Source organism: Corynebacterium sp. HMSC078H07 (assembly GCF_001812805.1).
GTDB lineage: Bacteria > Actinomycetota > Actinomycetes > Mycobacteriales > Mycobacteriaceae > Corynebacterium.
On sequence record NZ_KV810495.1, the window covers coordinates 1 to 40,603 of the forward strand.

Below are 40,603 nucleotides of genomic sequence, written 5' to 3' on the forward strand. Positions count from 1 at the left end.
ACATTGGCACACTATTGAGTTCTCACACATCATCCGCACGCCACAAGAAAATTAACCAAACGTTAACCTCTCGCAAGCGGCTCGAACAACATTACCCAACAAGCTCAACCAAAGTCAAACCCGCCGAACAAACATTGTTCAAACATCTACCACCAGTTAACCTCACGGCTACCTCGCGGCGACTCGCATAAATATACGCACACCCCCAACAAACAACAAATCCCCAGCACAACTACCACGTTGGACCAGGGAAACGTCGCCAAGCACTGCTCCTTAGTAGAGCTCTTCCTCTTGCGTGCGCTCGATGGTGGCGCCCAAGGCCTGAAGGTTCTCCACGAAGTTCGGGTATCCGCGATCAATGTGGAAGACGTCGTGGACCGTTGTTGTCTCATCCGCGCACAGTGCAGAGAGGACTAAACCTGCACCGGCGCGAATGTCGGAACTCCAGACATGAGTGGAGGACAGCCGTTCTTGACCACGAATGACCACGTGGTGGCCGTCAACCTGCGCGTCGGCACCGAGGCGCAGCATTTCATCGACAAAGCGGAAACGAGACTCGAAGACATTCTCTGTGATGATGGAGGTTCCTTGCGCTACAGAAGAAAGGCCGATGGCTATCGGTTGTAGATCCGTGGGGAAGCCAGGGTACGGCAAGGTCTGGTAGTCCACGGCAGATGGACGGCGGTCCATGCGCACGCGGAATCCGTTGACATAGGCCTCAATCTCGGCGCCGGCAGATTTGAGCTTTTCCAGCGGGAGGTGCAGATGCTTTGGCGCAATGCCCCCAACTGTAATGTCACCCCGCGTCATCACAGCAGCGTAGGCCCAGGTGCCGGCAACAATGCGGTCACCGATAACCTCATGCTCAGTCGGGTACAGCTTTTCCACTCCCCTAATGGTGATGGTGGACGTACCTTCGCCCTCGATATCGGCACCCATCTCCTTGAGCATGAGGCACAGGTCCACGATCTCCGGCTCGCGGGCGGCATTGTGCAACTGAGTTTCGCCCTCCGCAAGAACAGCGGCAGTAAGAATGTTTTCGGTCGCACCCACAGAAGGAAAGTCGAGTTTGATGCTGGCACCGCGCAAGTGCTCCGCTTCAGCCACGACAGCTCCATGCTCAATGCGGGTACTTGCACCGAGCTTCTCGAGACCAGATTGGTGCATATCGAGCGGGCGGGAGCCGATAGCATCGCCGCCGGGGAGCGCCACCTTGGCGTGGCCACACCGCGAGGTCAAGGGGCCAAGCACGCACACCGACGCGCGGAACTGACGCACCGCGTCGAAGTCAGCGTTGGAATGGAGCTCGGCGGGTGTCGTAATGCGCACCGTGTGGCCCTCAATCTCTACCGAGCATCCAAGGCCCTCGAGGACCTTGCGCATCAGGGGGACATCGAGAATCTCAGGACAGTTGGTCAGCGTGGTGGTGCCCTCCGCCAACAAGGCCGCAGCCATAAGCTTCAGCACACTGTTTTTGGCACCGTCCACCTTGACGGTGCCCTGCAGGCGCGCCCCACCGGAGACAATAAATTGGTCTTTCACGCCCACCCAACTTACCTACAATCAGGGCAACGCGCCGATACGACGAGCTGCATTCACCGCTTCATAACGGGTATGAGCACCGAGTTTACGCATCACAGAGCGCAAATAAGACTTCACAGTCTCAGCACCGATTCCCATTTCCTCGGCGGCTTCCACGTTGGTATGGCCGAGTGCCACGCACGACAGAACATCGAGCTCGCGAGCAGACAGCTTGGTGGACTGCTTGACGCGTACCGGAGAGACCATTTGGTCACAGAGCGCCTCTAGCTCCTTGCGCAGGTCCTCATCCGAGACGCGGTTAGCCAGCATGCGCAACTTGGAGTGAGTAGAACGTACCTGTTCCCACTCCGCGCCATTCATCACGTGTCCACGCGCGGCTCCGCCCTTTCCGCCATCAGCGCGGCGAAGAGCCGAATTCACTGCAAGGTCCTGCTCCAGACAACGAGCGGTCATGGTGACTTCCTCAATCACCTTGTCACCCAAACGCACCGGCGAGTGAACGCCGACGTAGAGGACACCGCGGATTTCACGTTGGACAGTGACCGGAACTGCGACGATGGAGTGCAGGCCCTCGTCTTGGATATAGCGGTCATTCTCATGACTAATGGTCGTGGCACGAGTGTAGTCAGAAACACCGACGGCACGGCGCGTGCTCACCACGCGCCCACCAACGCCCACATTGGCGTCAATCACGAGGTTCTGTAGCGCCGGAGTGCGCAGACCTACCCACTGGGTAATCTGCAAACGATTATCCGGCAATAGGGTTCCGTACATAGTGACGGGAATACCCGTAGCAGTCTTCAACGACGACAGCGCTGCGCGTACGGCCTCGTCGTCATCCTTGAGTCGATGCGGCTCCATGAGACTCTCTCTTACTCGGGGGTAACCAGCAGGTGCACCCATATTCCCCGCTGCGAACGGGGGTAGGCGAACACTGTTTGTGAAGTATAACCGGCCGACGGGGGTAATTCTAAATCGCGCCACGCAGCTCACAGTCTGAGAATCCCACATCATATGCCCGAATGCTCTGTTCAGAATTAATATACCACTTTGTCTAGTAGCGGAGTGTAAGGTGTCTGTTGTACGTCAGAACTTATTTCCAAAGGAGTCCACATCGTGGCTGTCTACAACAACATTCTGGAAACCATCGGCGGCACCCCGCTCGTCCGCCTCAACCGCCTTACCGAAGGCCTCGGCGCAGAGGTCCTAGTGAAGGTCGAGTCCTTTAACCCGGCCAACTCCGTGAAGGACCGCATCGCCAAGGCGATTGTCGACGCCGCCGTAGAATCCGGCCAGCTCAAGCCTGGCGGCACCATCGTTGAAGCCACCTCCGGCAACACCGGTATTGGCCTGGCACTCGTCGGTGCCGCACAGGGCTACAAGGTCATCCTGACCATGCCGGAGACCATGTCCAACGAGCGCAAGGTCCTGCTCCGCGCATACGGTGCTGAAATCGTCCTCACCCCGGGCGCTGCTGGTATGAAAGGCGCCGTCGAGAAGGCAAACGAGATTATCGCCGAGACCCCGAACGCTATCCTGGCTTCCCAGTTCGCAAACGAGGCCAACCCGAAGATCCACGAGCAGACCACCGGCCCAGAGATCTGGAATGACGCCGAGGGCAAGGTTGATGCCTTCGTTGCCGGCGTGGGCACGGGCGGCACCGTAACCGGTGTGGGCCGCTACCTGCGTTCCCAGAATGCCGACACCTACCTCGTTGCCGTCGAGCCGTCCGACTCCCCGGTTCTCTCCGAAGGCAAGGCCGGCCCACACAAGATTCAGGGCATTGGCGCCAACTTCGTGCCGGAGGTTCTGGACCGCGAGATCCTCAACGAGGTTCTTACCGCTACCACCGAGGAGTCCGTGTCCACTGCCCGCAAGCTCGCTACCGAGGAAGGCCTGCTGGTCGGTATCTCCTCCGGTGCGAACGTCTCCGCTGCTCTGAAGCTGGCTGCTCGTGACGAATTCAAGGGCAAGACCATCGTGGTCGTTGCTCCAGATTTCGGCGAGCGTTACGTCTCCACCATCCTCTTCGAGGACATCCGCGAGGCCTAAAGCGGTTCTTCTCCTTCTCACTGCGCCCCCTACACGCAGTGAGGGAACCCGCACCCAGCGAATAAAAGCGCCCTATTTTCCTAGGGCGCTTTTTCTTTATAGATAGGATGGTTCGCATGCACATCTTCAAGATGATCCGCGAGGACCTTAACAATGCCCGCGATCACGACCCAGCCGCCCGCGGTGACGTGGAAAATGCTGTGGTCTACTCCGGTCTCCACGCTATTTGGTCACACCGCCTTTCCCACCGCATGTGGAAGCGCGGTTGGCGCGGCCCGGCCCGCATTTTGGCGCAGCTAAACCGCTTCTTTACCGGCGTGGAAATCCACCCCGGCGCCACTATCGGACGCCGCTTCTTCATCGACCACGGCATGGGAATCGTCATCGGTGAGACCGCCGAAATCGGCGACGGTGTCATGCTTTATCACGGTGTCACCCTCGGCGGCCAGGTGCTCACACAAACCAAGCGCCACCCCACTATTGAGGACAACGTGACCATTGGCGCCGGCGCCAAGGTCTTGGGTCCCATCACCATCGGCGAAGGCTCTGCAGTAGGCGCTAACGCCGTGGTGACAAAAGATGTACCCCCGAACCACATCGCTACGGGTATCCCAGCTAAGAACCGTCCTCGTAAGAAGGACGAGCGCATCAAGCTGGTGGACCCGGATTACTACATCTAGAGGGCGCCTTCACGCGTGGTGAGCGGCTGGTAGTCAGGGTTCTTCTCAATGAACCCTGCCACTGCACTGCAGGTAGGGATGACTTGACGGGCTGCCGTCGATTCATCATCTAGTGCTGCTTTGATGAGCGTCTTCGACAGACCTTGTCCTTGGAAGGCATCGTGGATAACGGTGTGGTTGAACTCGCGTGTTGTTGCGGTATCGGCGTACTCGGCGTAGCCCGCCTCTTCCCCATCAACGGTGATCACGAAACGGGATTGATCGGTTTGGTGCGCAACTGAAGTAGTCATAGCGCCCATTAAACCAAAAAGCTGCGTCCAACAACCTAAAACAAAAGAACCCCCTCCATAATGAACTGGAGGGGGTTTGCTCTTGTGGCCAGAGCCAGGATCGAACTGGCGACCCCACACTTTTCAGGCGTGTGCTCTACCGACTGAGCTATCTGGCCAGAAGCCACAAGGGACTTCGGCGACCCTGACGGGACTTGAACCCGCGACCTCCGCCGTGACAGGGCGGCGCGCTAACCAACTGCGCCACAGGGCCATTTTTAATCATCTCTTGTGCGCTGGGCACGAATAAGTACTCTACACAACGCTTCAGAAAGTCACCAAATCACCATGTCAACTCCAGTTTTCAGGCAAGTTTGAACGCCCTCATCGCAGCCTCGTCATCCGCACTAGACCTATAAGTCTCTTCACTCTCAGAACCGTGGTCCGGAAGGGCAAAACAACACGTTGTGTCGTTTAGGCCCAAAGGTTAGAAACCATGACTTAAGGTGGCATAGCAACGAGAAACGCCCCGAAGCTTGTTTCTTTAACAACGCTTCGGGGCGTAACAATGGCCTTTATAAAAATGGCGACTCATGACAATGGCGACCCTGACGGGACTTGAACCCGCGACCTCCGCCGTGACAGGGCGGCGCGCTAACCAACTGCGCCACAGGGCCATACGTATTCTTTTATGTACCAACACAGAGGTGTTGGTACCCCCAACGGGATTCGAACCCGTGCCGCCGCCGTGAAAGGGCGGTGTCCTAGGCCGCTAGACGATGGGGGCCCGTTGCCGTTCAGGCAACTTTGTAAAAATATACTGGAGATATCCCGACTTAACCAAATCGCCTCGGCAGAAAGGTAGAAAACCATGGCTGAACAGCACGATACCTGCTCCTGTCACGAGCCTGGAGTGCACGGCTATAACTCCGATAGCGAACAAAAAGGGAAGTATCTAGCCCGCCTCAAGCGCATCGAGGGGCAGACTCGTGGCATTCATCGCATGATCGATGAGGACCAGTACTGCATTGACATCATCACGCAGATTTCGGCAGTGACTTCAGCGCTGGAAAACGTGTCCCTTGCGCTCCTTGAGGACCATATTGAGCACTGTGTGGCCGGCGCTGCTGCCAAAGACGAGCACGAGGCCGCAGAGAAGCTTGAGGAGGCCATGAGGGCCATTAGGAAGCTCGTCAAGAGCTAACCTCGAGTCAAGAATCCAGCGAGGGACTCAGAAGCCAATAGCACAAAAGAAAAGAGCCGCCCTAAGGCGGCTCTTTTTGTGGGCCCTGCGGGGATCGAACCCGCGACCTGCGGATTAAAAGTCCGTAGCTCTACCAGCTGAGCTAAAGGCCCAACGTTCCTACATTGTAGTAGGTGGGGTTCTGGAAAAGAAAATAGCCCTCACCTAGTTCAGTTTGAAGCGGTGAGGGCCAGTATCCGGCGCTAAAAGCCGTGGGGAGGATGAGCGAACTAGCCGCGCATGTCACCCTTCTCCATGAAGTTCACCTGGAACTCGAAGGCGGTCTTCAAATCGTGCGGGGTGTGCTGGAACTTGTTGGACTTGGCACGCTCGAAGTACTCCTCCAGCAGCGGACGGTAGTCCGGGTGAGCCACTGCAATGACCTTCTCAACGCGCTCCTTCGGAGCTAGGCCGCGAAGGTCAGCAACGCCGTATTCGGTGATGATAACCATGGTGTCGTGCTCCGTGTGGTCGGTGTGGGACACGAACGGCACGATGGCGGAGATTGCACCATCTTTGGCCACCGACGGGGAGACGAAGGTGGAGATGTAAGCGTTGCGGGTGAAGTCACCGGAGCCGCCGGTACCGTTCATGATGCGGGAGCCAGAGACGTTGGTGGAGTTGATGTTGCCGTAGATATCGGCCTCAATCATGCCATTAGAGGAAATCAGGCCCACGCGGCGGATAACCTCCGGGTGGTTCGATACCTGCTGCGGGCGCAGGATGATGTGCTTGGCGTAGCGCTCTGCCTCAGCATTCATCTTGTCCGCGTACTCCGGGGACAGCGCGAAGGAGGTGGCGGAGGCGACGGTCATCTTGCCGGCGTCGATAAGATCAAGCATGCCGTCCTGGATAACCTCGGTGTAGGCCTGAATGTTCTCGAACTTGGAATCCAGCAGGCCAGCCATCACGGCATTCGGAACGTTACCCACGCCGGACTGCATGATGAACTTGTCGTACTCGAGACGGCCAGCGGCAACCTCACCCTCGAGGAATTCGATGAAGTTCGCGGCAATCTTCTCAGAGACCTCATCCGGAGCCTTGAACGGAGCGTTGCGGTCCGGAGCGTTGGTCTTGACCACGGCCACGACCTTCTCTTCCGGAATCTCAATGAAGGTGGTACCAACGCGGTCAGCCGGCTTGGTGATCGGAATCGGCTGACGGTTCGGCAGCTTCTCAATCTTGTAGATATCGTGCATGCCCTCGAGGTTCTCGGACTGCCACTCGTTGATCTCAATAATGATCTTGTCAGCGGCCTCGATGTACTCGAGGTTGTTGCCCACCGCAGAAGACGGGACGATGTTGCCGTTCTCATCAATACGGACGGCCTCAATAATGGCTACCTGGAAGTCACCATAGAAGCCTTCTTCAACCTGCTGGCCAGAGTGGGAAAGGTGGATGTCCTGGTAGAGGGCGGAGCCGTCGTTAAAACGGTTACGCAGAGCCGGGTCCGAGTTGTACGGGGAGCGGAAGCGGATGGCGTTGGCCTCTGCCAGCACGCCGTCACAGTCCGGAGCGGTGGAGGCGCCGGAGAATACGTCGATCTTAAACTCCTCGCCTGCCTCGTGAGCGGTCTTGGCCTTCTCAGCGATGGCAGTAGGCAGGGCCTTCGGGTAGCCAGCGCCGGTAAAGCCGGAGATACCAACGCGGTCACCATGGTTGACAAACTTTGCAGCCTCGTCGGCGCTCATTACAAGCTTCTCAAACGGTGCGTACGCGATTCTCTCAGACATTAAATCCTCCTTTATGTACGAAAAAGGGCCTAGGTTACGACCCCTTTCACTTAGTTACATACACCACATTAGCGAATGCGTGGAGAGTTTACCGCACTCTTTGCAAAACTGTGCACCCCCTCTCTATCCCCGATCCCCACATACGGCCCGCGCTACCTGTGGCAGCGTACGCTCAATTTGCCACCCCACCCTCTCACCGCGCACAATGAGCGACGTGACTCTTGCAATCGGAAATATTCAGCTCAATTCCCCCGTTGTTCTCGCCCCCATGGCTGGCGTGACCAACGTGGCTTTTCGTGTGCTGTGCCGCGAGCAAGAAATCGAAAAGACCGGCACGGTGTCCGGTCTCTACGTCTGTGAAATGGTGACGGCGCGGGCCCTTGTGGAGCGCAACCCGAAGACCATCCACATGACCACCTTCGATCCGCAGGAAAACCCACGCTCCCTGCAGCTGTACACGGTAGATCCGGAGTACACGTATAAGGCAGCGAAAATGATCGTGGATGAGAACCTGGCAGATCACATCGATATGAACTTTGGATGCCCAGTCCCCAAGGTCACGCGTCGCGGTGGTGGTTCTGCCCTGCCGTATAAGCGCCGCCTCTTTGGCAATATCGTGGCGGCGGCAGTCAAAGCCACCGAAGGAACCGATATTCCAGTCACCGTCAAGATGCGTGTGGGCATCGATGACGAGCACCACACGCACCTCGATGCTGGGCGCATTGCGGTGGAGGAAGGGGCGTCGGCAGTCGCACTTCACGGCCGCACCGCTGCGCAGCGTTATTCCGGTCATGCGGATTGGAATGAGATTGCGCGTCTTAAGGAGCATCTTGCTGACACCGGTATCCCGGTGCTGGGCAATGGCGACATTTTCAAGGCCACTGATGCCCACGCCATGATGGAGCAGACCGGCTGCGATGGTGTCGTGGTTGGCCGCGGCTGTTTGGGCCGCCCTTGGCTCTTTGCCGAGCTATCCGCGCACCTGCGCGGCGAGCCAGTCCCTTCCGAACCCACGCTGGGTGAGGTCACGCGCATTATGACGCGCCATGCGGAGCTCTTGGCTCAGCACGAAGGTGAGCGCCAGGCCAGCCGCGATATTCGCAAGCATATCGGCTGGTACCTGCGCGGCTTCCCCGTCGGTGGAGAAGTCCGTGCGGGTCTCTCCCGCGTAGACTCTCTCGACGATCTGCGTGAATTGCTCGCGCCGTGGGCAGATTCGCCTGCGCTTGCCGACGACGCCGATGGCGCCCGCGGCCGCCAGGGTTCCCCCGCCAAGGTGGTCCTCCCCGAAGGCTGGCTGGATGATCCAGAAGATGCCACGGTGCCCGAGGGCGCGGAGCTGATGCACTCCGGCGGCTAAGTTCTTTCGAGGCAGAGGAACCAGTCCAAGATTTTTATCGTTTGACTGATTCTCAACGCGCGCTAGACCAAAAGATAAAGTAGTCTAGCAGACATGCGCGCAGCCTACCGTGAACAACTGGATAATTTCGCCCATGACCTCATCATTATGAGCGATACCGTCCATAAGCTTATGACCCTCGCCTCTCAGGCGTTGCTGGAGGGTGCCCTCCAGCCGGCCGAGGAGGCCGTCTCGTTGCGTGAAGAACTCGATGAGGTCCGTGAGCGCTGCAAAGACCGCGCTGTGTCCCTTCTGGCCCTTGAGAACCCCATGGCGAAAGACTTGCGCCAAGTGATCTCCTCGATCTATATCGTGGAGGACTACTACCGCATGGGCCGCTTGGCCCAGCACATTGCCACGAGTGCGCGCCGCCGCCACCCGGAGATTGTCGTTCCGGCGGATATCCTTGGCTTCTTCGAAGAGTACGCGCGCCTCGTGCTGGATATGTCCATGGGACTGAAAGATCTCCTTATTACACGTGACCCGGATCTGGCTCTGCGTCTCAAGGAAGATGATGACGCGGTTGATGATATCAACCAGCATCTGTTGCGGATGCTTACCCAGCGCGAGTGGAAGGGCACTGTGCGCCAGGCAGTGGAAACCGCACAGCTTTCCCGCTACTACGAGCGCTTCGCAGACCATTGTTCTTCCGCCGCCGGCCGCATCATTTACCTAGCCACTGGCTTGGACCCGCAGCGCTATATGCACAAACGCGATGAAGAACAGCGCGAGGCCGAGATGGAAGCCCGCATGGCTGAGTTGGAGCGTCAGTTCCACCGCTAAGGCGCACCACCCCACCGCGCGCCCCGCCTGCATGCTGAGTTCGGCTTCCCCTTTAAACAAGTCTGCCCCTCCCAGACCGAAAGGTCTGGGAGGGGCAGACTTGGTAGAGCGACTCTCTACGGTTTAGCCGAAGCGGCCGGAGATGTAGTCCTCGGTCTCCTTCTTGGAAGGATTCTCGAAGATCTTGGTGGTCTCGTCGAACTCCACGAGGTGGCCCGGCTTACCGGTGGCCTCGAGGGAGAAGAAGCCAGTCTTATCGGACACACGAGCTGCCTGCTGCATGTTGTGGGTCACGATAACGATGGTGAAGTTCTCCTTCAGCTCGTGGATGAGGTCCTCCACAGCCAGGGTGGAAATCGGGTCGAGCGCGGAGCACGGCTCGTCCATGAGGAGAACCTCCGGCTCCACGGCAATCGCACGAGCGATGCACAGACGCTGCTGCTGACCACCGGAGAGGCCGCCGCCCGGCTTGTCCAGTCGGTCCTTCACCTCGTCCCAGAGGTTAGCGCCGCGCAGGGACTTCTCAGCAACTTCCTTGAGCTTCTTCTTGTTCTTTTCACCAGACAGCTTCAGGCCAGCGACCACGTTGTCCTCAATGGACATGGTTGGGAACGGGTTTGCCTTCTGGAAGACCATGCCGATGGTGTTACGCACGGACACCGGGTCAACCTTGGGGGCGTAGATGTTCTGGCCGTCCAACAGGATTTCACCCTTGACGGAGGCACCAGGGATGACCTCGTGCATACGGTTCAGGGTGCGCAGAACGGTGGACTTACCGCAGCCGGACGGGCCAATGAACGCGGTAACGGCCTTGGCAGGGATCTGCATGTTGACGTTCTGCACGGCGTGGAAGTCGCCGTAGTAGATGTTCACGTCATTGAGCGCGAGCTTAGACATTAGGGAGTTTCTCCTCTTAAGAATGTATGGCGGAATCGAATGTTACGGCGATCTATTTCTTGACCGAGAACTTCGCGGAGATGATTCGGGCCGCGATGTTGAGGATGGCAATGAGGATAACCAGCGTCAGCGCTGCACCCCAGAGCTTATCCAGGACGGCCGGTTGTGCGCCGGCCTTGTACATATCCAGCATCATCAGCGGCAGCGAGGACTGCGAGCCCTTGAACGCATCCCAGTTGATGATGGAGGAGGAACCAACAAGGACCAGCACCGGAGAAGACTCACCCATCACACGCGCAATTGCGAGCATGATACCGGTAACGATGCCGGACAGAGCGGTCGGCAGGACGATGCGAGCAATGGTCTTCCACTTCGGAACACCCAACGCATAGGAGGCTTCACGCAGGTCCATAGGAACCACGCGGAGCATCTCCTCGGTGTTACGCACCACGATAGGAATCATCAGCAGCACCAAGGAAAGCGCCACGGCGAAGCCGGAGCGGCCAAAGCCGAAGAGCGTAATCCACATAGCGAAGATGAACAGCGCAGCAACGATGGACGGCACACCGGACAGGATGTCCACCATGAAGGTGGTGGTACGGCCGAGCCATCCGCCCTTGGAGTACTCCACCAGGTAGATAGCGGTGAAGATACCAATCGGGATGGAGATGACGGAGGCCAGGATGGTCTGGATGAAGGTACCGATGATGGCGTGAGCAGCACCGCCGCCTTCAGCACTGTTCATGATGCCGCGCTGGGACGCGGTCCACCAATCAGCGTTGAAGATGATGCCGCTGCCACGGGCGAAGAGCTCCCACAGAACCCAGACCAGAGGGACCATGGCAAGAATCATGGCCCCCCACACCACGACGGTGGCAATGGTGTTGGTGGCTTTTCGGGAAGCCGAAATATCAAGGAAGGTAGCGCCTGCGGAGGCAGGCTTGGCGTTAGCAGTAGTAGTCATTGTGTCCTCCTCCCTACTTCTTCTTCACGATGGCGCGGGCAATGGCGTTGACCACGAAGGTCAGCAAGAACAGCATGAGGCCGGCGGCGATGTAAGCACCTGCGCGCATCTGGTTACCGAACTCTGCGGATGCCAGGGCGATGGCCATGGCGAAGGTCGTACCGCCGTCGAAGAGCGAGAAGCGGAAGTCCACCAGCGGGGAGACAACCATGTACAGAGCCATGGTCTCACCCAATGCACGACCGAGACCGAGCATGGAACCAGCGATGTAGCCGGACATACCGAAAGGCAGCACCGTCATGCGGATAACTTCCCAGCGGGTGGCGCCTAGCGCCAAAGCGGACTCAATCTGACCAGGAGGGGTCTGGACGAAGACCTCACGCGCCGTAGCGGCGATAATCGGAAGAATCATCACGGCCAGCACGATGCCACCGGTGAAGAGGTTACGGCCGGTAGCAAACGACGGCGAGTTGTCGAAGACGGTGAAGAGAAAGAACCCACCGGCCCAGGACTCCAGCCACGAGTAGAAACCGGAGAGCGCTGGGCCGAGGACCTGCCAGCCCCACAGACCATAAACAATGGACGGGACCGCGGCGAGCATATCCACGAGGAAGCCCAGCGGCTTAACCATACGTGCAGGTGCGTAATTGGACAGGAAGATGGCAATCGCCAACGCGACCGGCATAGCCAGCAGCAGGGCGAAGACGGAGATGAGCACCGTGGTGCCGAACATGGTCGGGATACCGAACTTCATCGCGGAAGTATCGTTGGTCTCCCAGCGGCCACCGTAGGTAAAGAAGCCCATGATGCCACCGTCGTTAACGCCCAAAGCAGGCACGGCACGCCACAGCAGGAAGCCTGCAATGGCAGCAATCATGACGGTGATCAAAGTAGCCGAAGCAGAAGACAGGAATTCGAAGACTCGGTCGCCTGGCCGCTTAACTCCACTTCCGGAGTCAGCCGTGGCAAGTTCTTCGGATCCGCCGGTATTAAGCCGCTCAGCAGCGGAGACGGAAAGCTCCGTCTGCTCTGGCGCCGTGGTGAGATTATTGTCTGCCATGAGACGTTCTAATCCTTTTCAGCGTTAAGAATGGAAATTGTCATTACATACCTGCGCCCCCAAAGCGCGAATCGAGTGCGGCAGTGGGGGCGAGAGATATTTAGCTTTGTGAAGCTCTAGCGCTTACTGCAGAGCGTCAACAGCAGCCTTCAGCTTGTCCAGGTGTGCACCCTCAACCGGGATGAAGCCCTGAGCAGCGAGCTGGTCATCCTGGTGATCCAGGACGGTGGTGAAGAAGGCCTTGACCAGAGCGGAGGTCTCCTCATCGTAACCAGCGGAGCAAACGATGTTGTAGGTGGTCAGGATGAGCGGGTATGCGCCCTCGTCATCGGAAGAGAACAGAGCGTCGGAGTCAACAACCATGTTGTGCTCGGACTCGGTCTTCTTGAACTCCAGGTTCTCCAGAGCAACGTTGACGGACTCGGTGTTCAGCTCAACCGGGCCGTGGCCGAAGTCGATCTTAGCCTTCTGAACGCCGGCTGCTTCTTTCTGGTCGGCGAAGCCGGCCTCAACGTAAGTGATAGCGCCCTTGATGTTCGCAACCTGGTCAGCAACACCAGCGGAGCCGTTTGCACCCTCACCAACTGCATCCGGGAACTGCTTGCCCTCGCTGTCCCAGTCGCCGGTAGCGGCCTTCAGGAACTTCTGGAAGTTAGCGGAGGTACCGGACTCATCGGAGCGGAAGATGACGGTGATGTCCTCGTCCGGCAGGTCGGTGCCTTCGTTGTCAGCAGCGATTGCCTTATCGTTCCACTTGGTGATGTCACCCTTGAAGATCTTGGCCAGGGTCTTGGTGGAGAGGTTAATCTCGGTGCCCTCGAGGTTGTACGCGATAGCAACCGGACCGATGGTGGTCGGCAGGTGCCATGCCTCGTTGCCGCCACAGCGCTCAGCAGCAGCCTCAACCTCGCCCTCGTCTTCCTTCAGAGCGGAGTCGGAACCAGCGAAGTCAGCCTGGCCGTTGGTGAAAGCCTCAACGCCAGCGCCGGAGCCGGAAGCGTTGTAGGACAGGGAAGCGTTCGGGTGATCCTCAGAGAATGCAGTCTGGAAGTAAGACATTGCATTCTGCTGGGAGGAAGCGCCGTCACCGACGAGCTCGCCGGAGACGTCAGAACCCTCAGAGCCGCCCTCGGAAGAGCCAGAGTCGTTGGATTCAGAGCAGGCGACGAGAGCGGTGGAGGTAGCGGCAACGATGCCGAAGATTGCAGCGGTGCGCTTGAAGTTGCGAATCACGGGAAACCTTTCCGGTGTGGATACAAGAGAATGATTGTCCGAGGAAATCGCCCTCCACCCCATCTACAAGGCGAGCACGATTAACTCACGAAACGTAAAGGTATCCCGAGTGGGTTAACCACACAGGGATCTAGAGGTGAACAATCGGTTAACTTGTACCAAAAGCCCGTGAGACTAGTCACTTGTAGCCCAGACGCAGTGCTCCTCAGCGATGAAAAAACCAAGCCTCTCGTAGGCCTTAACAGCTGGCTCGTTGTCTGCCTCGACATAAAGAATTACCTTCTCAGCGCCTTTGTCCACCACACGCTGCAGCCCAGCGCTCAGAAGCGGACCACCCAGCCGGCGTCCACGGAATGCTTCCGCCAATCCCACCACGTAGACCTCACCGAATGCAGGATCCTCTTCGGTATGCCATTTAAGCCAGTGGAATCCCGCCATCGTGGCATCAGCGCTATCATCGGCACTTCCGGCATCGGTACCTCCGATGCCGTCCCACAGGAAAAGCACATCAGCCGGGTCAAACCACTCGGCCTCCATGCCGCGATGTAGGCGCTCGATGTCCCAGCCGCCCTGCTCCGGATGCCAAGAAAAAGCCTCATTGTTTACGCGCACCCACTCTTCTTCCACGCGTGCACGGTCGAAGCGCTCGACTGACTCGGCATAGGACAGGATGTCCAGCTCTTCCTCCAGCGAGGGGAGCCCGGCAGCGTCACGCAGCGCGTCGCCGTCAATAGCCATGACGAGTAGGCGTCTGACGACGTCCATCCCATTCTTCTTCGCCAGTGCTTGTGCGGCGGGGAAATTGCCGTGGGCCCACAGGTGTGGGTGGGCCGGGAGGACGTCGTAAAGCGCCTGTCCCACCCCTGCTCGCCGATGGTCGGGAGAAACGACGAGCTCTACCTGGTCGCCATCACGTGCGGCCACGCCCACGATGTCCTCACCGACCCTGGCCAGCAGGTGCTCATGGCCCAGGCGGGCATCGCGCAAACCAAGGAGGAACTGCTCCGAAAGCGGGTCGATACCATCGTGGGCAGCGGCGTTCTGTGCAAGCCGCGCCACCTGCTCCGCGAGGTCGGGACGCTGCGGCAAGGTACGGGTTTCAATATTCATGGTTCCCAGCCTACGTGCGGTAGAAATAGAGGGGTGACCGTCATCCATCTCAGCCGCACCGTCGTGCGCCTCGCCGTCGTGGCAGGCGTGGTGTTGACTACGTGGCTGGCGGATTCTGCAGTGGCCATGCATGCGGAACACACCGTGGCCCAAAAAGCTAAGGCTAGCTCGCAGTTGGAGAATACCCCGGACGTCTTCATTGGTGGTGTGCCTTTTACCGCCGCGGCGCTCACCAAAGAGATCCCCTACATCGAGGTCAACTCCTCCGACGTCGAGGTACCCAAGCTGGGCATGGTGAATGCCTCGACGACCCTGCGTGATATCACCATTCGCCCCGAGCAGCTCTTTAACGGCGATCTTGAGGGCTCACCCGTCTCGACGTACACACGTAGCATCAGTCTCGATGGCGTCGCGCTCGGCCGCTTGCTGGGAATTACGGACTTGTCCATTGCCAATCCGGATGACATGTCCCCTACCGGTGGTCTGTCCGCCGAAGCGGAGCTGACCGGCACGCTTCCAGGAGATACCAGCAAATCGACCGCTACCGTCACGCTGCGGCTCGTGGGCCCAGAGTTCCGTATGAGCGTCTACGGCACGGACGATGAACGCCTCCAGAAGGCCTTCAGCTTGGTGCTGGACACACGCGAACTGCCGCTGCCTTCGCAAGCCACCTCGGTAAAACTGCACGGCGGTTCCATTTCCTTCGAGGTACAGCGCCGCAACATCACGCTCAAAACCACACAGCTCTCACCTCTGGAAATCGACGGTTCGGAGGAAAAGGCCGTAGAAGACGCAGCACAAAAGGCCCAGGACACTGCCAACGAGGTGGGTAGCGCGCCGACGACGCCTCCCAGCTGGCGTCAGAACTAGCTGGCGGACGCTCGCCCCACAGGACGGGCATCTCAGTCGTTTACTTGATGCGGATAAAGTCGCGCAGCACTTCCCGGATTGTGCGCTGGGACGCCGGGCGCGGATCAATCGGCGCGAAGACCTCGAGTGCATTCGGCACCGACTCGATATGGATCGTGGTGAAGGTACCGTCCGATTCGCCATCGGCCTGGAAGCGGTGCGGTTTGGGGCATTCCAAATCCACTTCAGCGGCATCCTCAAAATGCAAGGTACGAGCATCCGTTACCTTGTTAAGCCAGTGACGGCGATCCACACCAAAGAGGTGAAGGACGCCCACCAAACCATCAATCCCGTGCAGGTCGGAAACTCCAAACAACCCGAGCCCCTGGTCAAAGGAGTTACGCGGATTGGTCACCACGGGAAGCGGGCCCAGGAAGGTCCACGGGTTGGTATTGGAGGTGAACATGAGCGGCACATTATCCGCCTTGAAGGTGTCCCCAGAGCGCGAGACTGCACGTACATTGATGCGCGGCGGGCGGATACGGGCGCGCTGGTAGGCCTGAAACGACACCGCCAGATAGCGCAGCGGGGTAGCAGAAAAGCCCTTCTCACGAGCTCGGTCCACACGCGCCAACACGTCAGCATCCAAACCGAAACCAGCGTTGACCGCGAACCAACGGTCATTCCACGTGCCCAGGAACACCTCACGGCGGATATCACGGTTCAGCATGCGCGCCAACACGTGCGCGGCCTCAATCGGGGTATTGGGGAACCCGAGAGCGCGGACAAAAACGTTAGCGGAACCAGTCGGAATAACCGCTAGTGCTGGGATATCTTGCGGGGACGGACGTGACTCAGCGTCGACCGGACCGAGGAGGCCGTTGACAATCTCATTGACCGTGCCATCGCCACCAAAGGCCAAGATGACGTCATAGTCTTCTCGCGTCATACCGCGAACCATTTCTTCCGCATGACCTGGGTAATGAGTAAATTGCGTCAGCAGGCGCAGTCCCTCCACGCCACGAATGATGGGCAACACCTCTCGGAAGAGAGCCGCATTCTGGCTGGTGGAATTCGGATTAGAAATGAGCAACACGCGCATGCCACACCAGAGTACTGGAGCCTAGTGGTTTCTGTACCGCCGGCACGACTACGCTGGGGCAGCATGAGCGAACAAAACAATGAACACAACGAGTCCCAGGACCGCCGGGACGCGCACCCGGAAAACACCAAGATTGATGGCAACGAGGCCGTCAACCAGGCCGCCGAAGCCTGGAAGGATGCCGCCTCCCGCAATATCCCCACCGTGGACGTGGCTGAGAACCCGCTTCCGGATGAAACCGCTAACCTTCGCCAAGGCCCGTCGCTGCACGATGGCCTTCTAGGCCTGCTCCCCCTCGTCGGCGTATGGCAGGGCGAGGGCCAGGCCCACAGCACTGATGGCGAGCAGTACGCTTTTGGCCAGCAGCTCATTATTGCGCACGACGGTGAGAACTACCTGACGTACACCTCCCGAACCTGGAAGATCGACACCGAGGGCAACCCGACTGGCCCCGACGTCCGCGAGTCCGGTTTCTGGCGCATCTCCCTCAAGGACGAGATCGAGATGACCTATACCTCTTCTAATGGCATCAACGAGATCTTCTACGGTTCGCTGTTTAATGAGCGCGCCTGGCAGCTTGAATCTGCCTCGACCATGGTGACTGAAACCGGACCGACCAACCTCGGCCCAGGCAAGCGCATGTACGGTCTCATGCCGAATAACAACCTTGGTTGGGTCGACGAGCGCCTCGTCGATGGCGAGATGCGCCCCTTCATGTCTGCCGAGCTCACACGCGTCGCGGGCTAATAAGCCAACCACACGTCAAGGAACTCCGAGGGAAAGGTAGTTAGCGGGCCAGTGAGGCGTCGATAAGCCCGCGAATCTCCTCCGCATTCCCCGGCGCCTTGAGTTTCACATCATCAAGACGGGTGACGCGTACCGCCGTGCGCACGGAGGAGACCAGCCATACTGAATCCGCGCCCTGCAGGTCTTCTACGGTGAGTTCCTTGGACTTGCACCGAAAACCTTGTTCCGTGGCGTACTCAAAGAGCGCCGCCTGCGTCGTGCCGGGCAGGATTCCTGTGCCCGCTGGTGTGCGCATTTTCGAGCCTTTGACGGCCACGACTGTCGACGTCGCCCCTTCCAACACCGACCCGGTGTGTGGGTCGGTGAAAATGACGTCATCGAATCCGCGCTCACGCGCGAGCCGCAGCGTGGCCATGGTCGCCGCATAATTGAGAGTTTTCGCCGGCAGCTCCTCCGCCACCTGCCACAGACGCGGCGTGCTCATCACCTTCACACCCGTATCGCGTTGCTTGAGCACATCCTCCGGAATGTCCTGAACCACAACCCATGCCGAGGGCACGCCTGTCGACGCCCTACCGCGCGTATACGTCCACGTGCACTTGGCTTCCGGCAGAGCGTGGTCACTAGCTTCGGTCCCGCAAAAATCCGCAATGGCTAACTGCGTTGCCTCGTCCCACTTGTGCATGGGTGGTTCTGGTAGGTCAAGCGCCCGGGCGGACTGGGCGAAACGCTCAGCATGGCGCTGGAAATTTGCCGCCTTGCCGTCGCGGACGAGGAGGGATTCAAAGATGCCATCGCCGCGAGTGACCGCAGCATCATCCCAGTGCACCAGGGGCAGGCTCGGCATGTGCCGCCGCACCGATCCTCCAAAAGGTTCGACAACGTAGATGACCGGCTCTTTTCTGGGCTGAAGGCTCATAAACTCGATTATGCCCTACCATCGAAAGACGTGAGTTACTCTTCGCCGCTTCTTTCCCGGCCCGGAGCTGCTGAGCTGCAGGGCGCCACGCTTGTCGACGTCTCCGGGGTCCCCTGGCACTACGGCAACCCCTTGGTGGAGCAGCGCGCCGTGGAGACCGGATCCGCGATTATTGATCGCTCCCACCGCCGTGTCATCGCAGTCTCCGGACCGGATGCCCGGGCTTTTCTCCATAATTTGTTGAGTCAAAAGCTCGATGACGTTGAGGCGGGTTTCGCCGCCGGTGCCGCGGACCTCGACATGCAAGGTCACGTGCTGCACCACATGGATCTGGTCTTTACGGGAGAAACCTTCTTCCTCGATGTCCCTGCTGCGCAATTCGACTCGCTCAAGGATTTCCTCTCGAAGATGGTCTTTTGGTCCGAGGTCACCGTGGACGAGGCTGACCTCGCCGTCATCTCCGTATTAGGTGCTCCCCTGCCGACGCCAGCTGCCACCGTGGTTGAGCGCTCCGTTTTCTGGCCTGGGTGCCCGCGCCAGGATATCCTCGTCCCGCGCGCTGACCTCGCCGCCGCCGTGACCGAGCTGGAATCCCATGGCGGCAGCGTGGCAGGTCTGATGACCTTTACCGCTGAACGAGTCAAAGCCCGCGAACCCGAACTCGCTGCTGACCTCGACGGCAAAACCATCCCCCACGAGGTTCCGCACTGGATCCGCCGCAGCGATGACCGCCCTGCCTTCGTCCACTTGGACAAGGGCTGTTACCGCGGCCAAGAGACGGTGGCCCGAGTGGAGAACCTCGGCCGTTCGCCGCGCCTGCTCGTCCTGCTCTACCTCGACGGCTCCGCCCCTGAAGCCCCCGAACCAGGCGCCGACATCACTCTTGGCGGACGCCGGGTAGGACGCCTAGGCACCGTAGTGGACGATTGCGACTTTGGCCCTATCGGGCTGGGCTTGGTCAAGCGCAGTGCTCTAAACCAGGGTGACCTTTCTATTGGTCCAGTTGCCGCGTCCGTCGAACCAGATTCCATCCCCCAGGATGAAGGCCCGAAGGCAGGACGTGCTGCCGTCGACCGACTGCGCGGCCGGTAGTGGCGCATCGCACATGCCCCCACCGCCACGGGGTATAACACTTTTTTGGCCCGCCGCTGGGGGTAGTTCGGAATTTTTTCGTCACACACGCTATGGTGTCTTACAGGAACATACACATATCTGACTAAGACGATGGGGCGGCCAAGAATCCCTGGACCGCCCTACACACCTCAAGGGGGTCATGCACATGGGACGCGGACGCGCAAAGGCAAAGCAGACCAAAGTTGCACGCCAGCTGAAGTACAATTCGCCCGAAATGGATCTGGACTCTCTCCAGCGCGAGCTCGCTTCGCAGCATTCCAGCAACGACGAAGATGACCAGTACTCGGACTACGCCGAGGATGACTGGGACTCGGACGAGTGGGATCAGGACGATTCCGACGAGCGCTAAGCTCAATTCTCAGCACGTACGCGAAAGGCCGGCGGCCCCCATTCCCCCTCTGGGATGAGGCCTCCGGCCTTCTTCGTCTCTGCTATCCCCAAGAGGATTTCCACCCTTGGTGGGCCCATTAATGTTGGCCCCACCAAGGTTTAGGTTTTAGAAACCTGGGTGCTCGCCCGTCATTACCACGCGCGGCTCACCATCCTGGGCGGCGCGTACGGCGCCCAATTCCCAGGCTTCAACGTGGCGGGCGGTCATCATTGCCAGAGCGCGCTCGCGGTCTTCTGGGGCGACGACGGCAATCATGCCTACACCCATGTTGAAGGTCTTTTCCATCTCTTCGCGGGAGACCTTGCCCACGGAGGAAATGGTCTTGAAAATCTGACCCGGAGTCCACGTCGAACGGCTCACTTCAGCGGTCAGGCCCTCCGGGATAACGCGCTCTAGGTTTCCGGCGAGGCCACCTCCGGTGACGTGGCAGAAGGTAGACACTGCGCACTCGGAGGTCAGCGCCAGGCAATCCTTGGCGTAAATGCGGGTCGGCTCTAGCAGCTCCTCACCGAGGGTGCGACCGAGGTCCTCCATGTAGCCGTCGAGCGGCAGGCCCGCCTGCTCCAGCAGGACGTAGCGCGCCAGCGAGTAGCCGTTGGAGTGCAGGCCAGAGGACTTCATGGCAATGAGCACGTCGCCATCGCTGACCTTGTCGGGTCCCAGCAGCTCATCGGCTTCCACCACGCCCACGGCAGTCGCGGAAACGTCGTACTCCTCCTTGCCCATGACACCTGGGTGCTCAGCGGTCTCACCGCCGAGCAGTGCCGCACCGGCTTGGACGCAGCCTTCGGCAATACCCTTGACAATCTCTGCGACCTTTTCCGGCACAACCTCACCGACGGCGATGTAGTCCTGCAGGAACAGCGGCTCCGCGCCGCACACCACAAGGTCGTCGACACACATGGCTACCAAGTCGATGCCGATAGTGTCGTGCTTGTCCATAGCCTGGGCCACAGCGAGTTTGGTGCCCACGCCATCAGAACCAGCAGCGAGTACCGGCTCCTTGTACTCACCTAGCTTGAACAGCCCGGCAAAGCCTCCGAGTCCACCCATGACCTCCGGGCGGGAAGCGCGTTTCGCGTGCGGGGTAATCAGCTCTACGGCGCGGTCACCTTCCTCGATGTTGACGCCAGCGGCTGCATACGTGTTGTCGCTCATGAGTGAACTAGTCCTTACTCGTTAGTCGTGGTCGAGCCCTGCAAGGTGCGCACGGCCTCAGCGTTAGGGTTACCGGCGGGAAGGCCGAGCGGGTACTTGCCATCGAAGCAGGCGCAGCACAATTCATTGCGCGGCTGCTCAGTGGCGGCCACCATCTCATCGATGGAGACAAAGCCCAAGGAGTCTGCACCAATGGCGGTGCAAATGGTCTGGGCAACTTCCTCTGGGTCATCGGAGGGGTTGGCGTTGGCAATAAGCTCGCCTGGGGAGGCGAAGTCGATGCCGTAGAAGCACGGCCATTTCACCGGCGGCGAGGCAATACGAACATGCACCTCGGCCGCGCCGGCCCCACGCAGCATGCGGATGAGCGCGCGCTGAGTGTTGCCACGCACGATGGAATCATCCACCACCACGATGGATTTGCCGTCAATGACCTCCCGCAGCGGGTTGAGCTTGAGGCGAATACCCATCTGGCGCTGGGACTGCGTGGGCTGAATGAAGGTGCGCCCGACGTAGGAGTTCTTCACCAGGCCATGCGCGAAGGTCAGACCGGATTCGCGGGCATATCCCACGGCGGCAGGGTTTCCGGATTCCGGCACGGGGATGACCATGTCCGCGTCAGGCGCGGGGTACTGCCGCGCTAGACGACGCCCAATTTCCACCCTCGTCGCGTTGACCGAACGGCCCCTGATGTTCGTGTCCGGGCGCGCCAAGTACACATACTCGAAGACGCAGCCATGACGCTTAGATTCTGCGAAGCGCTCAGAGCGAATGCCCGTCTCATCGATGGCAATGAGCTCACCGGGTTCAATCTCACGAATGAACTGCGCGCCCACAATGTCGAGGGCGCAGGTCTCGCTGGCCACAACCCAGCCCGTGTTCAGCCTGCCCAGCGCGAGCGGGCGCACGCCATGCGGGTCACGCGCAGCATACAGAGTGTGCCCGTCAGTGAAGGTGAGGCAGAAGGCACCTTTGACGTCGGGAAGCAGCTGCAGGGCCGAGTCGAAGACGGAGGTACCGTCCGAGACACCGGCGGCAAGCAGCATGGACAAGCACATGGAGTCCGAGACGGACTCTTCCTGCGGTTTGATGAGCCCACGTTCCACGGCTTCCGCACGCAGCTCCAGATAGTTCACCAGGTTGCCATTGTGACCCAAGGCGATGTCGACGCCACTGGGCGAGGTTCCGAACATCGGCTGCACATTGGACCACTCCTTGCCGCCGGCGGTGGAGTAGCGCGTGTGGCCGACCGCCACGTTGCCGTGCAGGGACGTCAGAATGGATTCATCGAAGACGTTGGACACGAGGCCCATGTCTTTAAAGACCACGATGCGGTCATCATCGCCCACCGCAATGCCCGCAGCTTCCTGGCCGCGATGTTGGAGGGCAAAGAGACCGAAGTACGTCAGCTTTGACACCTCTTCCCCCGGTGCCCAGACGCCGAAAACGCCACATTCTTCACGGGGCTCTGGATCTTGGGCAGGATCCTCCGATAGCGGTTTAATCTTGTTCTGGACGTGTTCAGCTACCACGGCGCCAATCCTAGTCGTTTCGGTCGGTGAAAACTAACGGAATGATGGGCAGCCACTCCGCGATCTCGTGCGCGCGGGACCCAGAGGCATCCAGACGCGGGCTGGCTACTGCTTGCTCCCAGGACAACAGGCCGGTGGCCAGCTGCAACCAGGTAAGCGGATCCATCTCCACCACATTCGGAGGGGTACCTCGGGTATGGCGCGGGCCCTCGATGCACTGAACTGCCACGAATGGGGGGACTCGCAGCTCGACCGAATGGCCCGGCGCATCCGCCTCGAGCATGCGCGCGGTGGTGCGGGTGGCCTGCGCGAGTGCGGTGCGACCTGGTTTTTCTATCTCTTCAGGGTTGCGAATCCAGTCCGCGACGGCCTCCACGGCGGCGCGGGTGGTGGCGGCATCAACGGCCTTCTTCATAGGTAAACCACGCTCCCTGCTAGTTTGTTATCCATGTCACCAACTCTGTCGGAAGAAAAAAAACCGGTCCAAACCGGGAAGTCCCCCTCCATCACACTGCGTTTCATGGCCGCGCCCACCGATCTCACGATTGCTGGCGCCCAGGGCATTGGCGGTGGCCGCGTCCTGGAGTGGATCGATAAGGCGGCCTATGCGTGTGCAGTGCAGTGGTCGGGAACCTACTGTGTGACAGCCTACGTGGGCCACATCCATTTCACACGCCCCATCCCTTCGGGCCACCTCGTGGAGGTGCGCTCCCGCATCGCCATGACTGGCCGTTCCTCGATGCACATTGTCAACGAGGTGCTCTCTGCTGACCCACGCGACGGTATTTTTACCCGCGCCTGTGACTGCCTCGTCATTTTCGTGGCCAAAGACACGGAGACTGGAAAGTCTGTCCCGGTACCGCCACTGCAGCCGGAAACCACGGAGCATCAGCGCGTGTGGGAAGCTGCTCAGTCTCGTATTGAGCTGCGTCATGCCATCGAGGAAGAGATGGAAAAGCAGACGTATGACGGCCCCTCGGATGCGCCACGCATGATCAACCGATTCTTGGCCAAGCCTACCGACGTCAACTGGGGCGGAAACGTCCACGGCGGCACCGCGATGGAGTGGATCGATGAGGCAGGTTCTGCCTGCACGATGGAGTGGTCTGGCGAGCACACCGTGGCCGTCTATGCCGGCGGCATCCGCTTCTATCGCCCGATTCACATCGGTGACCTTATTGAGGTCGATGCCCGCATGATGCGTACCGACGCGCGCTCCATGCAGATGTCAGTTCACGTGCGCTCCGGCAACCCTCGCGGCGGCCGTGAGCAGCTACAGACTGCCATTCACGCGACGGTGTCGTACATGGCCATGGATGCCGACTGGCAGCCGCTGGCCGCCCGCCAGTTCACTCCTCGTACCGAAGAGGATAAGCGCCTCTGGGAGCACGCCGGCATCCTGCGCGGGCTGCGCGGCAAGTACTCCCCGAAACCCTTGGTGGTGGCGCCGAAGCACCAGCACGTGGATTAAGAGAGGGGCTCCACGCGGGCTGCGACATGCAGCTTGCTGGGGTCCTTGGCCTTGCGCAGCGTGAGGTCGCGCGCGCCAGCTCCCCGCGCGTCGTCGGCACCAGCAGGTGCCACGTATACACCGGTCGTCGCGGGAAGGATAACCGGCTTGTAGAAGTCAGCCGTGATGCGGGTACCACCGGTCAGCATGCCTTCCATTACAGACAGCATCCGCGCGTGGGTGTACATGCCGTGCGCAATCGTGGCGGGGAAGCCAAAGAGCTTCGCACCAACCTTAGAGACGTGGATGGGGTTCTTGTCACCAGAAGCTTCCGCGTAGACGCGGGTGCTCTCGGAGCTAAAGCGCAGCGTCGCGGTGGAGGTGCCCACCTCATCACCGGGGAAGTCGAGGAAGCGCTCCGCCTCCGAGCGGGCTGTGACCTCCTGCGGGGTATCCTTGGTAAACTTCGCGCCCTGACCTAAGAAGGCGGAGGTCTGGCGCCAGATTTCTTCGCCAGCCACACTGTAGGTGGTCACCATATCGATGACGAGGCCCTTGCGGTGCGGGCGAAGATTCTCAGCATGGACTGTGATGTCGAAAGCCTCATCCACGCGCAGTGGGCGCGTCTGCTCAATGCGGTTGGACAGGTGAACTACGCCCAATGCCGGGAAGGGGAAGTCCTTGGCGGCCATGACCTTGATGGCCAGCGGGAAAGCCAGCGCATAGGGATAGGTAGCGGGCACTTCGTTGCTCAGGCGCAGGCCGGTGGCCTGGCAGTAGCGCGCTAAGTGTTCCGTGTCCACGCGAACGCTGTCAACGCGGAAGGCCGTGCGGGGGTCAGCGACCGTGCGCTTGCCTGCACCGATGCCGGGTACCGGAACTGCGCCGACCATGAGCGTGCGGTAGAGGGCGGATAGATCGGGAATCTCAGTCAGGGTGGTGTAGTTCATTTAGGCTCCCATGAGGTTCTGGCCGCAGACGCGGACGGTGTTGCCGGTCACTGCCGCAGACGCAGGGGCGGCGAAGAAAGCGACAGTTTCAGCGACGTCGATAGGCTGGCCGCCCTGCTGCAGGGAGTTGAGGCGGCGGCCAATCTCGCGCGGTCCGGTCGGCATCGCTGCGGTCATGGCTGTCTCAATAAAGCCCGGTGCCACGGCGTTGATGGTGGAGCCGTTCTCCGCGAGGACGGGGCGCAGGGCGTCGACCAGCCCGATGATTCCGGCCTTGGTGGTGGCGTAGTTCGTCTGCCCACGGTTGCCGGAAATACCGGCCATGGAGGACACGCCAACCACGGCCGCGCCCGGCGCGAGGGAGCCAGACTCGAGGAGATTTTCGGTGATACGCACTGGGGCGAGGAGGTTAACAGCGAGGACAGCATCCCACTGGCCCTCATTCATGTTGGCCATAAGCTTGTCGCGGGTAATTCCGGCGTTGTGAACGATGACGTCGATGGCGCGTCCGTGGCGCTCCTGAGCATGCTGCGCAATCTTGTCGGCTGCCTGCGGATCGGTGACGTCGAGCGGCAGCGCCGTGCCCTTGACCTGGTTGGCCGTCTTGGCCAAGTGCTCGCTTGCTTGTGGAACGTCGATGCAGATGACATCTGCATCATCGCGGGCAAGCACCTCAGCAATGGTGGCGCCAATACCGCGGGCGGCGCCGGTAACGACGGCGAGACGGCCATCAAGCGGCTTCTCCCAGTTCTGTGCGCCCGGCACCTCAGCGCCCTGTGCGCTGACGCGGACGACCTGACCGTCGACGAATGCTGACTTGCCCGACAGGAAGAAGCGGAGGGTGGACTCCACCTCTGCGATGGCTGCTGGGTCGGCCCACACCAGGTTCACGGTGCCACCTTTTCGCATTTCCTTCGCAAGGGAGCGAGTAAACCCTTCGAGGGCGCGGGCGGCAATGCGGGCGTCGATAGTATCGGCTGCCTCGGGGGTGGTGCCGACCACGACGATGCGCGCGCACGGCAGGAGGTTGCGCATCTGCGGGTTGAAAAAGTCATAGAGCTCACGGAGCTGCTCTGGGGCCTCAATTCCAGTGGCATCGAAGACCAGCGCCGCACGCTTGGCTTCCGCAGATGCATCGATGACCTGGTAGTCCACGGCCAGCTGGGAGCGGAGGAACTCGGCAATACGGCCTTGCCCACCCAAGACGATCGGGCCTTCGAGGGCAGGTTCACCGGCCTTGTGGCGGCGAAGGGGGTAGCCCTGCGGCACACCCGCTTTGGCGGCCAATGGGGAGTTGATGAGCTTCTCAGCAATAGTGACGTGCGACATAGGGTGGCGCGATCCTTTCTTAAATCTTCACAACCTTGCGAGCTTTGTTGACTTGGTTGCAAGGTTAGTTAATTGAGTGATAGAACTAACACTATCACTTAAGTTGTGATGCGCACTTCCTTGAGGGGTCTCCACCCCTCTCACCGCGATGACTCGCACAAACCACCCCGCGAAGGAGCATTAGATGACCACCCCTCAGCACCGCGTCGCCATCCTGGGCGGCAACCGCATCCCGTTTGCCCGCTCAAATAAGCAGTACGCCCACGCATCCAACCAGGACATGCTCACCAGCGCCCTCGACGGCCTGGTGGCACGCTACGGGCTTCACGACGAACGCCTGGGCCTCGTCGCTGCCGGCGCCGTGCTCAAGCACTCCCGTGATTTCAACCTCACCCGCGAGGTTGTCCTCGGTTCCGCCCTGGATTCCACCACACCGGCTATCGACGTCCAGCAAGCCTGCTGCACCTCGCTGGCCGCCGCCATCCACGTCGGCGATGCCATCGCCCAGGGGCGTATTTCCGCTGGTATCGCCGGTGGTACGGATACCACGTCAGATGCCCCGCTGGCGGTCAATGACAACCTGCGCCGCACCTTGCTCAACCTCACCCGCGCCAAGTCCACCGCACAGCGCGCCCAGCTCATCGGCTCCATCCGCCCCTCCCAGCTGGCCCCAGAGCAGCCGCAGAACGGCGAGCCACGAACCGGCCTGTCCATGGGTGACCACGCCGCCATCACCGCCCGTGAAATGCACGTGACCCGCGAAGCACAGGACGAGCTCGCACTGGCCTCTCACCAGAACCTCCACAAGGCCTGGGAAGAAGGCTTCTTTACTGACCTGACCACCGGCTTCCTCGGCGTCAATCGCGATACCAACCTGCGTCCGGATTCTTCACTGGAATCGCTGGCCAAGCTGAAGCCGGTCTTCGGCAAGCGCGACGCTGAGCAGCACGGCGCCCAGGCCACCATGACGGCTGGTAATTCCACACCGCTGACGGACGGTGCCTCGGTCGCCCTCTTGGGCTCCGAGGAGTGGGCAGCCGCGCACAACATTGAACCGCGTGCCTTCCTCGTGGATTCCGAAACCGCTGCCGTCGACTTCGTCCACGGTCCGGATGGCCTGCTCATGGCCCCTACTTATGCCGTCCCGCGCCTACTGGAGCGCAACAACCTCTCCCTGCAGGATTTCGACTTCTACGAGATCCACGAAGCCTTCGCCTCCCAGGTTCTGGCCACCCTGTCTGCATGGGAAGACGAGACCTACTGCCGCGAGCGCCTCGGCCTGCAGTCCGCCTTGGGCCCTATTGACCGCGCCAAGCTCAACGTCAAGGGCTCCTCACTCGCCGCCGGCCACCCGTTCGCCGCAACCGGAACCCGCATTCTTGCAACGACTGCAAAGATTCTCGAAGAGAACGGCGGCGGCCGCGCCCTCATCTCCATTTGCGCCGCCGGCGGCCAAGGCGTCGCAGCCATCGTCGAGCGCTAAAGAATTTATTCAGAAAGGAAATCCCATCATGCCTTTGACCAAGTCCTCCGATAAGAAGTCCACCGTCGACCTCAACAAGAACGCCTCGAACGACGCCCCCAAGGCCGAGGCCCGCAGCCCCCACCGCCTGCCCACCACGCCAAAACCATCCGTAGCTACGGAGCTGGGCGCGCTTCTCGACGGCCCCCACGCCGCCTTCCGCGACGATCTGCGCACCTTCCTCAATGACCCAGAGCTCTTCCCGAAGTCCCACCTGCCCATGGCAGAGCAGCGCGAGCACACCTTTAACAATCTGGCCAAGGTGCGCGACTTCGGCGGCTTCACTCATGGCCTGCGCCGCGCCAACGGTGGTGCTGGCAAACCAAACCTCTCTACCTTTACCCTCGAGGGCCTGGCCTGGGTCGATGGCTCCCTGGCTATTAAGTCCGGGGTGCAGTGGGGTCTGTGGGGCGGTGCCCTCGACCAACTGGGCACCGAGCGTCACATCGAGTGGGTCAAGAAGGCTGCCAGCCTCGAGCTGCCAGGCTGTTTCGCCATGACCGAGCGCGGCCACGGTTCCGACGTCCAATCTTTGGAGACCACCGCCACTTACGATCCTGAGACCCAAGAATTCGTGGTGAACACCCCATCCGATACCGCGGTGAAGAACTACATCGGTAATGCCGCCAAGGACGGCCGCGCCGCCGTCGTCTTCACTCAGCTCATTACGCCAGAAAGCGATGGGCGTTCCCACGGCGTTCACGCCATCATCGTCCCCATCCGCGACGAAGAGGGCAACGAGCTGCCGGGCGTGACCTTGGGCGATCATGGCCACAAGGGTGGCCTGGTGGGCGTCGATAATGGCACCCTGCGCTTCGACAACGTCCGCGTGCCACGCGAGAACCTGCTCAACCGTTTCGCTGACGTCGATGAGAACGGCAAGTACTCTTCACCCATCGAGTCGAAGAACTCCCGCTTCTTTACCATGTTGGGCACCCTCATCCGCGGCCGCATTGGCGTATCCGGCGCTGCGGGTGCCGCTACCGAGGCCTCCCTCGACATCGCGATTCGCTACGCCAACCGCCGCCGTCAGTTCGAAGGCGCAACCGGAGCCGAAAAGCGCCTTATCGAGCACCGCCAGCACCGCCGCCGCCTGCTCATCCCGCTGGCCCGCACCTACGCGCTGCACCTTCTCTACAACCAGATTCTGGAGCGCTACCAGGAGCAGAACGACCAGCACGAGGCCGGCACGTGGTCCGTCACGGAGCCGACGGAGGAGCAGAAGTTTGCCTCCCGTGAGATGGAGTCCCTAGCTGCGGCTATTAAGGCTGCTCAAACCCAGCACGCTACTCGCACCATTCAAGAGTGCCGTGAGGCTTGCGGTGGTGCCGGCTACATGTCGGAAAACCGCCTGACCACGTACCGAGCGGATTCGGATGTCTTCTCCACCTTTGAAGGTGACAACACCGTGCTCATCCAGATGGTGGGCAAGAACCTGCTGACCGCCTACGGCCGTGAGATGAATGACATGAGCCCGTGGGACACCGTGAAGTACGCCGCCACCACCGCTACTGACGTGGTCAAGCGTCGTTACGGTTTCACTACCCGCCTGCAGGGCCTGGTGGACCGCGTGAACCCGTCCGAAGCTTCGCTGTTCGACGCCACCTACCAGGCAAAGCTTATCGACGACCGCGCCCAGTCCGTCCTTTTCTCCCTCGTGCGCCGCATCCAGCCGGCACGTAAGGCAGACAAGGTTCAGGCTGCGGCCATCGTGGACCAGTGCCAGGACCACCTCATCGCCGCCGGCTGGGCTCGCGTGGACACCTTGCTCGTACAAGCCATGATTGAGGCAGAAGAGCGCCTGGAGGAAGGCTCGCTGGCGCGCCAGGTCTTCGAGCAGCTGCGCCACCTCTTCGTCTTCGACACCTTGGTGCAGCACGCCGGGTGGTACCAGGAGCACAACCTCATCCCGGCTGGCCGCATCAAGGCTGCCCGCGCGGCCATCAACGACCTCGTTGATTCGCTTGCTCCGTGGTCCGTCGTGCTCGTGGATGCCTTCGGCGTTCCGGCTGAGGCTCACAACATCCCGATGCTTAACGAGGCCGGCGTGGATCCGCTCCACAAGTAAGCCACTACCGCATTTCTAGGAAGACACCCCGCCTGCGGGGTGTCTTCCCTGTTTTCAGACAGTGCCGATTAGAACTGTTTACTCTCTGAGCTATGACCACACAGCATCCAATGTTCTCCAGTTCCTTTCCGCCCTCCGATGATCTCCTTGAGCCAAGCCCGCTTCGCAACGACATCGCTCTGAGGCTCTGCCACGGCGAATCCCGCCAAGACATCCACAATGACTACATTGAAGTCCTCGATGACCCCACCGAATGGGAGGCTAGCCATGAGGAACCTTATCCAGAGGATTTCGACGCCATCATCGACGAAGTCGCCGCAGAATACGGCCGGCTGGTCACTGAAAAGTCGGAGGATGTTAAGCGTCTCGATGCCCTGCGCGACGAGCTAGCTCAATGCGATATCTCCTTCACGTTCAACGAAGCTTGGGATCTATCAGACGGCGTCTGGGTGGGCTCCGAACTCGCCGAAGAAGAAGGCCGCAGCGGTTATGTCTACTGCCACCGCCAAGACATCAGCCGGGTTATCTACAACGGCGAGCTGTACTTTGGGTTCTCCGCCATGGAGAAAAGCGAAGAGGCAACCATCAAGGTCGGCGAACAGCTCGTCGAAGCTCTGCGCGCCGTGGGCTTTGACCCCGAGTGGAACGGCTCAACGACAGGTCGCGTTCTGTGCCACGACGTCGCCCTCGAGTACCCCCTCGCCGACGACCTCACCGACTAGGTCCCTCCACATGGTCTGCCCTGTAAGAGGCTAGCCCGCCACCACCATCCAGATGGCTACCATGTGCACCACCGCCGCGGCAATCGTCGCGGTGTGGAAGTGCTCGTGGTAGCCATACCACCGCGCATTGCGCCCCGGCCACTTAAAGCCGTATATCAATGCGCCTAGCGAATAGACCACTCCACCTGCAAACAATAGCCACACCACGGCTGGGCCCGCGGACTGCCACAGGTTCGGCAGCAGCGGCAAAATAAGCCAGCCCAGCACGAGATACACCACCACATCCAGCCAGCGTGGGTGGTTAATCCACACCAGATTCAGGACAACGCCCATGATGGCTCCCACCCACGCCGCACTCAGCATCCACAGCGCCTGCGTGGGGTTTAGCACGATGGCACACAAAGGCGTGTAAGTCGCCGCGATGAAGACCGAAATCGTCGCGTGGTCAGCGCGCCGCCACCACTGCACCGCGCGCATGGATACCCAGGGCCAGCGGTGATACAGCGCCGAAACGGTAAAGAGACCAACCACGCCCACGCCGTACACCGTTACCGCGAGCCCCTGCCACCACGGCAGCGTCATCCACGCAAACGTGATGAGAACCGTGGAGGCGATGACCGATAGAATGGCCGCACAGAAATGCCCCCAGCCGCGCGTGAGTGGCCGCGGGCCGCGGTCTGCCATCCAGTAGGTGCGTTGGATGCGGGCCTCTTGGTCATTCGGAACTGTGGTTGGTGGAGTCATGGCTACGTTCCCCTCAGGTGTCCTAACCTACGTGGCCGTAAGCATACACGTTTTGCTGTGCACAACGGTGCCCTTAGTACCGTCGTCCATCACCACTTCGTTGGCCTCCGTGTTTCTAAATGACACCCTTGCTTCCCCGCGCGACGAAGGTCTAAAATTGAGGTCAAAGGTTCCGCCCCACCGAAAGAGCCCCTGAAGGCTTTCCGGCTTACCCCGGTAGGTGGGGCGGTCGCTTTTGGACCGGCCCACTCCAGTAATAAGACTTTCCCGCTGCAAACATATTAAACTGATCCCAATTGTGCCGGCTCGAAAGTGCTCGAACGTACTCATCCTTCCCCCTTTCCATTTTCTGAAACCAGGACCACGAAAAGTAGTCAGCAATCTAGCCATTCAGATCCTGTTTTACAGGATGAAAGAGCACACGAAACCTTAGCTGAAGCCCTTTCAACAGAGGCTTTATCCTTTTTTCAAATGCCGACCTTTCCTTGCCTGTAAGTACTGAATCGAAGATTAAGATCACTTCACTGACCTCTGCGTCTCCCCACACCGCATTTATCCATCTCCCCATTGCGCCAGCAAAGAGCCCCAAAAGCTGCGGAGGAGATTGGTAAGCCGGATGCGTCATTCGCTTATCCACCCAAATAGTGTGAACACGGCACCGCTCTATCTCATTAATTCGGTCGATTACTCGCTTTCGCGTTCCCTTCGAATTTTCTGTTGCATGAAACTCAAGGTCCTTGCTCCCCGATGCCATAAGTTCGTACTTCAAAGCCTGCAGTTTTGACGCGGTGCCCGCTGGATCAAACGTACAAAATGCTGTCATCAAGAAGTGCATGGAAGCTTTCGCACCGAACTGCATATCCCCCGATTCATCGAGAAAAACATACAAAGTTTCGGCTCTCTTCGTGTCTTCCATTGTTGTTCCCCCCGACTGCCTGTACTCAGTTATTGGCTTGAGTCTACAACGTAAATTGGAGCGCTTAGACGTCTCGGGCAGGGCCTCGCCGTAGCGAGAAACCCTGCCCGGTCGCAGTGCGAGGCGTGTGCTTTACTCCACGACGGAGTTGGCGCCCACCGCGTGGCCGAAGAGGTCCGGCAAGGTGGCCTCCCAGGCCCCACGCAGCTCAGAGACAGCGATGGACTCGCCGCCGAGTTCCAGTTCACCGTTGTCGGTGGTCTGGCCAACGACGACGGCCGGAACACCGCACTCCTCGGCGCGCTGCAGCAGCGTGTCGACGCGATCAGCAGTCGTGGCCACCAGTACGCGGGAGGCGGACTCGGAGAAGGCCGCCACAAAGGAATCCTCATGCGCCTTCGACAGGTCTAGGCTCAGGCCCACACCACTGCGCTTGGCCATCTCGAATGCGGTGACGGCAAGGCCACCCTCGGAGATGTCGTGAGCAGCAGTAATGCCCTCGTTACCCACGAAGAAGTCCGCGAGGCGCTTCTCGTTGGCCAGGTCTACCTGCGGCGGCAGGCCGTTGAGTCCGTCCTTCGACTGGTGGCCTTGCTCGTGCGCGTTCACCTGCTGCCAGATGGAGCCACCGAACTCATCCTTGGTCTCACCCAGCAGCACGAGAACCTCCGGCTCATCCACATGGCCGAGCTCGTTGCCGATGGATTTATGGACGTCATCGATGACGCCGAGGACGCCCACGACGGGCGTCGGCAAGATCGGCTCCTCGCCAGTCTGGTTGTAGAAGGAGACGTTACCGCCGGAGACGGGGATGCCGAGCTCGACGGCGCCATCGGCAAGCCCATGCACGGACTCGCGGAACTGCCACATGACGTCCGGGTTCTCCGGGGAACCGTAGTTGAGGCAGTTGGTGATGGCCACGGGACGGGCACCGGTGACGGCCACGTTGCGGTAGGCCTCTGCCAGCGCCAAACGTGCGCCCATGTTCGGGTCCAACTTGGTGTAGCGACCAGAAGCGTCAGCAGAGACGGCCACGCCGCGGCCGGTCTCCTCGTCAATGCGCAGCACACCAGCGTTGGCGTGGTGAGACTGCACGGTGTTTCCGCGCACGTAGCGGTCGTACTGCTCAATGATGAAATCACGGGAGCACAGCGCCGGGGAAGCCACGAGCTTCTTCAGCGCTACGGTGAGGTCCTGCTTCTCGACGCCTTGGAACTCCTGCAGCGCATCCTGCCACTCCGGGCGGGCATACGGTCGGTCATAGACTGGGCCCTCATTAGCGATGGTGTGGGCAGGGGCATCCACCACTACCTCGCCCTGGTGGCGAATGATGAGATGGTCACCGGTGGTGACCTCACCGATTTCCGCGCAGGTGACATCCCAGTGCGCGCAGATTTCCTTGAACTTCTCCACGTTCTCCGGGGTCACCACGGCGCACATGCGCTCCTGGGACTCGGAAGCCAGGATTTCTGCAGCGGACATGTTCTCCGCACGCAGCGGAACGTTGTCCAGGTTGATCTCCATGCCGCCGTCACCGGAGGCAGCCAACTCGGAGGTCGCGCAGGCCAGGCCCGCACCGCCCAAATCCTGGATACCGACGACGATGCCGGACTTGTACAGGTCCAGGCAGCATTCGATGAGGACCTTCTCTGCAAACGGGTCGCCCACCTGAACCGCCGGCAGCTTGCGCTCCGCGCCGTCCTCGAAAGTGTCGGAGGCCAACACGGACACGCCACCGATGCCATCGAGGCCGGTGCGCGAGCCAAAGAGCATGACCTTGTTGCCAGTACCGGAAGCAAAAGCCAGCTTGAGGTCTTCGACCTTCAGCGTGCCCACACACAAAGCGTTCACCAGCGGGTTGCCGGCATAGGACTCATCAAAGACGGTTTCGCCACCAATGTTGGGCAGGCCCAAGCAGTTGCCGTAGTGCGAAATGCCATCAACCACGCCCGGCAGGACGCGCTTGGTATCCGGGGCATCGGCAGGACCAAAACGCAGCTGATCCATTACGGCAATCGGGCGCGCGCCCATAGCCATGATGTCGCGGACGATACCACCCACGCCCGTCGCAGCACCCTGGTGCGGCTCCACATAAGACGGGTGGTTGTGGCTTTCCACACGGAAGGTCACCGCGTTGCCGTCCCCGATGTCTACCACGCCGGCGTTCTCACCAATACCAGCGAGAATCTTCGAGCCCATCTCTTCGGTCATGGTTTCGCCGAAGTAGCGCAGGTGCACCTTGGAAGATTTGTAGGAGCAGTGCTCCGACCACATCACGGAATACATGGTCAGCTCGGCATCGGTAGGGCGACGGCCCAGGATCTCGCGAATACGGGCGTACTCATCATCCTTAAGACCAAGTTCGCGGTAAGGCTGCTCCAGGTCCGACTGCTGCGTGGCCTGCTCGACGGTGTCGTTGTGTACGGTCATTGTTTCTCCTTATAACCGTCGGCGCGTGCTAAGCGACGACCTTGAGGGCGGACACAAACAAACCCAGACCGTCGGTAGACGGGCCGGTGAGAAGATCGATGGCATGCTCCGGGTGCGGCATGAGCCCCACCACGTTGCCGGCCTCGTTGGTGATACCAGCAATGTCATTGATGGAGCCGTTGAAGTTATCGGTATAGCGGAAGACCACGCGGCCCTCGCCCTCTAAGCGCTCCACGGTTTCCGCATCCGCCTGGAAGCGGCCCTCGCCGTGCTTGGCAGGAACGAGAATGCGCTGGCCCTGCTCAAACTCGCTGGTCCACGCCGTCTCAGCGTTGGCAACCTCAAGGTAGGTATCCACGCAGTGGAAGTGCAGGCCCTGGTTGCGGGTTAGCGCACCGGGCAACAAGCCAGCCTCGGTGAGAATCTGGAAACCATTGCAGATGCCCAGCACCGGCATGCCCTTATTCGCAGCCTCGACAACCGCACGCATCACCGGAGCAAGCGCCGAAATAGCGCCGGAGCGCAGGTAGTCGCCGTAGGAAAAGCCGCCGGGAACCACGACGGCATCGACGCCACGCAGGTCCACGTCCGCATGCCACAAGGACACGACTTCGGCGCCGGCGGTGCGGGCGGCGCGGGCCGCGTCGACGTCGTCAAGCGTGCCCGGGAAGGTAATAACGCCGAACTTCATTACTGGATGACCTCGTAGTCCTCGATAACCGTGTTGGCCAGCAGGGTGGAAGCAACCTTCTCCAGCTCCTCAGCGCTCACGGAATCATCGACCTCGATTTCGAAACGCTTGCCCTGGCGCACGTCGCTGACACCAGCAACCCCGAGGCGCCCCAGCGCGCGGACGACGGCCTGACCTTGCGGGTCCAAAATCTCGGCCTTGGGCATGACATTGACAACTACACGAGCCATGAAAATTTTGCCTTACTGTGCGTGAGTATGGGTGCCCCGTCAGTCTATCGCGCAACCGGGGAGGTTTGGCGAATCCTCAGGGGGTGAACAACCCCTAAACGAGTGAAGAATTCTTGGACAATCTCTCTTTAACCCCCAGCTCTCCGGTATCGCACTACGCCACCAGCGAGTAGAACAAGATTCACTGTCACTCATCTCCCCGATTCAAGGACTCTTCTCATGCGTCTCAAGCGTATTGGCTCGCTCGCCATCGCCGCGCTGGTTTCCACCTGCGTGGTTGTTCCTCAGGCCACTGCCGCGGTGGACGGTTCCACCGCCGTCATTTCTGAGGTGTATGGCGGCGGCGGTAACAAGAACGCCCCGTTTACCCACGACTTCATTGAGCTCTACAACCCGACGGATACCGCCATTGATGTCTCCGGCTGGTCCGTGGAGTACTTCTCTTCCAAGGGCAACTCCGGCGGAAAGACCACGCTTAACGGTTCCATCCCGGCCGGCGGCTACTACCTCATCCAGGAAGGTGGCGGCGGCGAGGGAGCTCCGCTGCCCACTCCGGATGCCGAGGGCGGTCTCAGTATGTCCGGCTCCAAGGGCTCGGTGAAGCTTTACGACGCCTCCGGGTCCGAGGTTGACGTGGTGGGGTACGGGGCGGCGTCGATAAGCGAAGGCTCCCCCGCCAAAGCCCTGAGCAGCACCACCTCCGCACAGCGTAACGACGCCGGTACCGACACCGACGACAACGCGGCCGACCTCGCCACCGCCGCCCCAACACCGAAATCCGGCGGCGGCGCAACCGCGCCGGAACCGGACCCCACCCCGGCCGAGCCGGGCTCCACCGTCACCATCCCGGACATCCAGGGCACCGGCGCAGAGTCCCCGCTCAAGGGCCAGACCGTCACCACCCAGGGCGTTGTCACCGCCGTGTGGCAGGGTGAGAAGTCCCTCAACGGTTTCACCATCCAGACCCCGGGCACGGGTGCGACCGCCCCGACCGAGGCCTCCGAGGCTGTCTTCGTCTACACCGGCGGCACTGGCTTCTACCCGTCCATCGGCGAGTCCGTCGAGGTCACCGGCAGCGTTGATGAGTACTACGGCCAGACCCAAATCGCCCTGACCCAGGGCTCTGTGCTTACCGACGCCCTCCCCGCCGTCACCCCACTATCCCTCGACGCCCTTCCGGAGGGTGACGAGGCCCGTGAGAAGCTCGAATCCATGCTGCTCAAGCCCGGCGTGCACACAGTGACTGACAACTACGGCCTTAACCGCTACGGCGAGCTGGGTCTAGCCCCGGGCACGGAAGCGCTGCGCCAACCGACAGACAAGTTCGCCCCAGGCAGCACGGAAATGCATGCTCTGGAAGAGTCCAACGCGGCGAAGTACGTCATCCTCGATGACGGCTCTACCCGTGACTTCACCCGTGATGGTGCCTCGACGAAGCTGCCGTACATCATGCAGAACGGCTCGGATGTGAAGACCATCCGCACCACCAACCAGGTGGAGTTTGCGGACTCCGGCGTCATCTTGGGCTACGGCCACAACCAGTGGCGCTTCCAGCCCACCTCGATGATTACCGGCGACTCTGCCACCGCAGACCTGCCGATTACGTGGGACCCGGCTCGTCCGGAGGCCCCACAGGTGGAAGGCGATTACACCGTGGCGGCGTTCAACGTGCTCAACTTCTTCATCAACTTGGGTGAGGACAACGGCGCGAAGGCGTACAAGGACCGTTTCGGTAACGGCGTGGGTTCTGATAGCGGCACCTTCCGCGGCGCGTGGTCGAAGTCTGCGTTCAATGACCAGAAGGGCAAGATCCTCACCGCGCTGGAGGGCCTCGACGCCGATGTCATTGGACTGTCTGAGATCGAAAACGCCGCGAACACCGTGGGTGGCTCCTACGATGACGCCGTGAAGTACCTCGTGGGTGAGCTCAATACCCGCGCGGGTTCTGAGAAGTGGGATTACGTTAAGGCCCCGGCGAACGCGTCAGCAGATACGGACGTCATTCGTACCGCGATCATCTACAAGAAGGATCGCGTCGAGCCGGTTGGTGAGGCTACCCTCCTTGAGGACGAGCGTTTCAAGGGTACCGCCCGCACTCCGCTCGCTGCGGAGTTCAAGCCGGTTGCTGAAAAGGCTGATAAGTGCGCTCCTGAGGTCCCTGATTCCTTCGTGGTGGTAACCAACCATTTCAAGTCCAAGGGCTCCGTGGCTAACGGTGATAAGGACACCGGCGACGGCCAGGGCAATAACCCGAACGTGCGCAATGCTCACGCTCAGGCAGTCCTGGATGGTTTGTCCAAGCAGCCGCAGTGGCAGGAAAAGGCCACCTTCGTCATGGGTGACCTGAACTCCTACTCCAAGGAAGACGCCATCTCCATCTTCCGCAACGCCGGCTACACCATCCCAGTTGAGGAACTCAACCCCGAGTCCGAGTGGCAGGCAGTGGCCTCTTACCAGTTCTCCGGCCGCATTGGTTCCCTGGACCACATCCTCGCCAACGAGCACGTCGACGCCAAGGCCGCACAGACCTGGAACATCAACTCCGATGAGCCGATTGCCATGGAGTACTCCCGCCGCAACTACACCGGCGGCGACGTCTTTGAGGCCGACAACCCCTACCGCTCCTCCGACCACGACCCAGTCAAGGTGGGCTTCAACCTCGGCACCGTCGAGCGCTCCACTGACGATCTCAAGGACTGCGACCCGTCCGAGGATCCAACGCCGTCTGACGACGCCCGCAGCATCAACTCCGTCACCATCAACGACGAAGGCCACCTCATCATCACCTACACCGACGGCACCACCGAGGATGCTGGCAAGGTCGTCGGCTCCGATGGCAAGGACGGGCAAGACGGTGACGACGGTAAAGACGGCGGCAAGGGAGATAAGGGCGAACCCGGCCAGGACGGCAAGGACGGTAAGGATGGCGAAGACGGCCGTGGCATCAAGTCCGTGACCACCAACGACAAGGGCGAAGTCGTCGTTACTTACACCGACGGCACCTCTGAAATCCTCGGCACCCTCGCTGGCTCGAAGGGCGACCAGGGCACTCCGGGCCGCGATGGCTTCGATGGCGCACCAGGCCGCGACGGCACCGATGGCGCAAACGGTAAAGACGGCAAGGACGGCAAAGACGGACGCGGAATTAAGTCCGTGACCACGGATGCCGACGGTAACCTCGTTATCGCCTACACCGACGGCACCTCAGAAACCGTCAAGTCCGGCGACAAGCCAGCCGCCCCAGCAGATGGTTCCTCTGTGAGCGAGCGCTGCTTGCCGACGGTCCTCGGCCTCACCATCCCAGCAGCCCTCGCCATTCCGCTGGCTTTCCTCGGCGGCTTCGGCGCAAAGCTCAACATCCCGGGCCTTGAGCCAGTGAAGAAGCAGATTGAGTCGCTCACTCGTAATTTCCCGCGTGAGGCTCAGTACGCCGCTGGTGGCATTGGTCTGCTGGCTGCACTTGGCATCATCGCTGCTGCCTGCGCACCGACCGACTCTGAATAAAGCGCCCGACCCAGCCTTTTCTTACGCCTAAGCTGGGGTTCCATTCGTTGTCGATGTGGGCGTCGTATGTGGCTGGTCGCCCGTCTGGGTGGCCGCCCACTTCTTTCCGGGGCCCACCATCAGCAAGCGTTACACCACACTAAGGGTCGCAAACGATCATGACTGGGGAGTTGTAAAGTTCGCAAAGCCGATTTCTTCCAGCTGGTTTGGAATTAAACCGAGCGATGCTTCTTCCGCTTTCTCCGGGCAAAAGCAACTGTCACCAGATTTCCAGGAGAGAAAGGTACGAGCCTGATTCGCGACTACGGGCAACTGTGGACAATGAGCGGAATTCTTCAGCCAGGAACCCAAACTCGACTCTGATATAACTTAGACACCACGGGCGGACAAAGCGGTTCGCCGGTCTATACAACAGACAACGTTGCCATTGGCATTCACACGCATGGCATCAGTCAGCTAGACTTCCCTGAAAACAGTGCCCTACGTATCAGCCCAAGCATGCTAAATACCTTCAATGACATTAAGGAGAGCCAAAACAATGCAACCACCGATCCCGGTTCCAACTCAGGTTCAAGCTCTAATCAATAACCCCAGTAATCTTCTCGGACTCATTGGTACCATTCTGGGCATTATTTCCCTAGTTGTTGGAATCAGTGTAGGCCAAGGTCTCCCCGACGATGAGCAGCCCAAGCCCAATGCAGGAGAATCAACGATTCAAGTTGTAACCTCCAGTGGTAACCCGGCAGGCGAATGTAAGCTTATTGGTCTTTCGCAGGAAAAGGTACACACGACTAATGCCAATGGCGTGTACTTCTACGCGTTGGAACCTGGTTCACATACCATCAACGCATCTTGTTCGGGGCTTTCCAGCCTTTCCTCCGCGCGAGTGCTCGAGGGTAGTCAGGAAGTAACTGTCAATGACGAGCCGGTAATGGTAAAGATTGTTGTTAAGTAGATTGGCCCTAACTTCCTTGGTTCTAAAGAGCTAAGAGAAACACGCGGGTGTCCCAGGGAGAACTCCTGGGGCACCCGCTTTTCAATGAACCACGCCTAATTGGAGAGGGAACCGTACCTTCGTACGCGCCCGTATGAGAAGCTGGCGCATTTAATGACCTCAGCAAAACAGCATTTTCAAGCAAATGAACGCTTTTAAACCTCTGCCCCAAGAGCACCAAACGCTTATCTGCATGTGTTTGCGCGGGCAGTTGGCTGTTAATGTTGCGCAGGGGTATCTAGTAACACCGTGGTGA

At 60.1% G+C, this 40,603-nt stretch carries 36 protein-coding genes and 5 tRNA genes; 15 read left to right on the top strand and 26 right to left on the bottom strand.

From position 1 onward, the window contains the following. Positions 1–273: 273 nt before the first annotated feature. Together murA and ramA are read right to left on the bottom strand one after the other, a co-directional pair. On the bottom strand, positions 274–1,542 hold the full coding sequence (gene murA / locus HMPREF2875_RS09055; protein ID WP_070672426.1) for a UDP-N-acetylglucosamine 1-carboxyvinyltransferase: 1,269 nt from the start codon (positions 1,540–1,542) through the stop codon (positions 274–276). Positions 1,543–1,563: 21 nt separating this feature from the next. Further along, positions 1,564–2,403, bottom strand: coding sequence for an acetate metabolism transcriptional regulator RamA (gene ramA, locus HMPREF2875_RS09060; protein WP_039676486.1), 840 nt, complete (start codon positions 2,401–2,403; stop codon positions 1,564–1,566). Between the two features lie 252 nt (positions 2,404–2,655). Between ramA and cysK the strand changes: the two genes are divergently transcribed. Both cysK and epsC read left to right on the top strand, forming a co-directional pair. After that, a complete protein-coding gene (gene cysK, locus HMPREF2875_RS09065) occupies positions 2,656–3,594 on the top strand; it encodes a cysteine synthase A (RefSeq protein WP_305764045.1) in 939 nt (312 codons plus the stop codon). A 116-nt stretch (positions 3,595–3,710) separates the two neighbouring features. Beyond that, the gene (epsC, locus tag HMPREF2875_RS09070) at positions 3,711–4,274 is read left to right on the top strand and encodes a serine O-acetyltransferase EpsC (protein WP_141754608.1); all 564 of its coding nucleotides are present in this window, start codon (positions 3,711–3,713) and stop codon (positions 4,272–4,274) included. Here the strand turns inward: epsC and HMPREF2875_RS09075 are convergent. The 5 genes from HMPREF2875_RS09075 to HMPREF2875_RS09095 all read right to left on the bottom strand — a co-directional run bounded on the left by HMPREF2875_RS09075 (position 4,271) and on the right by HMPREF2875_RS09095 (position 5,330). Beyond that, a complete protein-coding gene (locus HMPREF2875_RS09075; RefSeq protein WP_070672334.1) occupies positions 4,271–4,573 on the bottom strand; it encodes a GNAT family N-acetyltransferase in 303 nt (100 codons plus the stop codon). The genes epsC and HMPREF2875_RS09075 overlap by 4 nt on opposite strands. Before the next feature lie 76 nt (positions 4,574–4,649). After that, a tRNA-Phe gene (locus tag HMPREF2875_RS09080) sits at positions 4,650–4,722 on the bottom strand. Between the two features lie 21 nt (positions 4,723–4,743). After that, a tRNA-Asp gene (locus tag HMPREF2875_RS09085) sits at positions 4,744–4,817 on the bottom strand. 326 nt (positions 4,818–5,143) lie between these two features. Further along, a tRNA-Asp gene (locus HMPREF2875_RS09090) sits at positions 5,144–5,220 on the bottom strand. Between the two features lie 34 nt (positions 5,221–5,254). Further along, positions 5,255–5,330 (bottom strand) — tRNA-Glu (locus HMPREF2875_RS09095). Between the two features lie 84 nt (positions 5,331–5,414). On the opposite strand from HMPREF2875_RS09095, the gene HMPREF2875_RS09100 reads away from it, so the two are divergent. Next, positions 5,415–5,747: a metal-sensitive transcriptional regulator gene (locus HMPREF2875_RS09100; RefSeq protein WP_070672337.1), complete on the top strand. Its 333-nt coding sequence runs from the start codon at positions 5,415–5,417 to the stop codon at positions 5,745–5,747. 79 nt (positions 5,748–5,826) lie between these two features. On the opposite strand, the gene HMPREF2875_RS09105 is transcribed toward HMPREF2875_RS09100, so the two are convergent. Continuing rightward, positions 5,827–5,899: transfer RNA gene (locus HMPREF2875_RS09105), tRNA-Lys, on the bottom strand. Between the two features lie 117 nt (positions 5,900–6,016). Further along, positions 6,017–7,519 (bottom strand): acetyl-CoA hydrolase/transferase family protein, encoded by a 1,503-nt coding sequence (locus tag HMPREF2875_RS09110; RefSeq protein WP_070672339.1) that lies wholly within the window; start codon positions 7,517–7,519, stop codon positions 6,017–6,019. A 214-nt stretch (positions 7,520–7,733) separates the two neighbouring features. Between HMPREF2875_RS09110 and dusB the strand changes: the two genes are divergently transcribed. Further along, positions 7,734–8,879, top strand: coding sequence for a tRNA dihydrouridine synthase DusB (gene dusB, locus HMPREF2875_RS09115; RefSeq protein WP_070672343.1), 1,146 nt, complete (start codon positions 7,734–7,736; stop codon positions 8,877–8,879). Between the two features lie 93 nt (positions 8,880–8,972). Beyond that, a complete protein-coding gene (gene phoU / locus HMPREF2875_RS09120) occupies positions 8,973–9,701 on the top strand; it encodes a phosphate signaling complex protein PhoU (protein WP_070672346.1) in 729 nt (242 codons plus the stop codon). A 123-nt stretch (positions 9,702–9,824) separates the two neighbouring features. Here phoU and pstB read toward each other — a convergent pair whose 3' ends face one another. The 5 genes from pstB to mshD all read right to left on the bottom strand — a co-directional run bounded on the left by pstB (position 9,825) and on the right by mshD (position 14,965). Continuing rightward, complete coding sequence (gene pstB, locus HMPREF2875_RS09125) at positions 9,825–10,598, bottom strand: phosphate ABC transporter ATP-binding protein PstB (protein ID WP_070672350.1); 774 nt, start codon at positions 10,596–10,598, stop codon at positions 9,825–9,827. 52 nt (positions 10,599–10,650) lie between these two features. After that, positions 10,651–11,562 carry a phosphate ABC transporter permease PstA gene (gene pstA, locus HMPREF2875_RS09130; RefSeq protein ID WP_070672353.1) on the bottom strand — a complete coding sequence of 304 codons (912 nt, stop codon included), beginning with the start codon at positions 11,560–11,562 and terminating at the stop codon, positions 10,651–10,653. A gap of 13 nt (positions 11,563–11,575) precedes the next feature. Then, a complete protein-coding gene (gene pstC / locus HMPREF2875_RS09135) occupies positions 11,576–12,622 on the bottom strand; it encodes a phosphate ABC transporter permease subunit PstC (RefSeq protein ID WP_070672356.1) in 1,047 nt (348 codons plus the stop codon). 123 nt (positions 12,623–12,745) lie between these two features. Next, positions 12,746–13,855, bottom strand: a complete 1,110-nt coding sequence (pstS, locus tag HMPREF2875_RS09140) for a phosphate ABC transporter substrate-binding protein PstS (RefSeq protein ID WP_070672359.1) — start codon at positions 13,853–13,855, stop codon at positions 12,746–12,748. 174 nt (positions 13,856–14,029) lie between these two features. Then, a complete protein-coding gene (gene mshD, locus HMPREF2875_RS09145; protein ID WP_070672361.1) occupies positions 14,030–14,965 on the bottom strand; it encodes a mycothiol synthase in 936 nt (311 codons plus the stop codon). A gap of 33 nt (positions 14,966–14,998) precedes the next feature. On the opposite strand from mshD, the gene HMPREF2875_RS09150 reads away from it, so the two are divergent. After that, positions 14,999–15,835, top strand: coding sequence for an LmeA family phospholipid-binding protein (locus tag HMPREF2875_RS09150; RefSeq protein WP_070672365.1), 837 nt, complete (start codon positions 14,999–15,001; stop codon positions 15,833–15,835). Between the two features lie 40 nt (positions 15,836–15,875). Here HMPREF2875_RS09150 and HMPREF2875_RS09155 read toward each other — a convergent pair whose 3' ends face one another. Beyond that, positions 15,876–16,916 (bottom strand): diacylglycerol/lipid kinase family protein, encoded by a 1,041-nt coding sequence (locus tag HMPREF2875_RS09155; RefSeq protein ID WP_070672368.1) that lies wholly within the window; start codon positions 16,914–16,916, stop codon positions 15,876–15,878. A gap of 63 nt (positions 16,917–16,979) precedes the next feature. Here HMPREF2875_RS09155 and HMPREF2875_RS09160 point away from each other — a divergent pair, with 63 nt between their 5' ends. After that, the gene (locus tag HMPREF2875_RS09160) at positions 16,980–17,663 is read left to right on the top strand and encodes a heme-binding beta-barrel domain-containing protein (protein ID WP_070672371.1); all 684 of its coding nucleotides are present in this window, start codon (positions 16,980–16,982) and stop codon (positions 17,661–17,663) included. A gap of 40 nt (positions 17,664–17,703) precedes the next feature. Here HMPREF2875_RS09160 and HMPREF2875_RS09165 read toward each other — a convergent pair whose 3' ends face one another. Further along, positions 17,704–18,582, bottom strand: a complete 879-nt coding sequence (locus HMPREF2875_RS09165; protein ID WP_070672374.1) for an aminodeoxychorismate lyase — start codon at positions 18,580–18,582, stop codon at positions 17,704–17,706. A 30-nt stretch (positions 18,583–18,612) separates the two neighbouring features. Here HMPREF2875_RS09165 and HMPREF2875_RS09170 point away from each other — a divergent pair, with 30 nt between their 5' ends. Beyond that, the gene (locus tag HMPREF2875_RS09170) at positions 18,613–19,674 is read left to right on the top strand and encodes a CAF17-like 4Fe-4S cluster assembly/insertion protein YgfZ (protein ID WP_070672377.1); all 1,062 of its coding nucleotides are present in this window, start codon (positions 18,613–18,615) and stop codon (positions 19,672–19,674) included. Between the two features lie 187 nt (positions 19,675–19,861). Further along, the gene (locus HMPREF2875_RS09175) at positions 19,862–20,065 is read left to right on the top strand and encodes a DUF3073 domain-containing protein (RefSeq protein WP_210388183.1); all 204 of its coding nucleotides are present in this window, start codon (positions 19,862–19,864) and stop codon (positions 20,063–20,065) included. Positions 20,066–20,212: 147 nt separating this feature from the next. On the opposite strand, the gene purM is transcribed toward HMPREF2875_RS09175, so the two are convergent. The 3 genes from purM to HMPREF2875_RS09190 are packed head-to-tail and all read right to left on the bottom strand — an operon-like array spanning position 20,213 to position 23,212. Next, entirely contained in the window at positions 20,213–21,265 is a 1,053-nt protein-coding gene (gene purM, locus HMPREF2875_RS09180; protein ID WP_070672383.1) for a phosphoribosylformylglycinamidine cyclo-ligase, read from the bottom strand. A gap of 14 nt (positions 21,266–21,279) precedes the next feature. Beyond that, positions 21,280–22,797, bottom strand: coding sequence for an amidophosphoribosyltransferase (purF, locus tag HMPREF2875_RS09185; protein WP_070672386.1), 1,518 nt, complete (start codon positions 22,795–22,797; stop codon positions 21,280–21,282). Positions 22,798–22,807: 10 nt separating this feature from the next. Next, the gene (locus HMPREF2875_RS09190) at positions 22,808–23,212 is read right to left on the bottom strand and encodes a sterol carrier family protein (protein ID WP_070672388.1); all 405 of its coding nucleotides are present in this window, start codon (positions 23,210–23,212) and stop codon (positions 22,808–22,810) included. Between the two features lie 33 nt (positions 23,213–23,245). On the opposite strand from HMPREF2875_RS09190, the gene HMPREF2875_RS09195 reads away from it, so the two are divergent. Next, positions 23,246–24,268: an acyl-CoA thioesterase gene (locus HMPREF2875_RS09195; RefSeq protein ID WP_070672391.1), complete on the top strand. Its 1,023-nt coding sequence runs from the start codon at positions 23,246–23,248 to the stop codon at positions 24,266–24,268. Here HMPREF2875_RS09195 and HMPREF2875_RS09200 read toward each other — a convergent pair. Continuing rightward, the gene (locus tag HMPREF2875_RS09200; protein ID WP_070672394.1) at positions 24,265–25,197 is read right to left on the bottom strand and encodes a MaoC/PaaZ C-terminal domain-containing protein; all 933 of its coding nucleotides are present in this window, start codon (positions 25,195–25,197) and stop codon (positions 24,265–24,267) included. The two genes, HMPREF2875_RS09195 and HMPREF2875_RS09200, sit on opposite strands and share 4 nt — an antisense overlap. Continuing rightward, a complete protein-coding gene (locus HMPREF2875_RS09205) occupies positions 25,198–26,526 on the bottom strand; it encodes a 3-oxoacyl-ACP reductase (protein WP_070672397.1) in 1,329 nt (442 codons plus the stop codon). Positions 26,527–26,710: 184 nt separating this feature from the next. On the opposite strand from HMPREF2875_RS09205, the gene HMPREF2875_RS09210 reads away from it, so the two are divergent. The 3 genes from HMPREF2875_RS09210 (at position 26,711) to HMPREF2875_RS09220 (ending at position 30,838) form a co-directional block, all read left to right on the top strand. Next, positions 26,711–28,009 carry an acetyl-CoA C-acetyltransferase gene (locus HMPREF2875_RS09210; protein WP_070672400.1) on the top strand — a complete coding sequence of 433 codons (1,299 nt, stop codon included), beginning with the start codon at positions 26,711–26,713 and terminating at the stop codon, positions 28,007–28,009. A 28-nt stretch (positions 28,010–28,037) separates the two neighbouring features. Continuing rightward, a complete protein-coding gene (locus HMPREF2875_RS09215; protein ID WP_070672402.1) occupies positions 28,038–30,116 on the top strand; it encodes an acyl-CoA dehydrogenase family protein in 2,079 nt (692 codons plus the stop codon). 92 nt (positions 30,117–30,208) lie between these two features. Beyond that, the gene (locus HMPREF2875_RS09220) at positions 30,209–30,838 is read left to right on the top strand and encodes a DUF6891 domain-containing protein (RefSeq protein ID WP_070672404.1); all 630 of its coding nucleotides are present in this window, start codon (positions 30,209–30,211) and stop codon (positions 30,836–30,838) included. A 30-nt stretch (positions 30,839–30,868) separates the two neighbouring features. Here the strand turns inward: HMPREF2875_RS09220 and HMPREF2875_RS09225 are convergent, their stop codons facing one another. The 5 genes from HMPREF2875_RS09225 to purS all read right to left on the bottom strand — a co-directional run bounded on the left by HMPREF2875_RS09225 (position 30,869) and on the right by purS (position 35,849). After that, positions 30,869–31,582 carry a PAQR family membrane homeostasis protein TrhA gene (locus tag HMPREF2875_RS09225; RefSeq protein WP_070672406.1) on the bottom strand — a complete coding sequence of 238 codons (714 nt, stop codon included), beginning with the start codon at positions 31,580–31,582 and terminating at the stop codon, positions 30,869–30,871. 382 nt (positions 31,583–31,964) lie between these two features. Beyond that, entirely contained in the window at positions 31,965–32,498 is a 534-nt protein-coding gene (locus HMPREF2875_RS09235; protein WP_070672415.1) for a DUF3800 domain-containing protein, read from the bottom strand. 132 nt (positions 32,499–32,630) lie between these two features. Continuing rightward, complete coding sequence (gene purL, locus HMPREF2875_RS09240; protein WP_070672418.1) at positions 32,631–34,928, bottom strand: phosphoribosylformylglycinamidine synthase subunit PurL; 2,298 nt, start codon at positions 34,926–34,928, stop codon at positions 32,631–32,633. 28 nt (positions 34,929–34,956) lie between these two features. Continuing rightward, positions 34,957–35,619, bottom strand: coding sequence for a phosphoribosylformylglycinamidine synthase subunit PurQ (gene purQ / locus HMPREF2875_RS09245; RefSeq protein ID WP_070672421.1), 663 nt, complete (start codon positions 35,617–35,619; stop codon positions 34,957–34,959). After that, on the bottom strand, positions 35,619–35,849 hold the full coding sequence (gene purS / locus HMPREF2875_RS09250; protein WP_039676532.1) for a phosphoribosylformylglycinamidine synthase subunit PurS: 231 nt from the start codon (positions 35,847–35,849) through the stop codon (positions 35,619–35,621). The genes purQ and purS overlap by 1 nt, the downstream gene beginning before the upstream one ends. 219 nt (positions 35,850–36,068) lie before the next feature. On the opposite strand from purS, the gene HMPREF2875_RS09255 reads away from it, so the two are divergent. Then, positions 36,069–39,353 (top strand): ExeM/NucH family extracellular endonuclease, encoded by a 3,285-nt coding sequence (locus HMPREF2875_RS09255; protein WP_246817080.1) that lies wholly within the window; start codon positions 36,069–36,071, stop codon positions 39,351–39,353. Between the two features lie 538 nt (positions 39,354–39,891). Further along, on the top strand, positions 39,892–40,308 hold the full coding sequence (locus tag HMPREF2875_RS09260) for a hypothetical protein (RefSeq protein ID WP_070672424.1): 417 nt from the start codon (positions 39,892–39,894) through the stop codon (positions 40,306–40,308). Positions 40,309–40,603: the final 295 nt, after the last annotated feature.

Coding starts and splice junctions, on each gene's coding strand:
- HMPREF2875_RS09260 (WP_070672424.1), top strand. CDS start 39,892: ATGCAACCACCGATCCCGGTTCCAACTCAGGTTCAAGCTCTAATCAAT.
- HMPREF2875_RS09235 (WP_070672415.1), bottom strand. CDS start 32,498: ATGGAAGACACGAAGAGAGCCGAAACTTTGTATGTTTTTCTCGATGAA.
- HMPREF2875_RS09175 (WP_210388183.1), top strand. CDS start 19,862: ATGGGACGCGGACGCGCAAAGGCAAAGCAGACCAAAGTTGCACGCCAG.
- HMPREF2875_RS09165 (WP_070672374.1), bottom strand. CDS start 18,582: ATGAGCCTTCAGCCCAGAAAAGAGCCGGTCATCTACGTTGTCGAACCT.
- epsC (WP_141754608.1), top strand. CDS start 3,711: ATGCACATCTTCAAGATGATCCGCGAGGACCTTAACAATGCCCGCGAT.
- HMPREF2875_RS09200 (WP_070672394.1), bottom strand. CDS start 25,197: ATGAACTACACCACCCTGACTGAGATTCCCGATCTATCCGCCCTCTAC.
- HMPREF2875_RS09255 (WP_246817080.1), top strand. CDS start 36,069: ATGCGTCTCAAGCGTATTGGCTCGCTCGCCATCGCCGCGCTGGTTTCC.
- HMPREF2875_RS09190 (WP_070672388.1), bottom strand. CDS start 23,212: ATGAAGAAGGCCGTTGATGCCGCCACCACCCGCGCCGCCGTGGAGGCC.
- phoU (WP_070672346.1), top strand. CDS start 8,973: ATGCGCGCAGCCTACCGTGAACAACTGGATAATTTCGCCCATGACCTC.
- HMPREF2875_RS09110 (WP_070672339.1), bottom strand. CDS start 7,519: ATGTCTGAGAGAATCGCGTACGCACCGTTTGAGAAGCTTGTAATGAGC.
- HMPREF2875_RS09210 (WP_070672400.1), top strand. CDS start 26,711: ATGACCACCCCTCAGCACCGCGTCGCCATCCTGGGCGGCAACCGCATC.
- purQ (WP_070672421.1), bottom strand. CDS start 35,619: ATGAAGTTCGGCGTTATTACCTTCCCGGGCACGCTTGACGACGTCGAC.
- pstB (WP_070672350.1), bottom strand. CDS start 10,598: ATGTCTAAGCTCGCGCTCAATGACGTGAACATCTACTACGGCGACTTC.
- HMPREF2875_RS09205 (WP_070672397.1), bottom strand. CDS start 26,526: ATGTCGCACGTCACTATTGCTGAGAAGCTCATCAACTCCCCATTGGCC.
- HMPREF2875_RS09225 (WP_070672406.1), bottom strand. CDS start 31,582: ATGACTCCACCAACCACAGTTCCGAATGACCAAGAGGCCCGCATCCAA.
- HMPREF2875_RS09220 (WP_070672404.1), top strand. CDS start 30,209: ATGACCACACAGCATCCAATGTTCTCCAGTTCCTTTCCGCCCTCCGAT.
- pstC (WP_070672356.1), bottom strand. CDS start 12,622: ATGGCAGACAATAATCTCACCACGGCGCCAGAGCAGACGGAGCTTTCC.
- mshD (WP_070672361.1), bottom strand. CDS start 14,965: ATGAATATTGAAACCCGTACCTTGCCGCAGCGTCCCGACCTCGCGGAG.
- HMPREF2875_RS09215 (WP_070672402.1), top strand. CDS start 28,038: ATGCCTTTGACCAAGTCCTCCGATAAGAAGTCCACCGTCGACCTCAAC.
- HMPREF2875_RS09195 (WP_070672391.1), top strand. CDS start 23,246: ATGTCACCAACTCTGTCGGAAGAAAAAAAACCGGTCCAAACCGGGAAG.
- HMPREF2875_RS09160 (WP_070672371.1), top strand. CDS start 16,980: ATGAGCGAACAAAACAATGAACACAACGAGTCCCAGGACCGCCGGGAC.
- purL (WP_070672418.1), bottom strand. CDS start 34,928: ATGACCGTACACAACGACACCGTCGAGCAGGCCACGCAGCAGTCGGAC.
- purM (WP_070672383.1), bottom strand. CDS start 21,265: ATGAGCGACAACACGTATGCAGCCGCTGGCGTCAACATCGAGGAAGGT.
- ramA (WP_039676486.1), bottom strand. CDS start 2,403: ATGGAGCCGCATCGACTCAAGGATGACGACGAGGCCGTACGCGCAGCG.
- pstA (WP_070672353.1), bottom strand. CDS start 11,562: ATGACTACTACTGCTAACGCCAAGCCTGCCTCCGCAGGCGCTACCTTC.
- HMPREF2875_RS09100 (WP_070672337.1), top strand. CDS start 5,415: ATGGCTGAACAGCACGATACCTGCTCCTGTCACGAGCCTGGAGTGCAC.
- purS (WP_039676532.1), bottom strand. CDS start 35,849: ATGGCTCGTGTAGTTGTCAATGTCATGCCCAAGGCCGAGATTTTGGAC.
- HMPREF2875_RS09155 (WP_070672368.1), bottom strand. CDS start 16,916: ATGCGCGTGTTGCTCATTTCTAATCCGAATTCCACCAGCCAGAATGCG.
- HMPREF2875_RS09075 (WP_070672334.1), bottom strand. CDS start 4,573: ATGGGCGCTATGACTACTTCAGTTGCGCACCAAACCGATCAATCCCGT.